The following is a 57,671-nucleotide window of genomic DNA, read 5'->3' on the forward strand; positions in this document are numbered from 1 at the left end:
CGCGGGGCGACGTCGGCGAGCGTCGGTGCGCCCGCGAGGCCCGCGCCCGCGGCGAAGACGACGATCGTCGCGCCGGGCGGGCCCGTGCGGACGAGGAGGCAGAAGGCCGTGGCCCCGGCGGCGAGGAGCGCGACGGCGGCGGTCGTGACGAGCGCGGGCGTGCCCGCCGCGGCGAGGAGCGTGAAGGCCGCGATCGTGCCGGTCATGAGCGTGCCGACGGTCGCGAGGAGCGTGGCCCGACGCCGGTACGGGTCGTACCGGCCGTAGAGCGACGTGAGCGCGCCGAGCGACGCGAACGCCGCGAGGTCCGGGCGCCCGAGCAGGCCCGGGACGGCGATCGCGAGCGCGACCGCGGCGCCGCAACGCAGCGCGGCGGCGAGCGTCGCGTCGGCGGGGCTCACGCGCAGGGCGGCGCGGAGGTGGGCGGGGTCGAGGACGTCCTGGGCGGCGGCGCGCACGGGCGCGAGCGCCGGGCGGGCGGGGGAGGAGAGGGGCATCGACGGACCAGCCTAGCGGTGATTCCTTGGTGTTTCACCAGTGAAAGAGTGTGAGGCGCGCCCTATCCTGGATCCGTGGACTACGTCGACCGCGTGCGCGCGGAGTGGGCTGAGCAGCGGCCGGACCTCGACACCGCGACGCCGGCGGTCGGGGCGCGGCTGCGTCGCGTCGCGGCGCTGCTCGAGGCGGCGCTGGAGCGCTCCGCGGCACGGCACGACGTCTCGCGCGCGGAGTTCGACGTGCTCGCGGCGCTGCGCCGCGCCGGGCGGCCGCTGCGCGCGGGCGAGGTCACGACGATGACCGGCGCCCCCGGCGCGTCGATCACCAAGCGCCTCGACCGGCTCGAGCGCGCCGGTCTCGTCGAGCGCACCGTCGCCGAGCGCGACCGGCGCGGCGTCCTCGTCGCGCTCACCGACGCCGGGACGACGCTCGTCGACGAGGTCTTCCCGCAGCAGCTCGACCGGGAGCGCGCGGCGCTCGTCGACCTCGACGAGGCCGAGCGCGCCGAGCTCGCGCGCCTGCTCGCCGTCGTGCTGCGCCGCCTCGACCCCGTCGACTACTGAGAGCGTGGCGCGGTGACCGACGTCACCGCTCTCGGGCGCGGCGGGCGCCGCCGCCGTCGGGCTAAGGTGGTCCGTCTGTCCGACCCCGCGGTTGGAGCGGCCGGGTCTCGCCGAGCGTGACCGGTCCGGGCTGGAAACCCCACGATCCCCTCCCGCGCAGAAGGTCGCCCATGCCTGCACGTCTCTCCCCGCCCTCCACCGACGTCGCACCCGTCCACGCCGCCCCGACCGACCCCGCACCGGGGGCCGCTGCGAAGCGTGCGCCGTCTGCCCGTCGCTGGTGGGTGCTCGTCGTCCTCGCCCTCACCCAGCTCCTCGTGGTGCTCGACGGCACGATCGTGAGCATCGCCCTCCCGCAGGCCCAGGCGGAGCTCGGGCTCTCCGACGTGCAGCGCCAGTGGGTCGTCACCGCGTACGCCCTCGCGTTCGGCGCGCTCCTGCTGCTCGGCGGACGGATCGCCGACTATGCGGGGCGCAAGCGGACGTTCCTCGTCGGGATGGCCGGCTTCGGGGTCGCCTCGCTGCTCGCGGGCTTCGCGCGCGACGGCGGTGAGCTCGTCGCGGCGCGCGGCCTCCAGGGCGTCTTCGCGGCGCTGCTCGCCCCGGCGGCGCTCGCGCTGCTGACCGTCACCTTCCCCGCCGGCCGTGAGCGCAACACCGCGTTCGCCGTCTTCGGGTCGATCGCGGGTGTCGGCGCGGCCTTCGGCCTCGTCCTCGGCGGGCTCCTCACCGAGCTCGCCGACTGGCGCTGGTGCCTGTGGGTCAACGTGCCCGTCGTCGTCGTCGGTCTCGTCGCGGGCAGCCTCCTGCTGCGCGAGAGCCGCGCCGACGGCGACAACCGCTACGACGTCCTCGGTGCGGTGCTCGTCGTGCTCGGTCTCGGTGCTCTCGTCTACGGGCTGACCCTCGCCGAGCACAGCTGGACGGCGCCCGGCACGCTCGCCTGCCTCGCGGTAGGGGTCGCCCTGCTCGTCGCGTTCGTCGTCGTGGAGTCCCGCACGGCGCAGCCGCTGCTCCCGCTGCGGATCGTGCGGGACCGGGTCCGCGCCGGCGCGTTCCTGCTCCAGGCCGTGGTAGGCACGCTGATGATCGGGGCGCTGCTGTACCTGTCGTTCCACCTGCAGGTCGTCATGGGGCTGCCGCCCCTGCGGGCGGGGCTGGGCTCGGTGCCGATGACGCTCGTCATCCTCGTGCTCGCGCCGGTCGTCACGAAGCTCCTGCCCCGGATCGGGCCGCGGCCGCTCATGGTCGCCGGGCCCGTGGTCGCGGCCGTCGGCCTGCTGCTCCTGAGCCGCGTCACGGTCGACGGCTCGTACGCCGCCGAGATCCTCCCGTCGCAGGTCGTGCTCGGCGTGGGCCTCGCTCTCGTCCTCGTGCCGCTGCAGAACGTGGCGCTGGCCGGCGTCGCACCGCACGACGCCGGAGCGGCGAGCGCGACCGTCAACGCGGCGATGCAGGTGGGCGGCTCGGTCGGCCTGTCCGTCTTCACGACGGTCTACGCGAACGCCCTGCCCGCCGGCGGAGCGCCCACGACCGCCGATCTCGTGGACGGCTACTCCGCGGTCTTCGTCGCCGCCGCGGTCACCATGCTCCTGGGCGCGGTCCTCGCGTTCGTCCTGGTGCGCGGCCCGAAGGGGCGGCTGCTGCCCGCGGGCGACGGGGTCGCCGTCCACCTCGGCTGAACGCCCGCCCGGCCGCGGACCACGGGCGGGCGGCGGTGGAACGACGAAAGCCGGGCGGAGCGGGTCGTCCCGCTCCGCCCGGCCTCCGTGGACCCGGGTCGCGGACGCTCAGGCCTGCGGCGGGCGCGTCATCGACAGGACGTCGAGCGCCTCGTCGAGCTGCGCCTCGGTGACCTCGCCGCGCTCGACGAAGCCCAGGTCGATCACGGCCTGGCGGACCGTGAGGCCCTCCTTGACGGAGTGCTTCGCGACCTTCGCCGCCGCCTCGTAGCCGATGACGCGGTTGAGCGGCGTGACGATCGACGGCGACGACTCGGCCAGCGCGAGGGCGCGCTCGACGTTCGCCGTGATGCCCGCGACGGTCTTGTCCGCGAGGACGCGCGACGCGTTCGCGAGGAGGCGGATCGACTCGAGGACGCCCTGCGCGATCACGGGGATCTGCACGTTGAGCTCGAACGAGCCCGACGCGCCGGCCCACGCGACGGTCGCGTCGTTGCCGATCACGCGCGCGGCGACCATGAGCACGGCCTCGGGCACGACGGGGTTGACCTTGCCGGGCATGATCGAGCTGCCCGGCTGCAGGTCCGGGATGAAGATCTCGCCGAGGCCCGTGTTCGGGCCCGAGCCCATCCAGCGCAGGTCGTTGCAGATCTTGGTGAGCGAGACGGCGATCGTGCGCAGCGCGCCCGAGAGCTCGACGAGGCCGTCGCGCGAGGACTGCGCCTCGAAGTGGTCGCGAGCCTCCGTGAGGGGCAGGCCCGTGTCCTCGACCAGCAGCGCGATGACGCGCTGGGGGAACCCGGCGGGCGTGTTGATGCCGGTGCCGACGGCGGTGCCGCCGAGCGGGACCTCCGCGGCGCGGGGGAGCGCCGACTCCAGGCGCTCGACGCCGTAGCGGATCGCGGCGGCGTACCCGCCGAACTCCTGACCGAGCGTCACGGGCGTGGCGTCCATGAGGTGCGTGCGGCCCGACTTGACGACCGTGGCGAACTCGGCGGACTTCGCCTCGAGGGCGTCGGCGAGGTGGCCCAGCGCGGGCACCAGGTCGCGCACGACCCCCGCCGTCGCGGCGACGTGCACCGACGTGGGGAACACGTCGTTCGACGACTGCGACGCGTTGACGTGGTCGTTCGGGTGCACGTCGCGTCCGAGCGAGCGCGTCGCGAGCGTCGCGAGGACCTCGTTCGTGTTCATGTTCGACGACGTCCCGGACCCCGTCTGGTAGACGTCCACCGGGAAGTGTGCGTCGTGCGCGCCCGACGCGACCTCGTCGGCCGCGGCGACGATGGCGGCGGCGACGTCCTCGTCGAGCACGCCGAGCTCCGCGTTCGCGCGGGCCGCGGCCTTCTTCACGCGGGCGAGCGCCTCGATGTGGCCGCGCTCGAGCGGGGTGCCCGAGATGGGGAAGTTCTCCACCGCGCGCTGCGTCTGCGCGCGGTAGAGGGCCTGCGCGGGGACGCGCACCTCGCCCATGGTGTCGTGCTCGATGCGGTACTCGGTCGTCGGTGCGGCCGCGCCGGCGGCGGCGCCGGGAGCCTCGGGAGATGCAGTCATGGGGCCATCCTGCCGCACCGCGCGCCGGCCCCCGCAACCCGCGTGAGCGAGGTCACGCGGGCTGCGGGGAGGGTCGCGCGCGGGTCGGCGGGCGCCGCCCGGGGACGACCGCGCCGGGACCGCCGGGCCAGCCCCGGCCGTGGGGTCAGGCGTCGGCGCGGGGCTGCTCGCCGACGTCGCCCACGACGTCGACCAGGTGCGCGCGCCCCTCGGCGAAGTCGTACTCGACGCCGACGATCGCGCAGCGGCCCTCGGCGACGGCCGCGGCGAGGCCGGCCGAGTAGGAGTGCAGCATGTCGACCGTGTTGCGCACGTGCTCGCGGCGCAGCACGGCGGGGTCGAGGTTCTCCAGCGTGCCGTTCCCGGCGCCGGTGATCTTCGCCACGGAGGGGATGACGCGGTCGACGACGGCCCGGACGAACCCGTTCGCCTGCGCGCCCGTCCGCAGGGTCTCGACCGCCGCGCCCACGGCGCCGCACGAGTCGTGCCCGAGCACCACGACGAGCGGCGCGGACAGCACCTCGACGCCGTACTCGATCGAGCCGAGCACCGTGGTGTCCACCACGTGCCCCGCCGTGCGGACGACGAACATGTCGCCCAGGCCCTGGTCGAAGATGATCTCCGCCGCGACGCGGGAGTCGGAGCAGCCGAACAGGACCGTGTGCGGGTGCTGCGCGGCCGACGTCTCGCGTCGTCGGTCCGCGCCCTGCGACGGGTGCAGCGGGGCGTCGGCGACGAAGCGGTCGTTCCCGGTCCGCAGCGTCGCCCACGCCTCGGCGGGGGTGAGCGAACGGACCGGCTGTGCGGGGGCGGGAGAGGTCATGGCTCCCATCATCGCGCAGGTCGGGGCGTGCCCCGCGTGCCCGTTCGCATGGCGGGCCGCGCCGGGGGGCGGTATCCATGGAGGGTGACACCCCCGGTACTCGGGGAAGCGCGACCGAGGGGAGCTGACGTGCGCCGACGCACCCGAGCGCTCGCCGTCCTGGTCGCCGCGGGGCTCGTGGCGCCGCTCGCCGCGTGCGGCCCGGGCGACGACGGGACGCCGGAGCTCACGTGGTACATCAACCCGGACAACGGGGGCCAGGCCGACATCGCGGCGGCCTGCACCGAGGCCGCCGGGGGCGCGTACCGCATCACGACCGAGCTGCTGCCGCGCGACGCCGCGTCGCAGCGCGAGCAGCTCGCCCGCCGCCTCGCGGCGAAGGACTCGTCGATCGACATCATGAGCCTCGACCCGGTGTTCATCGCGGAGTTCGCCGAGGCGGACTTCCTGGCTCCCGTGCCCGACGACGTCGCGCAGGCGACGACGCAGGACGTGGTGCAGGGCGCGATCGACGCCTCGACGTGGAAGGACGAGCTGGTCGCCATCCCGTTCTGGGCGAACACGCAGCTCCTCTGGTACCGCAAGTCCGTGGCCGAGGCCGCCGGGCTCGACATGTCGCAGCCCGTCACGTGGGAGCAGATCATGCAGGCGGCCCAGGACCAGGACAAGCTCCTGGCCGTCCAGGGCGCCAAGGCCGAGTCGCTCACGGTGTGGATCAATGCGCTCGTCGAGGGCGCGGGCGGCCACATCATCGACAACCCCGAGGCCCCGGCCGACGAGGTGAAGCTCGGTCTCGACACGGACGCGGGCAAGGCGGCCGCGGAGATCATCGGCGGCATCGGCACCTCGGGCGTCGGCGGGCCGGGCCTGCCGAGCGAGGACGAGCCGGCGTCGCTCACCAAGTTCCAGGGGGACCGCGGGTCGTTCATGGTGAACTGGCCGTTCGTCTGGTCGTCCACCCAGAGCGCCGTCGAGGCCGGGTCGCTCGACCAGGCGCTCCTCGACGACATCGGCTGGGCGCTGTACCCGCGCACGACGGAGGGCGAGGACGCCCGGCCGCCCTACGGCGGCATCTCGCTCGGCATCGGCGCGTTCGGCAAGCACACCGACCTCGCGTACGAGGCGGCCCAGTGCATCGTGAGCCCCGAGAACCAGGCCGAGTACTTCGTCACCAACGGCAACCCGGCCGCGAGCATCAAGGCCTACGACGACCCCGACGTCCAGAAGGCGTTCCCCATGTACGACGTCATCCGCGACTCGCTCGACCAGGCGGCGCCGAGGCCCCAGACGCCGTTCTACAACGAGGTCTCCACGGGCCTCCAGCAGACGTGGTACCCGCCCGCGTCGGTCGACCCCGACACGACGCCGCAGGAGTCCACCGAGTTCATCACCGCCGTCCTGCGAGGGGAGCGACTCCTGTGAACGCCGGACCCCCGACCGAGCCCGCACCTCGCGGCCGGCACGCCACCACGCCGTCGACGGCGGCCGACGACGCCCCGCCGCGCGGCGGGGCCGCTCCCCGGTCGGGGTCGCGCGGCGCGCCGGACGCCGCCGCCAATGCCGCGCGCAGCGACCGCTCGCGGGCCGAGGCCCGCCTCGGCTGGTACCTCGCCGGACCGGCGTTCGTCGTCATGCTCGCCGTGACGCTGTACCCGATCCTCCAGGCCGTCTACGACTCGCTCTTCAACTACAAGCTCACCGCGCCGGACGACCGGTCGTTCGTCGGGCTCAACAACTACGTCGTGATCCTCACGGACTCCGTGTGGTGGCGGGACCTCGGGGTCACGCTCTTCATCACGGTCGTCACGGTCGTCATCGAGCTGATCCTCGGCTTCGCCCTCGCGCTCGTCATGCACCGCGCGATCAAGCGCCTGCGCGGGCTCCTGCGCACCGCGATCCTCGTGCCCTACGGCATCATCACGGTCGTCTCGGCGTTCGCGTGGTTCTACGCGTTCGACATCACGTCCGGGTACGTCAACCACTGGTTCGACTGGGTGCCGGGCGTCGGGCCCGACCTCAACTGGTTCGCGCAGCAGGGCACGAGCCTGTTCGTCATCATCGCGTCCGAGGTCTGGAAGACGACGCCGTTCATCTCGCTCCTGCTCCTCGCCGGCCTCGCGCAGGTGCCGGGCGACCTGGAGGAGGCCGCGAAGGTCGACGGCGCGACCGCGTGGCAGCGGTTCACCCGCGTCATCGTGCCGAACATGAAGGCCGCGATCATGGTGGCCGTCCTGTTCCGCGCGCTCGACGCGTTCCGCATCTTCGACAACGTCTTCATCATGACGAACGGCGCGAACGGCACCGAGGTGCTGTCGCTGCTGGCCTACCGCACGTCGATCGGCCAGCTCCAGATCGGCATGGGCTCGGCGATCTCCGTGCTGCTGTTCCTGTGCGTCGTACTCATCTGCTTCATCGCGATCAAGCTCTTCAAGGTGGATCTCGCCGGCGCGAGGGGGGAGAAGTGATGGGCAGCGTCCTCAGCACCAAGGCCAAGATCTGGTGGGCCGTCATCACGGTCGTCGTGCTCGTCGGGGCGCTGTTCCCCGTGCTCTCGATCTTCATGACGAGCTTCAAGGGGCCCAGCGACATCAACTCCGGGACGTTCCTGCCGCCGCAGTGGAGCACCGCCAACTACGAGCAGATCCTCGCGTCCGGCGGCTCCGCGCAGGAGCTGTTCCTGTCCGCGCTGCGCAACTCGATCGGCATCTCGCTCATCGCGACGGTCATCGCCGTCGTGCTCGCCACGCTGTGCGCCTACGCGATCGCGCGCCTGAACTTCCCGGGCAAGCGCCTCATCCTCACCACGGCGCTCGGCGTCTCGATCTTCCCCGTCGTGTCGATCGTCACGCCGCTGTTCAACCTCTGGCGCAACATCGGCCTCTACGACACCTGGCTCGGCCTGATCATCCCGTACCTGTCGCTCACCCTCCCGATCTCCATCTGGACGCTCGCGGCGTTCTTCCGCCAGATCCCGTGGGAGCTCGAGCAGGCCGCCCAGGTCGACGGCGCGACGCCGTGGCAGGCGTTCCGCAAGGCGATCGTCCCGCTCGCCGCGCCGGGCGTGTTCACCACCGCGCTCATCGCGTTCTTCATCGCGTGGAACGACTTCGTCTACGGCATCTCGCTCACGTCGACGAGCGCGGCCCGACCGGTCCCGGCGGCGCTCGCGTTCTTCACCGGGGCGTCGTACTTCGAGGAGCCGACGGGCGCGATCTCCGCGGCCGCGGTCGTCGTGACCATCCCCGTGGTCATCCTCGTCGTGCTGTTCCAGCGCCAGATCGTCTCGGGCCTGACCCAGGGGGCGGTGAAGGGATGAGCACCGCGTCCCCGGCCCGCCCCGTCCACCACCGCACGCCCTCCCGGTCCGCCGGGCACCGTGCCGCACGCCGAACCCGAGGAGAGAGCTGATGGCGTCGATCACCCTCAAGGACATCGTCAAGCGCTACGGCGACGGCTTCCTCGCCGTGGACAACGTCAACCTCGACATCGCGGACGGCGAGTTCGTCATCCTCGTCGGGCCGTCCGGCTCCGGGAAGTCGACCGTCCTGCGCATGATCGTCGGGCTCGAGGACATCACGGCGGGCGAGCTCGAGATCGACGGCGTGCGCGTCAACGAGAAGGCGCCGCGCGAGCGCGACCTCGCGATGGTGTTCCAGAACTACGCGCTCTACCCGCACCTCACGGTCGCGGAGAACATCGCGTTCCCGCTGCGCCTCGCGAAGGGCAAGCACAGCGAGGAGGAGATCCGGGAGAAGGTCGAGCGCGCGGCCGACATGCTCGACCTGCGCGAGCACCTCGACCGCAAGCCGGCGAACCTCTCGGGCGGTCAGCGGCAGCGCGTCGCGATGGGTCGGGCGATCGTGCGCGACGCGAAGGCGTTCCTCTTCGACGAGCCGCTGTCGAACCTCGACGCCAAGCTGCGCGGGCAGACCCGCACCGAGATCGCGCGCCTGCAGCGCCGGCTCGGCACGACGACCGTCTACGTCACCCACGACCAGACCGAGGCCATGACGCTCGGCGACCGCGTCGCCGTCCTGCGCCGCGGCGTGCTCCAGCAGGTCGCGAGCCCGCGCGGCCTCTACGAGCAGCCGGTCAACCTGTTCGTCGCGGGCTTCATCGGCACGCCGCCCATGAACTTCCTGCCCGGCGAGGTCTCGGGCGGGAAGATCACGCTGCCGTTCGGCGAGTTCGACATGCCGGAGAGCATCGCGACGGCCGTCGGCGACCGGGGCCTGGTGATCGTCGGCCTGCGGCCCGAGCACTTCGAAGACGCGCGGCTCGTCGACCCGGCGAAGAAGGACCGGGGCCACACGTTCGAGGCGCAGATCGACGTCACCGAGTGGCTCGGTGCGGAGCTCTACGCCTACGTCCCGTTCGAGATGCACGAGTCCGTGAAGGGGCAGCTCGACGAGCTGGACCGCGAGCTCGACGGCGAGGGCGTGCGCACGCAGTTCGTCGTGGCGCTCGACTCGGCGTCGCGCGCGCGGGACGGCGACGTGACGGACCTGTGGTTCGACCCGACGAAGATGATGATCTTCGACCCGGAGACGAGCGAGAACCTCACGCGCGACACCGCGGAGGCCGAGCGCATCGAGCAGGAGAACGTCGAGGACCGCAAGCGCTCGCTGGAGCGGGCGCAGAAGCAGGACGCGCAGGTCTGACGCAGGTCTCGGCCGCCCGGGTTCGTGCCCGGGCGGCCGAGGCGTGCCCAGCCTCGTGGCCGCCTCGTGCCCAGGCTTGTGGCCGCGCTCGTGGGCGGGCTCGCGGGCACGGCCTCGGAGCGGTGACCGGGCTCAGGCGGGGGCTAGCTCCGCGCGTCGCGGCGGGTTGGCCCCGGCGCGCGAGACGGTGACGGCGGCGACCGCGACGCAGCGGCGCAGCACGTCGCCGAGCACGGTGGCGTCGATCGCGCGCAGCGCCTCGCGCCGGTCCGCGCCGAGCAGGCCGACCTCCCACAGCCCGTCCAGGAGCGCGCCCATGAACGAGTCGCCCGCGCCGACGGTGTCGACGACCTCGACGCGCGGGGCCGTGACGCGCTGCTCGCCCGCCGCGGTGACGGCGACCGCGCCCTCGCCGCCGAACGTCACGACGACGAGCGCCGGGCCGAGCGCGAGCCACTCGTGCGCGACCGCGACCGGGTCCTTGCCCGGCGCGAGCCACGCCACGTCCTCGTCGCTCACCTTGACCACGTCGGCGAGCGCGACGAGCGCCTCGATGCGGGTGCGCGCGTCGGCGGGGTCGCCCATGAGGGCGGGCCGGGCGTTCGGGTCGTAGGTGATCGTCGCGGTGTCGCGCGCTGCAGCCACGAGCGCGCGGACGTCGGACGCGCCGGGCTCCAGCACGGCGGCGATGGAGCCCGTGTGCACGGCGAGCGTGCCGGCGTCGGGAGCCGTGCCCGCGGGGACGCGCCACTCCAGGTCGAACTCGTACGTGGCCGCCCCGTGCGCGTCGAGGTGCGCGGTGGCGACGCTCGTCGTGGGGGCGTCGGTGCTGCCGGGCGTGAGGGTCACGGCGGAGTCGTCGAGCCACGCCCGCACCGCCTCGCCGTGCGCGTCGTTCCCGAGCCACGTGGCGAGCCGGGCGTCCCGCCCGAGGCGGCCGAGCGTGAGCGCGACGTTCGCGAGGCTGCCCCCGGGGTGCTCCGCGACGCTGCCGTCCGCGCGGTGCACGACGTCGACGAGCGCCTCGCCGACGACGAGGACGTGCCCGGTGGGCGCGGCGGCGGGCTGGGCGGGGTCCGTGCTCGTGCTCATGCGTCGTCTCCGGTCGGGTCGTCGGGGTCGGTCGTGCCGCGTGCCGTCGCGTCGTCCTGCGAGCGTGCCGCGTCGAGGCGGGCGCGCGCGCCGTCGAGCCACTCCTGGCAGCGCGCGGCGAGCGCCTCGCCGCGCTCCCAGAGCGCGAGCGAGTCCTCGAGGGGCTCGCCCCCGGCCTCCAGCCGGGCGACGACCTGCACGAGCTCGTCGCGCGCCTGCTCGTAGGAGAGCGTCGACACGTCGGACGTGACAGCGTTGTCAAAGGAAGTCACGGCAGTATTCAACCCCATCTGTGCGTCGTGGCCCGACCGGTCGTCGGGCGGGCGGTCCAGAACCGGCGCGGGCGCGTCACGACGCCTCCCGGCCGGGAGCGGGTCCGTCGTCGTGCGTGCCGGTGACCGCCGCGTCCAGCGCGCCGCGCGCGAGACGCACGCGCACCGCGTCGCCCGTCGCGACGTCGCCCGGGGAGCGGACCACGTGCCCGTCGGCCCGCTGCACGACGGCGTACCCCCGCTCGAGCGTCGAGGCCGGAGACAGGGCCCGCACCTGGGCCTCGAGCCGGCCGACCTCGCCCGCCGCGCGCACGAGCCGCGCGTCGAGCGCCCGGCGTGCCCGGTCCCGCAGCGCCCCGACCCGCTCCTGCCGGTCGGTGAGCATCCGCCCGGGGTCGGCGAGCACGGGCCGGGACCGCAGCGCGTCGAGCCCTGCCTGCTCGCGGGACACGCGCCCCGCGATCGCGCTGCGCAGGCGCTGACGGCTCTGCGCGACGCGGGCGCGCTCCTCCGTCACGTCAGGCACCACGCGCTTGGCCGCCGCCGTCGGGGTCGAGGCGCGGTAGTCCGCGACCAGGTCGAGCAGCGGGCAGTCGGTCTCGTGGCCGATCGCGCTCACGAGCGGCGTGCGGCACGCCGCCGCGACGCGCACCAGCGCCTCGTTCGAGAAGGGCAGGAGGTCCTCGACGGCGCCCCCGCCGCGCGCGACGACGATGACCTCCACCTCCGGGTCGGCGTCGAGCGCGCGGATCGCGTCGCCCACCTGCTGCACCGCGTGCGCGCCCTGGACGGCCACCTCGCGGATCTCGAACCGGACCTGGGGCCAGCGGGCGCGCGCGTTGACCACGACGTCGTGCTCCGCCTTGGACTCGCGCCCGCACACGAGCCCGACGACGGTCGGGAGGAACGGCAGCGGCCGCTTGCGGTCGGCGTCGAACAGGCCCTCCGCCGCGAGCACGCGCTTGAGGTGCTCGATCCGCGCGAGCAGCTCGCCCACGCCGACGGGACGGATCTCGCGCGCCTGGAGCTGGAGCGTGCCGCGCCGCGTCCAGAACACCGGCTTCGCGTGCACGACGACGTGCGCGCCCTCCTCCACCGGTGTGCCCTGGAGCACGCGGGACGCGGCCGACACCGGGAGCGACATGTCGAGGTCCGTGTCGCGCAGCGTGAGGAACGCCGTCGACGTGCCCGGGCGCCGGTTGAGCTGGACGATCTGGCCCTCGACCCAGACCGGCGCCATCCGCTCGACGTACTGCTCGATCTTGCGCGACAGGAGCCGGACCGGCCACGGGTGCTCCGCGCTCGTCTCGAGCGCGCGCGCCGGCAGGGGGCCGCGGGCCGCGGGACCGGCGGGCGCGGCACCCGGATGCGGGGCGTCGTCGGGCAGCGGGAGGGAGGCGGTCACGGGACCAGCCTGCCGCACCCCACCCACGCCCATCCAACGCGCCGCGGTACCGAGCGCGCCGACCGGCGCGCCGGCCGAGCGCTCAGGGCGCGAGCAGGTCGACGGTGACGAGCCGGTAGCCCTGCGCGCGCAGGTCGTCGACGATCCCGGGCACGGCGTCGACGGTCGAGGCGTGGATGTCGTGCATGAGCACCACGCTGCCCGGTCGCGCGCCCTCCACCGCGCGGCGACGCGTCTCCGCGGCGTCGCGCGTCTTCCAGTCGAGCGTGTCGAGGTTCCACAGCACCACCTGGAGACCGGAGCGGAGCGCGACCGACCGCACGCGGTCGTCGACGTCCCCGTACGGGGGCCGCAGGAGCGTCGGGGTGACCCCCGCGGCGCTCTCGATCGCGGCCTGGGTGCGCGCGAGCTCGTCGCGGACGGCGTCGTCGTCGAGCGTCGTGAGCTGCGGGTGGTCCCAGGTATGGTTCGCGAGCAGGTGGCCGGCGGCCGCCGTGTCGCGCACGACGTCGGGCCGCTTCTCGACGTTGCTCCCGACGAGGAAGAACGTGGCCGAGACGTGCTTCTCCGCGAGCACCTGCAGGAGCCGCTCGGTGTCGGGCCCGGGCCCGTCGTCGAACGTGAGCGCCACGCACCGCTCGACCGCGCAGTCCACGCCCGTCGCTCGCGCCTGGTCGCGCCGCTGGGCGAGCTGGAGCGCCAGCCGGTCCGACCAGACGGCCTCCGTCGCCGCGAGCACCGCGTCGCGCAGCGCCACGGTCTCGGCCACCGGGGCGCCGCCCGGGCCGGCGTCCAGCGTCGTCGTCGCCTGCGTGAGCAGCCCGTCGAGCGTCGTGCGCGTGCCCTCGTCCGTGACGAGGCCGGCCGACTCCGTGAGGACGGGCCGGCCCTCGGTCGCCGCCGCCTCGAGACCGTCGTACGCCCACTGCCGCTGCGCGGTCGCGACGGGCTCCGCCGCCTCGACGACGGCGGTGGCGGCCTCGTCCAGGGCGTCCGCCGTGGGCTCGGAGCCGGTCACGACCTCGACGTGGACGGCGGGGCGCGAGCCCGGGTGCAGCGGGTTCGGGCGGGACAGGGCGTCCACGGTGCGGTCCTCCTCCGGGTAGGTCACCGGGGTCGTGCGGAGCGCGGTGGCCTCCTGGAGCGCCGCGGCCAGGGGCTCGCGGACCGCCGGGTCGTCCACCTGGCCCTCGCTCGCGGCGAGCAGCGCCGCGCCCGCGACCTCCGCCGCGGTCGTCGGGACGAGCCGCGTGGGGTATGCCGCCTCGGCCTGCGCGCGCCCGTCCGTCGCGTCCTGCGTCACGCGCGCGACCTCGGCGTCGTAGCGCTCGACGGCGGCGACCCACGCGCGGTGCTCCAGCGTCCCGACGACCACGACCGCCGCCGTGACGACGACGAGCAGCAGCGGGACGAGCCACCACCACACGCGGCGGCGCCGTCGGGGCGCGTCGGGCACGGGTGACGTCGTGCCGCCCGGGTCGTCGCTCATGCCCTCGATCTTGGGGGGCGGCGGGACGGACGTCGACCCGGCGCGCCCGGCGGACGGGTGAGACCCGCGTGCATCACGCCGCGCGCGGAGGGTCTGTGTGCGCCTCGCGCGCGGGACGTGACGACGTCGGGCCAGGGCCGTGGGTGAGCGGGCTCACCGGGGTCGGGCGACCGCCGCTCGCCTAGACTCGGGAGCGTGAGCGTCCTCCCCGCCGGCTCGTCCGCGTCCCCGACCGACCGCCCCGTCGCGACCCCTGCCGTCGACGGGACCCGCAAGCGCGTCCTGCTGGCGGCACCGCGCGGCTACTGCGCGGGCGTCGACCGCGCCGTCGTCGCGGTCGAGAAGGCGCTCGAGCACTACGGCGCGCCGGTCTACGTGCGCAAGGAGATCGTGCACAACAAGTACGTCGTCGAGACGCTCAGCGAGCGCGGCGCGATCTTCGTCGACGAGACCGACGAGGTGCCCGAGGGTGCGCGCGTCGTGTTCTCCGCCCACGGCGTGTCACCCGCCGTGAAGGCGGCCGCAGCTGCGCGCAACCTCGACACGATCGACGCCACGTGCCCGCTCGTGACGAAGGTGCACAAGGAGGCCGTGCGCTTCGCGAAGGACGACTACGACATCCTGCTCATCGGCCACACGGGCCACGAGGAGGTCGAGGGCACCGCGGGGGAGGCCCCCGACCACGTGCAGGTCGTCGACTCGCCCGACCACGTGGACGACGTCGTGGTCCGCGACCCGGACAAGGTCGTGTGGATCTCCCAGACGACGCTCTCCGTCGACGAGACGATGGAGACGGTCCGCAGGCTGCGGGAGAAGTTCCCGACCCTCCAGGACCCGCCGAGCGACGACATCTGCTACGCGACGCAGAACCGCCAGGTCGCGGTGAAGAAGCTCGCTCCCGACGCGGACGTGGTCATCGTCGTCGGCTCGGCGAACTCGTCCAACTCCGTGCGCCTCGTCGAGGTCGCGCTCCAGGCGGGGGCCGGGGCGTCGTACCGCGTCGACCACGCGAAGGAGATCGACCCGGCCTGGCTCGACGGCGCGACGACCGTGGGCGTGACCTCGGGCGCGTCCGTGCCGGAGATCCTCGTGGACGACGTGCTCGCCTACCTCGCGGAGCGCGGGTTCGGCGCGGTCGAGGAGGTCCGCACGGCGACGGAGGACCTCATGTTCTCGCTGCCGCGCGAGCTGCGCGCCGACCTCAAGGGCTCGACGGCCGACGGCGGGCGCCCCACCCGCGGCGGCCGCACCTCGCTCTCCGTCCAGCCCGTCTGACGCCCGCGCCGGAGCCCTCCGCGGCCGTCGGCCCCGGGGGAGCGGTCAGGCGCTCGCCCCGCCGGCCGACGGCTCCCGCCGGGGCTCGTCGCGGTCGTCCGGGCGCTCGTCGATCGCGACCACGGACTCGTTGACGGACGCGAGCAGCTCGGGTGCGCTCACCGCGCTGAGCTGCGGGTTCACCGTCGGGGGCGTCGTCAGCTCGTCGTCGACGACGTGCAGGTCCGCGAACCGGCGCGCGCTGACGAGCACGCGCGTCTCGAGCGAGCCGACCGTCCGGTTGTAGGAGTCCGCGGCGCTCTGGAGCTGGCGCCCGAGCTTCGCCAGGTGCGACCCCATGACCGCGAGCCGCCCGTGGAGCTCCTTGCCGAGCGTGAGGACCTGCTGCGCGTTCGTGGCCAGGGCGTCCTGCCGCCACGCGTACGCGATCGTCCGCAGCATCGCGACCATCGTCATGGGCGTCGCGATGACGACGTTCTTCGACACCGCGTGCTCGAGGAGCGACGGGTCCTGCTCGACGGCGGCCGAGAGGAACGACTCCGCCGGGACGAACATGACGACGAACTCCGGTGCCGGGCCGAACTGGTCCCAGTAGCGCTTGGCGCCGAGGTCGTCGACGTGCTTGCGCATGTGGCGGGCGTGGGCGGCCAGGCGGTCCGCGCGCACGGCCGGGTCGGTGGCGCCCTGCGCGTCGAGGTAGCCGAGGAACGCGACCTTCGCGTCGACCACGACCTGCTTGCCGCCCGCGAGGCGGACGACCATGTCCGGACGCAGCGCGCCGTCGTCGGTCGCGACCTGGTCCTGCTCGACGAAGTCGACGTGGGGGAGCATGCCCGCCGCCTCGACGACGCGCCGGAGCTGGAGCTCGCCCCACGCGCCCCGCACCTGCGACGAGCGCAGGGCCGTCACGAGCTGCGACGTCTCGGCGCGCAGCAGCTCGGAGGCGTCGCGCACCCCGCGCACCTGCTCCGCGAGGCTCCCGTGCGCGGCGAGGCGGGCCCGCTCGGCCTCGGCGACCTCCGCGCGCACCTTCTCCAGCGCCCCGGCGAGCGGCTCGACCAGGTGGCGCACGGCCTCCTCGCGGCGCGCGAGCTCGGCCGCCCCCTGCTCCTGGCTGCGCCGCATGCGCTCCTCCGCCTGCACGAGGAACTGCTCCGTGCCCGCGGCGAGCACCTTGCGCGAGAGCGCCTCGAACTGGGCCTCGAGCCGTCGGTGGTCGCCCTGGATCTCCGCGACGCGGCGCTCGGCCGCGGCCCGCAGCTCCGCGAGCTGCTGCTCGTGGGTGGCCCGGGCGAGGTCGAGCCGCTCGTCCGCGCTGCGCTGGGCCGCGCCGAGCTGGCGCGCGAAGCCCTCGCGCTCCGCCTCGAGCCGTTCGGCGAGGCCCGCGCCGCGCGCCGCGTCCTGCTGCGCCTGGCCCAGGAGCTGGGTGAGACGGCGGACCTCCGCGCCCGCGGCGTCGGGCGAGGCGCGCCGCACCGCGAGCACGAGCGCGGCGCCGACCACCAGCCCCAGCACGAGTCCGACGGCGAAGAGCAACCATCCCGAGGAGTCCATGGCCGCACCCTCCCACGGGGCACCGACAGCACCGTCGGTCGGCGCGCGGGCGGGCGCCGTCGCGCAGGTCGTGACAAAAGGCACCGCCCCGCGGCCCGGGGCTCGGCTACCTTGGCGCCATGGTCGATCCCCACCCCGCCCCACCTGTCGCGCCCGCCGGCGCGCCCGTCCCCGGCAGCGTGCCGGGCGTCGCGCCCGACCCCCGGCCCACGGCTCCGCCGGGACAGCCCGCGCCCCCGGACCCCACCGCCGCGCTGTCCCTGCGCGCCCTGTGGAAGCGCTTCGGGGAGAAGATCGCGGTCGCCGGCATCGACCTCGACGTGCCGGCAGGCTCGTTCTACGGGCTCGTGGGCCCCAACGGCGCCGGCAAGACGACGACGCTCTCCATGGCGACGGGCCTCCTGCGGCCCGACGCCGGCTCCGCGCACGTCCACGGGACGGACCTGTGGGCCGACCCGGTCGCGGGCAAGCGCCAGCTCGGCGTCCTGCCCGACGGCGTCCGCCTCTTCGACCGCCTCACCGGAGCCCAGCTCGTGACCTACGCGGGCCTGCTGCGCGGCATGGACCGCGACACGGTGGCGGAGCGCACCACGGAGCTGCTCGCGGCCCTCGACCTCGCGAAGGACGCCAACACGTTCGTCGTCGACTACTCCGCGGGCATGACGAAGAAGATCGCGCTCGCGACCGCGCTCATCCACGCGCCGCGCACGCTCGTGCTCGACGAGCCGTTCGAGGCCGTCGACCCGGTCTCCGCGGCCAACATCCGCGACATCCTCGCCGGCTACGTCGCCAGCGGCGGGACGGTCGTGGTGTCGTCGCACGTCATGGACCTCGTCCAGCGCATGTGCGACCACGTGGCGGTCGTCGCGGGCGGGCACGTGCTCGCCGCGGGCACCGTGGACGCGGTGCGCGGCGACCAGAGCCTGGAGGACCGGTTCGTCGAGCTCGTGGGCGGTCGGCAGAGCACGGAGGGCCTCGCGTGGTTGCGCAGTTCGTAAGGCTCAAGCTCACGCTCATGGGGAACGCGTTCCGCCGGAGCGTGTGGCAGACCATCGGCTTCGTCGTGGGCGTCCTCTACGGGCTGTTCGTCGTCGGGATGCTCGTCGTCGGGATGGTCGTCCTCGGCACCGAGGACGCCGCGCTCGCCGGGTCGATCACGATCCTCGCCGGGGCGCTCGCCGTCCTCGGGTGGTGGGTGATCCCGCTCTTCGCGTTCGGTGTGGACGCGACCCTCGACCCGCAGCGCTTCGTGCTGTTCGGCATCCCGCAGCGTCGGCTGCTCGCCGGCCTCGCCGTCGCGGGCGTCGTCTCGATCCCGGGCATCGTCACAGCCCTCGCGGCGCTCGGCGCGTCGTTCGCGTGGTGGCGCACGCCCCTCGCGGTCCTCGCCGCGCTCGTGGGCGCCGTCGTCGCGGTCGCGCTGTGCGTCGTCGGCTCGCGCGCGACGACGACGGCGCTCGCGCCCCTGCTCGAGTCGCGGCGCTACCGCGAGGTCGTGACGATCGCCGCGTTCGTGCCGCTCGTCCTCATCGGGCCCGCGTTCGCGTGGCTGGGGTCCCAGCTGGGCGGGGGCCCGGTCGACGGCGACGCGGTGCGCGGCATGGTGACGCGCCTCGCTGACGTCGTGGCCTGGACGCCGTTCGGCGCGCCGTGGGGCCTCGGCGCCGCGGTGCACGACGGCGCGTGGGGCCTCGCGCTCGCGCGGCTCGTCGTGGCGCTGGCGACCCTCGCGGTCGCGTGGGTCGTGTGGGACAAGGCGCTCGCCCGCGCCCTCGTCACGCCGCCCACCTCCGGCGGGGGCGGCCGCGCCAAGGGCCTCGGCTTCTTCTCGCGCTTCCCGGCGACGCCCACGGGCGCCGTCGCCGCGCGCACCGCCACCTACTGGCTGCGCGACCCGCGCTACTCCGGGTCGATCGCGGTCGTGCCGCTCATCCCCGTCGTGCTGCTCGTCGTCGGCGGCGGCACCGGCTCGGAGATCTTCCTCGCGCTCGCGCCCTTCACGGCGTGGATCCTCGGCTTCTCCATCTCGGCAGACATCGCCTACGACCACACCGCGTTCGCGCTCCACGTGTCGTCGGGCGTCCCGGGGCGGGCGGACCGCTGGGGCCGGGCGCTCCCGGTGCTCGTCGCCGGCGGGGCCGTGACCCTCCTCTTCGCGCTGGTCTCCGTCGCGGTGGCCGGGCGCTGGGACGCGCTGCCCGCGCTGCTCGGTCTCACCGCGGGCACGCTGCTCACCTCGACGGGCATCTCGAGCGCGACGTCGGCGCGCCTGCTCTACCCGGTGCCCAAGCCGGGCGACAGCCCGTTCAAGCAGCCGCAGGGCGCCGCGATGGCCACCCTCGCCGCCCAGACGGTCGCGATGCTCCTCGTCCTGGCGCTGTCGCTCCCGTTCCTCGTCCCGGGTGTCATCGCGATCGTCGCCGACCTGCCCGTCCTCGGGTGGGTCACCCTCGCGGTCGGCGTGGTCGTGGGTGCCGTGGTGCTCGTGCTCGGCGTGCGGTGGGGTGCCCGCACGTACGACCGCCGGGCGCCCGAGCTGCTCCAGCGCGTGCTGTCGTACGCCTGACGCGCGGGCCGGGACCGCGCGCTGCGGTCCCGGCCCGTAGACTCGGCCGACGTGGCACTCACTATCGGCATCGTCGGCCTGCCCAACGTCGGCAAGTCCACCCTCTTCAACGCCCTGACGCGCAACCAGGTACTCGCCGCGAACTACCCGTTCGCGACGATCGACCCGAACGTCGGCGTCGTGTCCCTCCCGGACCCGCGCCTCGACAAGCTCGCCGAGATCTTCGGCAGCCAGCGCGTCCTGCCCGCCACGGTGTCGTTCGTCGACATCGCGGGCATCGTCAAGGGTGCGAGCGAGGGGGAGGGGCTCGGCAACAAGTTCCTCGCGAACATCCGCGAGGCCGACGCCATCTGCCAGGTGACGCGCGCGTTCTCCGACCCGGACGTCGTCCGCGTCGAGGGTTCGACGGACGCCGAGGGCGACATCGAGACGATCAGCACCGAGCTGATCCTCGCCGACCTCCAGACGCTCGAGAAGACGGTCCCGCGCCTCGAGAAGGAGGTCCGGATCAAGAAGGGCGACGCCGCCCTCCTCGACGCGGCCCAGAAGGCGCAGGCGGTCCTCGAGGCCGGCACGACCCTCTTCCAGGGCGCGGCCGCCGCGGGCCTCGAGCTCGCGGACGTCGCGAGCCTGCAGCTCCTCACGGCGAAGCCGTTCATCTACGTCTTCAACACCGACGACGCGGGCCTCGCCGACGAGGACCTCCAGGCGCGGCTGCGCGCGCTCGTCGCACCCGCCCAGGCGATCTTCCTCGACGCGAAGTTCGAGTCCGAGCTCGTCGAGCTCGAGCCCGACGAGGCGAAGGAGATGCTCGCGGAGTCGGGGCAGGCGGAGGCAGGCCTCGACCAGCTCGCGCGCGTCGGGTTCGACACGCTCGGCCTGCAGACGTACCTCACCGCCGGGCCCAAGGAGGCGCGCGCGTGGACCATCCACAAGGGGTGGACTGCTCCCCAGGCGGCCGGGGTCATCCACACCGACTTCGAGCGCGGCTTCATCAAGGCGGAGGTCGTCTCGTTCGAGGACCTCGTCGAGACCGGCTCCGTCGCCGCGGCGCGCGCCGCGGGCAAGGCGCGCGTGGAGGGCAAGGACTACGTCATGGCCGACGGCGACGTGGTGGAGTTCCGCTTCAACGTCTGAGACGCAGGTCACAGCCCTGGACGCCCGCCGCATCGTGAGACGCGGCGGGCGTCCGTGCGTCCGGGGCCGGAGGTTTCGCGCATGTTTCCCGGCCGTCGCGGCCCGGAAACGCGCCCGTACCGGCCAGTATCAACTCGGTAACGATCACCTGCCGCAACCGGGCAAGGGGGAGATCCTTCGCAACTTGCTGGGTAGCGTGGGCCCAAACCGTGGTGGGCATGCCCGTCCACGCGCGCCGGCCGCAGGGCGAGCGTGCGACGGACGGGGCGGCCGAGGGGCGATCGACGTCCGCTCGTCCGCGCCCACCATCCCTTGGAGGAGGAACATTGAAGATCAGGCGCACGAGTGCCGCCCTGGCCGTGACGGTCACGGGGGCGCTGCTGTTCTCGGCGTGCAGCGGCACGTCGGGTGAGGGCGAGACCGACGGCAGCGACGACGCGGGCATCAACACCGCGACCGCCGTCACCGTCGCGTGGGAGGCCCCGCTCAACGAGCTCAACCTGAGCTCCCAGAACGGCAACGCGACGCAGAACGCCGTCATCAACTACATGCTCAACTCGGGCTTCAGCTACTACGACGCCGACCTGAACATCGTCAAGGACGAGTCGTTCGGCACGTACGAGAAGCTCTCGGACGACCCGCTGACGGTGAAGTACACGTTCGGCGACGACACCAAGTGGTCGGACGGCACGCCGGTCGACGCGACGGAGATCCTGCTGGACTGGGCCGGTCAGTCCGGCAAGTTCAACACGGTCGAGGCCCAGACGGACGAAGAGGGCAACGTCACGAACCAGGCCGAGGTGGACGCCGGTGTCTACTTCGACGGCTCGGACCCGGGCGTCGCGCTCATCTCGCAGAACCCCGAGATCTCGGACGACAACAAGTCGATCACCGTCGTGTACGACAAGCCGTTCGGTGACTGGGAGCTCAGCTGGACGAACGAGTTCGTCCCGGCGCACGTCGTGGGCCAGAAGGCGCTCGAGATCGAGGACCCGGAGGAGGCCAAGGCCGCCGTCCGCGACGCGATCCTCAACAACGACACCGCGGCGCTGGCGAAGATCTCGAAGTTCTGGAACGAGGGCTTCGAGTTCACCTCGCTCCCCGAGGACCCCTCGCTCTACGTCTCCAACGGCGCATACACGCTCGAGGAGTACAAGGAGAACCAGTACCTCACGCTCAAGGCGAACCCGGACTTCAAGGGCAAGAACAAGGGCTCGGTCGAGACCATCACGGTCCGGTACATCGACGACCCGATGGCTCAGGTCCAGGCGCTCGAGAACGGTGAGGTCGACCTGATCGGCCCGCAGGCCTCCGCGGACGTCCGCACGGCGCTCGAGGGCCTCGACGGCGTCGAGACGCACTCGGGCATCGAGGGCACGTACGAGCACGTCGACCTGGTCTTCCAGAACGGCGGTCCGTTCGACGCCAACTCCTACGGTGGCGACGCCGAGAAGGCCAAGGCCGTGCGCCAGGCGTTCCTGCTGACGATCCCGCGCCAGACGATCGTCGACAACCTCATCAAGCCGCTGAACCCGGACGCCGAGGTGCGCAACTCGAACATCCTGCTCCCGGGCTCGCCGAACTACGACCAGATGGTCGCCGAGAACGGCTCGGACTTCTACCCGCCGGCCGGTGACATCGAGAAGGCGAAGCAGCTGCTCGCCGACGCCGGGGTCGCCACCCCGGTCCAGGTGCGCTTCGCGTACAACAACGAGAACACGCGTCGCGTGAACGAGCTCGCGCTCATCACCGACACGGCGGCGCAGGCCGGCTTCGAGATCGTCGACACGGGCCGCCCGGCCGCCGAGTGGGGCACGCTCCTCGCCACCGGCCAGGACCAGTACGACGCGTCGCTGTTCGGCTGGCAGTCGACCTCGACCGCGGTCACCGAGTCGGACGCGAACTTCCGTTGGGCACCGAACCCGGGCGTCAACAACTACGGCAAGTACAACAACCCCGCCGTGGACGCCGCGCTCGACAAGCTCCAGGTCTCGACCGACCCGGAGGAGCAGTTCCAGCTCCAGCTCGAGGTCGAGAAGAACCTCTGGGCCGATGGCTTCGGCGTGACGATCTTCCAGTTCCCCGCCATCCAGGGCTGGGACGAGAACCTGAAGGGCGTCGAGTCGATCACGATCAGCCCGACGATCTTCCACGGGTTCTGGAACTGGACGTTCGAGGGCTGAGTGCCCTGAGTCCCTGACGCGCCCTGCCGCCGCCCCGTGCGGTGGCAGGGCCGTCCAGGTGTGAGACCGGGGGTCCCGGCGGCTGTCCGCCCGGGGCCCCCGGTCCTCGCGTGCACCCGCCCCGACGCCCAGACCCGTGGCGTCCCGGGCCCTCGGTTCACGACCACGCGAGACCCGCGCGTAGAATCGACCGGCCCCTGACCCGGGGTCCCTACCGACCAGCGAGGTAAGACCTCCGATGTTCTCCTTCATCTCGCGGCGTGTGCTGGCAGGGTTGGCGACCCTCCTCGTGTCCACGTTCGCGATGTACCTGCTCGTCGACGCCGCGATCCGGCCGTACATCTTCGCGGATCTCGAGTCGAGCACGAAGCCCAACAAGGCCCAGCTGATCGCCCAGCGCACCGCCGACCTCGATCTCGACACCCCGTCGGTGATCCGCTACTTCAAGTGGCTCGGCGACTTCGTGACCGGTGACCTCGGCACGGCCTGGCAGAGTGGCCAGTCCGTCTCGACCCTGCTCCAGGGCGCGGTCATCTCGACGATCCAGCTCGTCGCCGCCGCGACCGTCCTCGCCGTGGTCTTCGGCGTCATGGTCGGCATCGTCAGCGCGCTGCGGCAGTACAGCACCTTCGACTACCTGACGATCTTCGTCTCGTTCGTGCTGTACTCCCTCCCGGCCTTCTGGGTCGCCGTCCTGCTCAAGCAGTGGGGCGCGATCGGCTTCAACGACTTCCTCCGCGACCCGAACCTCTCGATCCTCGTGATCGTCGGCATCGGCGCGATCTCCGGCCTGCTGTGGTCCCTCGCCTTCGGCGGGACCGCGCGGCGGCGGCTCACAGTCTTCGGCCTGGGCTTCGCGGCGAGCGCGCTCGCGCTGCTCTACCTGCAGCTCTCCGGCTGGTGGGAGAAGCCGAACCTCGGCCCGGTCATCATCGTCGTCACGGGTGCCGCGCTGGCCTTCGCCATCACCGCGCTCGTCTCGGGGCTGAAGAACCGCCGCGCGCTCTATGCGTCGCTCACCACCGTCCTGATCGGGGTCGTCGTCTACTTCCCGATCCAGTCGGTCCTCAAGCAGGTCGACAACTGGTGGATCGTGCTGGTGCTCGCCGTGGTCACCGTCGGCGTCGGCATCGGGGTCGGGTACGCGTGGGGCGGTCCCGACAAGGGCGTGTCCGCGCGTGCCGCCGCCATCACCGCGTTCCTCGTCGGGTCCATGGTCTTCGTCGACAAGGTGATGTCGGTCTGGCCCGCGTACTTCGGCGCACCGGCGATCAACGGCCGGCCCATCCCGACGATCGGCAACAGCACGCCGAACCTCGGCGGCAACTTCTGGGTACAGGTCCTCGACCAGTACACCCACCTGCTGCTCCCGACGATCGCGCTCGTGCTCATCCAGTTCGCCGGGTACACCCGCTACTCGCGCGCGAGCATGCTCGAGGTGATGAGCCAGGACTACATCCGCACGGCTCGGGCGAAGGGCCTGCCGGAGCGGACCGTCGTCATGCGCCACGGGTTCCGCAACACGCTGATCCCGCTCGCGACGATCGTCCCGATCGACGTCATCACGCTCCTGGGCGGCGCGATCATCACCGAGAAGGTGTTCGCCCGGCCCGGCATGGGCCTGCTCTTCCTCAACGCGCTGCAACGCGGCGAGATCGACCCCGTCATGGCGTACCTCGTCATCGTCGCGGCCCTCGCCATCATCGCCAACATCGTGGCTGACCTCATCTACGCAGCCCTCGACCCGCGGATCCGGGTGAACGCATGACCAACACACCGAACGACGCGTCGCAGAGCGGCGCGGTCGAGAACCAGATCGAGCTGCGCGAGGTCGAGGGCCTGTCCCAGGGCCAGATCGTCCGCCGTCGCTTCTTCCACCACAAGGGCGCCGTGGTCGCGCTCGTCGTGCTGATCGGCATCGTCGCGCTCGCGATCACCTCGATCGGCATCGGCGGCTGGCAGGGCTGGTACGCCTACAAGCCGTCCGGGCAGGGGTCCACGTACCCCCTGGTCAACGGCGGTGCACCGTCCGAGGCGCACATCTTCGGCCAGGACGAGGCGGGCCGCGACGTGTTCGCCCGCGTCATGCAGGGCACCCAGACCTCCTTGCTCGTCGTGCTCTCCGTCGGCGTCATCGCGACGATCGCGGGCGTCCTCGTCGGGGCGCTCTCCGGGTACTACCGCGGTCGTACCGACTCGTGGCTGATGCGGTTCACGGACCTCATCATCACGATGCCGGTCATCGTCATCGGTGCGGTGCTGGCCCTGCTCTCGGGCGGCAGCAACGCGCTCATCCTCGGGGCGTTCCTCGGGCTCGTGCTGTGGCCGCCGCTCGCGCGCCTCGTGCGCGGCGAGTTCCTCTCGCTGCGCGAGCGCGAGTTCGTCGACGCCGCCCGGGTCGCGGGCGCGAGCGACACGCGGATCATCTTCAAGCACATGCTGCCGAACGCGGTCGGTGTGATCATCGTCAACGTCACGCTGCTCATGAGCTCGGCGATCCTGCTGGAGACCGCGCTGAGCTACCTCGGCGTCGGTATCCAGGCGCCGGCGACCTCGCTCGGCAAGCTCATCAGCGACTACCAGGAGGCGTTCGCGACGCGTCCGTGGCTGTTCTGGTGGCCGGGTCTGTTCATCGTGGCGATCGCGCTGTGCGTCAACTTCATCGGTGACGGCCTGCGCGACGCGTTCGACCCCCGTCAGAAGCGCATCCCCTCCGAGCGCAAGATGGCCCGCGCGAAGCGCGTCGCCCGCCCGACGGCCGCCACGGCGCCGAGCGCGACCGGCGAGGCCGGGGCCAGCTGATGACCGCCGTCGTCGCCGCCCGCCCGGGAGGTCGTGGACCTCTCGGGCGGCGCGGCGCGCCGCGGTCAGACGGTGAGCGCCACGACCGTCCCCACCGCGAGCGCGCCCAGCACGGCGAGCTGCACGACGTGCCACGTCGTGCGGGCACCGGGGGCGCCCTGGACCGCCCGGTCGAGGTGGCCGGCCGCCGCGAGCATCGCGTGGCGCTGCGTCACGGCGTCGGCCACGGCCTCGGCGCTCGCGCCGGTGACCACCTGGTCCTGGCCGACGGCGCGCCGTCGCGAGCTGCGCAGCCAGCGCGCCGTGCCGCTCGAGCGGGGCGCGGACCACGCGGTCACGCGTCCGCCGGCGTAGCGCACCTCGAGCGAGTAGCGGGTGTCGACGCCCTCGTACGCCGTCCACGGCACGTGCACGGTGCGCGTGACGTTGCGGACCTCGACCCCGCCGTCGGACACCTCGACGGCGGGACGCCAGAACAGCATCCAGACGAGGTACGTCACGAGCGCGGCGGGCACCAGTGCGCCGACGACCGCGCCGACGTCGCCCGTCAGGGCCGTGCTCACACCGAGGGCGACGGCGACGACGCCCGTCGCCACCGTGAGAACTCGGCCGTACGTCGAACGGAAGACCAGCGTGGGACCCATGCGCCCATGCTCGCAGAGTCGCGGCGCCACGAGCGCCGGCTCCAGCAGGAAGGACACTGATCAGCGTGGCCATCGAGACGTCTCCCGCGGCCCCGGCCGCGCGCCAGGGCAGCCCCGTGCTGACCGTGCGCAACCTCGGCGTGGACTTCTACGTCGACAAGGCCTGGTACCCCGCGGCCGCGGACGTGAGCTACGACCTCCACTCCGGTGAGGTCCTCGCGATCGTCGGCGAGTCCGGCTCGGGCAAGTCCCAGTCGTCGCTCGCGCTGCTGGGCCTGCTCCCGCCGAACGGCCGCGCCAGCGGCTCGGCGAAGCTCGGCGACCGCGAGCTCATCGGCATGTCGCACGGCTCGCTGCGGCACGTCCGCGGCAAGGAGATCTCCATGATCTTCCAGGAGCCGATGACGGCGCTGAACCCCGTCTACACGGTGGGCTTCCAGATCGTCGAGACCATCCGGACGCACTTCAACGTCGGCCCCGCCGACGCGAAGAAGCGCGCGATCGAGCTCCTGCGGCTCGTCGAGATCCCCGAGCCCGAGCGCCGGTTCGACGCGTACCCGCACCAGCTCTCCGGCGGGCAGCGCCAGCGCGCGATGATCGCGCAGGCCCTCGCATGCGACCCGAAGCTCCTCGTCGCCGACGAGCCCACCACGGCGCTCGACGTCACGGTCCAGGCGGAGATCCTCAAGCTCCTGCGCGACCTGCGCTACCGCGTCGACGCGGCGATCATCCTCATCACGCACGACATGGGTGTGGTCGCCGACATGGCGGACTCGATCATGGTCATGAAGGACGGCCAGGTCGTCGAGCGCGGCACGTCGGCCGAGATCTTCGGCAACCCGCAGCACCCGTACACGGTGCGCCTCCTCGAGGCCGTGCCGCACCTCGGCTCCAAGCGCGGCACGACGACCGCCACGGACCGCGTGCCCGCGGGCGCCCCGGTCCCGGAGCGGCCGCTCGTGCTCGACGCGCAGGACATGGTCATCGAGTACCCGGGCCGCGGCCGGCAGGCGGCGTTCCGGGCGGTCGACGAGGTCTCGCTCCAGATCCACCAGGGCGAGGTCGTCGGCCTGGTCGGCGAGTCGGGCTCCGGCAAGACGACGATCGGCCGCGCGGCCGTCGGGCTGCTGCCCGTCACGGGCGGCTCGCTGAAGATCGTCGGGACGGACATGGTGGGTGCCCGGCCCAAGGACCTCAGGCCGCTGCGCACCGAGGTCGGCATCGTGTTCCAGGACCCGGGGTCGTCGCTCAACCCGCGTCTGCCCATCGGCGAGTCGATCGGCGAGCCGCTCATGCTGCACAAGGGCGTCAAGGGCAAGGAGCTCAGCCGTGAGGTCGAGCGCCTGCTCGACCAGGTCGAGCTTCCCCGGGCGATGCGCAACCGCTACCCGCACGAGCTCTCCGGCGGTCAGCGCCAGCGCGTCGGCATCGCGCGGGCGCTCTCGCTCGAGCCGAAGCTGCTCGTCGCGGACGAGCCGACGTCGGCCCTCGACGTGTCGGTCCAGGCGAGGGTCCTCGACCTGTTCACCGACCTGCAGCGCGAGCACGGGTTCGCGTGCCTGTTCATCTCGCACGACCTCGCGGTCGTGGAGCTGCTGTCCGACCGCATCGCCGTGATGCACAAGGGCAAGCTCGTCGAGGTGGGCGACACGTCGCAGATCGTGCACGAGCCGAAGCACGCGTACACGCAGCGCCTGCTCGCCGCCGTCCCCGTCCCGGACCCGGCCGCGCAGCGCGAGCGCCGTGCCGCGCGCGACGCCCTCCTCGAGGCCGCCGCCCGCGACATCGCGAACGACGAGGTGTCCTCGCTGGCGGACGAGGAGCGCGCCCTCGCGGCGGCGCGCGAGGACGTGGACCACGAGCGCAGCGCCCCGCCCACCGCCGGCGCCGGCTTCTGATCGCACGCTCCACGGCTCGCTGAGCCCTCACGACGCCCCGGGGGCGGCCGCGCACGCGGCCGCCCCCGGGGCGTCCCGGCTGTCACGACGGGTGTCCCGGCTGTCACGACGGGTGTCCCGGCTGTCACGACGGGTGTACCGGCTGCCCGGGCGGGCGTTCCGGTTGCCGGGGCCCGCGCGTCCGACAAGCCTTGAGGCCATGAACGCCCCGCACCACGAGACGCCCCGCGAGCCAGCACGTGACGAGGAGGCCGCACCGGCGCCCGACGGGGGAGGGGCCGAGGCGCCCCGCGACGAGGGCGCCGTGACGACCGACGCCGCGACGACCGAGGCCGCGACGACCGACGCCGTGGCGACGGACGCCGTCGGGCCGGGCACCGGCTCCGCGCCGGTCGTGTCCTCGCACGATCCGGACGCCCCGCGGACGGGCCGGCCAGACCCGCGCGTCTTCTACCCGGCGGCGGGGATCATCCTGGTCTTCGTCCTGCTCACGGTGCTCTTCACGGACACCGTCACGGCGGTGCTGGACACGCTCCAGACCGACGTCATCGGCGCCTTCGGCTGGTACTACGTGATCGTCGTCGCGGGCTTCGTGGTCTTCTCGCTGTGGATGGGCCTGAGCCGGTTCGGCGACATCGTGCTCGGCAAGGACGAGGAGACGCCGCTCTTCCGGCTGCCCGTGTGGTTCGCGATGCTGTTCGCCACCGGGATGGGCATCGGCCTCGTCTACTGGGGCGTCGCCGAGCCGCTCTCGCACTACGTGAGCCCCAAGCCCGGCGTCGAGGGGAGCGACGCGTCGCTCGCGCAGGCCGCGATGGGGCAGAGCTACCTGCACTGGGGCATCCATGCGTGGGCGATCTACGTCGTCGCCGGGCTCGCGCTCGCGTACGCGATCCACCGCAAGGGCCGCCCCGTCTCGATCCGGTGGGCGCTCGAGCCGTTGTTCGGCGAGCGCGTGAAGGGGCGCCTCGGCGACGTCATCGACGTCGTCGCGATCATCGGCACCGTCTTCGGCGTCGCGACGTCCCTCGGGTTCGGCGTGCTCCAGATCTCCGCCGGGCTCGGCTACCTCGACGTGGTCGAGCCGAGCACCGCGCTGCAGATCGGGCTCATCGTGGCGATCTCGGCGCTCGCGACGCTCTCGGTCGTGTCCGGTCTGGGCAAGGGCATCAAGTGGCTGTCGAACGGCAACATGATCCTGGCCGGTGTGGTCCTGGCGCTCGTGCTGGTCCTCGGCCCCACGCTGTTCCTCCTGCGCGAGTGGGTCCAGTCGCTCGGCTACTACCTGCAGAACGTCGTGCGCCTCACGTTCGACACCACCGCCTTCCAGGGCCAGGCCGGCCTCGAGTGGCAGTCGCAGTGGACGATCTTCTACTGGGGCTGGTGGATCTCCTGGGCCCCCTTCGTCGGGGTGTTCATCGCCCGGATCTCGCGCGGTCGCACGGTCCGCGAGTTCGTCCTCGGCACCCTGCTCGTCCCGACGATCGTCACGACGCTCTGGTTCTCCGTGTTCGGTGGGTCGGCGCTGTACCGCGAGCTCATGGAGCCCGGCAGCATGCTCGTGGACGGCGAGGTCGACACGGACACCGCGCTCTTCCAGCTGTTCGACGGCATGCCCCTCGGGAACGTCCTCGCCGTGGTGGGGATCGTGCTCATCGTCATCTTCTTCGTGACGTCGTCGGACTCCGGCTCGCTCGTCGTCGACATGCTCGCGAGCGGGGGCAACCCGAACCCGCCCACCTGGAGCCGCATCTTCTGGGCGGGCACCTCCGGCCTGCTGGCCATCGCGCTCCTGCTCGCGGGCGGTCTCCAGGCGCTGCAGACGGCGGCGATCCTCATCGCGCTTCCGTTCTCCGTGGTGATGATCGGGATGGCCGTCTCCACGGTGCGTGCGCTCCGGGTCGAGCACGCCGCGATCCTGCGCGCCGAGCGGCGCGCCGCGCGCGCCGCGCTCACGGAGCACGTGACGACGCGCGTCTCGGAGTCGATCTCCGAGCAGTGGGAGGAGCTCTACCCCGACCGCCCGGACCGATGGCGCGCGCTCGTCCGTCGGCCGCGGCGCAAGACACCCTCCGGAGGAGGCACCTCCTGAGGAGGCGCCTCCGAACGGTGCACGACGGCGGGCATGGTGTCCCGAGCGCGGACCCGGTAGGATAGCCGGGCCCGGGTGACGGCCCGTGCTCCGTGATGCTGCGGCGGGCCGAGCCCGCCGTCGTGCGCGCTGAGGTGGCCGGCCGTCGTCGCCCCTCGTACCCCACGAAATGAGAACCGTAGATGTCTGTGCGCTCCGACCTGCGCAACGTGGCGATCGTCGCCCACGTCGACCACGGCAAGACCACGCTCGTCGACGCGATGCTGCGCCAGTCCGGCGCCTTCTCCGCGCACCAGCACGTGGACGAGCGCGTCATGGACTCCGGTGACCTCGAGCGCGAGAAGGGCATCACCATCCTCGCGAAGAACACCGCGGTGCGGTACGCCGGCCCGGCGGCCGCCGCGGTGGGCGAGCCCGACGGCATCACGATCAACGTCATCGACACCCCGGGCCACGCCGACTTCGGCGGCGAGGTCGAGCGCGGCCTGTCCATGGTCGACGGCGTCGTGCTGCTCGTGGACGCGAGCGAGGGCCCGCTCCCGCAGACCCGGTTCGTGCTCCGCAAGGCGCTCGCCGCGAAGCTCCCGGTGATCATCGTCGTCAACAAGGTCGACCGGCCCGACTCGCGCATCACCGAGGTCGTCGCCGAGGCGACGGACCTGCTGCTGGGCCTCGCGTCCGACCTCGCGGACGACGTGCCGGACCTCGACCTCGACGCGATCCTCGACGTCCCGGTCGTCTACGCGTCCGCGAAGGCCGGCCGCGCGTCGCTCGACCAGCCGCTGGACGGCCAGCTCCCCTCGAACGAGGACCTCGAGCCGCTGTTCACGACGATCCTCGAGAAGATCCCCGCCCCGACGTACGACGAGGGCGCGCCGCTCCAGGCGCACGTGACGAACCTCGACGCGTCGCCGTTCCTCGGCCGCCTCGCGCTGCTGCGCATCTTCAACGGCGAGCTCCGCAAGGGCCAGGTCGTCGCGTGGGCGCGCCACGACGGCACGCTCCAGAGCGTGAAGATCACCGAGCTGCTGGAGACGAAGGCGCTCGACCGCGTCCCCACGGACAAGGCCCGGCCCGGCGACATCGTCGCCGTCGCGGGTATCGCGGACATCACGATCGGCGAGACGCTCACCGACCCCGACGACCCGCGCCCCCTGCCGCTCATCACGGTCGACGACCCGGCCATCTCGATGACCATCGGCATCAACACCTCGCCGCTCGCGGGCAAGGGCGGCAAGGGCCACAAGGTCACGGCCCGCCAGGTCAAGGACCGCCTCGACTCCGAGCTCGTCGGCAACGTGTCGCTGCGCGTGCTCCCGACCGACCGCCCCGACGCGTGGGAGGTCCAGGGCCGCGGCGAGCTCGCGCTGGCGATCCTCGTCGAGCAGATGCGCCGCGAGGGCTTCGAGCTCACGGTCGGCAAGCCGCAGGTCGTCACGCGCACGATCGACGGCAAGACGCACGAGCCGATGGAGCGCATGACGATCGACGTCCCCGAGGAGTACCTCGGCGCGGTCACCCAGCTCCTCGCCCAGCGCAAGGGCCGCATGGAGACCATGTCGAACCACGGCACGGGCTGGATCCGCATGGAGTTCATGGTCCCGGCGCGCGGCCTCATCGGCTTCCGCACGCGGTTCCTCACCGAGACGCGCGGCACCGGCATCGCGTCGTCGATCTCCGAGGGCTACGAGCCGTGGGCCGGCGCGATCGAGACCCGCACGACGGGCTCGCTCGTCGCGGACCGCGCGGGCAAGGTGACGCCGTTCGCGATGATCAACCTCCAGGAGCGCGGCTCGTTCTTCGTCGACCCCACGCAGGAGGTCTACGAGGGCATGATCGTCGGCGAGAACTCGCGCAACGAGGACATGGACGTGAACATCACCAAGGAGAAGAAGCTCACGAACATGCGGTCCTCGACGGCCGACAACTTCGAGAACCTCGTCCCGCCGCGCCACCTCACGCTCGAGGAGTCGCTGGAGTTCGCGCGCGAGGACGAGTGCGTCGAGGTCACCCCCGAGGTCGTCCGCATCCGCAAGGTCGTCCTCGACCAGACCGAGCGCGCCCGCGCGGTCTCGCGCGCGAAGCGCGCCTGACGCCACCCCCGGGGTGACCGTCCCGCAGAGCCCGCAGGCCGCCATCGTGCCCGACGGCGGCCTGCTGGCCGTCCATGCCCATCCCGACGACGAGACTCTGGCGACGGGCGCGCTGCTCGCGACCTGGGCCCGCGCGGGCGAGCCGGTCACCGTCGTGACGTGCACGCGGGGCGAGCGGGGCGAGGTGATCGACACCCCTGGGCACCCGACGGGCGTCGGGCACCTCGAGGGCGACGGGCCCGCGCTCGCGGCGTTCCGCGAGACCGAGCTCGCCCGCGCGCTCGCCGCGCTGGGTGTGCGGGACCACGTCTTCCTCGACACCGTCACGAGCCCGGTCGAGCCGTCGGACGGCGGCGCGACCGGGCGGTTCGAGGACTCGGGCATGGCCTGGGTCGCGCCGGGCGTGGCCGGCGGCGTCGCGACCGAGCAGCTCCCGCCGCGCGCGTTCGTCGGCGTCCCGCTCGACGAGGCCGCCGCCCGCCTGGCGGCGGTGGTCCGGGACCGGCGTCCCGCCGTCGTGGCGACGTACGAGGCGGGCGGCGGCTACGGCCACCCCGACCACGTCCGGGCCCACGACGTCACCGTCCGCGCGCTCGAGCTCCTCGCCGCGGACGGCGAGCCGCTGCCCGCGCTGTGGCAGGTCGTCGCACCCGAGACCACGGTGCGCGCGGCGCGCCGCGCCCTCGCCGAGCACCCCGGCGCGCGCGAGCTGCTCGCGGCCGACGCGCGGCTCACGCTCCCGGACCCGGACGAGGCGCTGCCCCCGCTCGCGCGTCCCGACGCGTCGCTGCCCGCGCTCGTGGGCGTGCCGGTGGGTCCCGTGCTCGACGACGTGCTCGGCGCGATGCGCGCGCACGCGACGCAGGTCCAGCACGTGACGGCCGCCGCGGGGAGCGAGCCGGTGCTGCTCGGGTGGTACGCCCTGAGCAACGACGTGCTGGCGCCCGTCCCTTCACACGAGTTCTACGCTCCCTCCGGCCCTGCTCTCCCGGGCGACCAGGTCCCGCCCGGTCCCACGCGTTAGCCTGGGGCCCGTGGAGACCGGTATGGGGCGCCTCGTGGGCCGCGGGGTGGCGTGCGCGCTCGTGGGCGCGCTCGTCGGGCTCGTCGGCACGGTCGCGCACCGGGCGCACCTCCTGGGAGTCGACCTCCCGGGCGGGGCCGGGCTCGGCATCGTGCTCGCCCTGCTCACCGTCCTCGCGGCGGCCACCCTGGCCCGCGCCTGGGGCGGGATGGCGGGTCTCCTGGGCTTCGGCATCGGGTGGGTCGTCGTCGTGCAGCTCCTTTCGCTCGAGGGGCCGGGGGGCGACGTGCTCGTCCCGAGCGAGGCCGTCGGGTACGTCTGGATCTACGGCGGCATGCTCGTGGTCGCCGCGGCGGCCTTCCTGCCCCGGTCGTGGTTCAGCGACCGCCCGGTCCGCACGGCCCAGCACGGGCGTCCCACCAGGCACGACGGACCCGAGAACCCCCTCGCGTCCCGCTAGTATTCGCCGTGCGGATCCCCGCACACCCCTCGTCGTCGCGCGGACCGCCGCGCGCCTTTCGTCACGGAGACAGTGGATGGGTCAGCCGACCGACCGAGACGCCGATCTCGACTCCCCTCAGGACGCCGTGCCGGAGCCCGCCGAGACGGTCGAGCCCGCGGCTCCCGAGACGGCGTCCGGCCCCGACGCGCAGCGTGCCGACGCTTCCGGCGACGTCGGCCCGGGCGCTCCCACGCCGACGGACGAGTCCACGAGCGCGTCGACGGACGAACCGACGGGCGCGCCGACGGACACCGCCCCGGACGGCCCCGCCCCCGCCGCGCCTGCGGACCCCGGTCCCGAGGGTGCCGGCTCGGCCGAGCCCGGCCCCGCACCCGGCGCGACCCCGGCGGGCGACGCGCCGACCTCCGTGGAGCCGTCGGCCGACGCCTCGGCCACCGGTACAGCCACCGCCGACGCGCCCGAGGCCGGCTCTCCCGCCGCGGAGAGCCGCCCGGAGGTCGCCGCCTCGGAGCCGGTCTCCGCTGCGGAGCCGCTCACCTCCGCGGAGCAGCTCGTCACCTCGGAGTCTGTCGCGGTCCCCGAGCAGACGGCCGCGACCCCCGAACAGACGGCCGCGCAGCCCACCGCCGTCCCGGAGCAGGGCTCCGCGGTGCCGGACGACGCGAGCCCGGCACCCGCCGCGTCGTCGGACGCCGCGGACGCGAGCCCGGCCACCCACGCCACGCCCGCAGCTCCGGCGGACGAGGCACCCGCCGAGACCCGCACGACGACCGGGACGGACGCGGACGCCGGTGCTCCGGCGAGCGCCGCCCTCGAGCCCGACGCCCAGGACGCCCCGGTCGAGAGCGGTCCCGACGCGTCCGTCGCGGAGTCGCCCGTCGCGGACGCGTCCGCGCCGGGCGGGTCGACGGCCGACCCGACCGAGGCGAGCGGCGAGCCGACGTCGACCACCCCCGACGCGCCGGTCGCCGGCGCTGCCGCAAGCCCGGCCCCTGTCGGCACCGCGGATGGCGGCACCACGGCCGAGAGCAGCCCGCGGACGGTCGGCGTTCCCGTCGGGAGCAACGCAGACGAGGGCGACGAGGAGCCGTACGTCCCGCGCGTGTTCGCGTTCGACCCGGACGTCCCGGCGGTGCTCGTTCCCGCCCCGGGTGCCCAGGCTGACTCCCCGGCCGCCCCGGCCGCGGGCACCGCCGACCGGGAGGCCCCGGCACCCGTGGCCCACACCTCGGTCATCCCGGACCCCACGACCTCGAACGACACGGGCTCGGACGACACGGCCTCCGTCGCGACGGCCGCGGACGCCCCGTCCGCGAGCAGCGCGACACCGGACGACCCGACGTCGGCCGACCGGCCTGCCGCCGCGACCGGGGGAGACCCGGCCGACGAGCGCGCGGCCGAGCGGACCGCCGTCGGGCCCGTGGTGCCGACGCCGGCGGACGGCCCGGCTCGTCCCGCGGGCGAGGAGAGCGACGCCGCGCCCGACGCGACGCAGGTGATCCCGCCCGTCGACCCGTGGTCGCGGCCCGCGCCCGTCGTGCGCACGTCGATCCTGTCGCCCGCGTCCCCCGACGAGCCGGCGAGCCCGGCGCCGGACGCTGCTAGCGCGAGCGTTCCGGCGGAGGCCACCGCGGGGGCCCCGGCCGAGGGCTCCGGTGCGACGGCGCCGACGGCTGCCGCGGGGGCCGCCGCACCGAGCGCGTTCACGCCGGTCCCGCCGGACGACTCGCGCGAGGCCTCGCCCTTCGAGGGCTTCGACGAGGACGGGCCGCGGCGCGGCTGGGCCCGCGGGCTGCTGTGGACGGGGATCGCCGTCCTGGTCCTGGGCGGCCTGTACACCGGCGCCCAGTGGTTCTACTCCGACAAGGTCCCGAGCGGGACGAGCGTCGCCGGCGTCGACGTCGGTGGCCTGTCCCGGACGGCGGCCGAGGACCGGCTCGAGTCGGAGCTCGGGCCGCGCGCGGCCGAGCCGATCACGCTCGCCGCGGGCGAGGCGAGCACGACGCTCGACCCGGCGACGGCGGGGCTGACCTTCGACGCCGCGGGGACGGCCGAGGAGCTCACGTCGTTCTCGATGAACCCGGCGCGCCTGTGGCAGCACCTGTTCGGCGGCAAGGACGCGGAGCCGCTGGTCACGGTCGACGACGCGGCCCTCGACGCCCAGGTCGAGGCGCTGCGCGGCAGCCTGGAGATCGAGCCCGTGGACGGGGCCGTGCAGTTCGTCGACGGCGCGCCCACGAGCACGCCGGCCGCGGACGGCTCGGCGCTCGTCACGGACGAGGTGCCCGCCACCATCACGGAGAGCTGGCTCGTCACCGACGGGCCGGTCGAGCTGCCCACCGAGCCCGTCGAGCCCACGATCACGCAGGACGAGACGGACGCCGCGCTCGCCCTGGCGGAGAAGGTCGTGTCCGCGCCCGTCGTCGTCTCCGTCGGCGGCCAGTCGCCGGAGCTGCCCCCCGAGGCGCTCGCAGCGGCCGCCTCCTTCGCGGCGACGGACGGCGTCCTCACGCTGACCTTCGACGGCCCGGCGCTCGTGCAGTCCGTGGTCGACCGGACGAACGACCTGCTCACCGCGGCCGACGACGCGCACTTCGTCTTCCGGGACGGCGCGCCGGTGATCGAGGGCGGCCAGCCCGGCACGACGATCGACCCGGCGGCCATCGCGACGGCCGTCACGACGGCCGCCTCGGGCGACGAGCGCACGGCGACGGTCGAGCTCGTCGAGTCGGACCCGGAGCAGTCGGTCGCGGCGCTCGAGGCGCTGGGGATCAAGGAGAAGGTGTCGGAGTTCTCGACGCCCGTCCCCAACGTCCCCGTCCGCACCGCGAACCTGCAGCGCGGGGCGGAGAAGGTGAACGGGACGCTCGTCAAGCCGGGGGAGACCTTCTCGCTCGTCGACACGCTCTCGCCCATCACGCTCGAGGGCGGCTACTACGCGGCCGGCATCGTCGAGAGCGGGCGCCACACCGAGGGCGTCGGCGGCGGCCTGTCGCAGATGGCCACGACCACGTACAACGCGGGCTTCTTCGCGGGGCTCGAGGACGTCGAGCACCGCCCGCACAGCTACTGGTTCGAGCGCTACCCCGCGGGCCGCGAGGCGACGATCTTCGTGGGCTCGATCGACATGAAGTTCAAGAACGACACCCCGTACGGCGTCCTCATGCAGTCCTGGGTCGGCGGCGGACAGCTGCACGTCGCGGTCTGGAGCACCAAGTACTACGACGTCGAGACGTCGTCGAGCGGCAAGTCGAACGTGGTCCAGCCGACGACCGTCACGCACTCGGGCGCCGACTGCGCCCCGACGCCCGCGGGCAGCCCCGGCTTCTCCATCACGAACTACCGCAAGGTCTATCGCGAGGGCGAGCTCGTCAAGGACGAGTCCTACCGGTGGACCTACAAGCCGGACAACGCGGTCGTCTGCGAGTAGACCCGGTCCACCCACGAACCACGGAGGTCCCATGCTCGGACGCAGCGAACGGGAGTCGGGAGCGCAGGCGCTGCTCGCGGCCACGGCGGCGGGATGGGTCGACGGCGACCCGACGGAGGCGCTGCTCGACCTCGGGTCGACGACGGCGACGCTGTCGACCGTCGCGAGCATCGACGCGCTGGCCGCCGTCGTGCACCTGGGCCACCCGGCACAGCCGTCGCACGAGCTCGAGCGCGCGCTGCTCGCGGCGCCGCCGTCGCTCGTGCTGACCGGCGCGTCGGCGGTGCCGTCGCAGTGGGTCTGGGTCGGCCGGTCGACGGCGGCCCGCGACCTGACGGGGCACGTGGTGGTCGACGAGGCGGGTATGCGCGACCGGCGCCACGTGCTGCGCACGATGGGCGTCAGCCCGTCGCTCGTCCCGACCCGCACCACGCTCGAGGAGCGGGTCGCGCTCGCCGGCGCCGACGGCAGCCTCGTCGTGGAGCGCTCGGTGGCCCACGGGCCGCTCGCCGCGCTCGGCTACGCCGAGCTCCCGGGGAGCGAGCTCCTCGGCGAGGGCGCGCCCGTCTGGTACGGGCTGCTGGAGAGCCGCGACGCGGCGCCGCGGGCGGAGGGCGTCGCCCAGGTGTGGCTCGCGTTCGGGCCCCGGGACGACCACCGCGGCTCGCTCCAGGAGACGCTCGCGCTCGTCGCCGCCGCCGGGATCGACCTGCAGCACCTGCGCAGCCACCGCTCGCAGGCGGGCCCGCACATCTTCTTCTGCGCGTTCTCGTGCCCCGACGCGACGACGCTCGACGGCCTCGTCACGGGGTTCGGGGAGCGGGGCGTCGCGCACCGGGTGCTCGCGGTCCTGCCCGGTCAGGAGTTCGTGCCCGGCCCGGACGCGCTCGAGCCGCGCTGGGCGACCGCCCCCGACCCCGTCCACGCGTGAGCGTCGGGTACCTCGGCCCCGAGGGGTCGTTCACCCACCAGGCGGCGGCCGCGTGGTCGGCCGAGCACGGCCCGGTGGGTGCCGGGCTCGCGGCCCGCGAGACCGTCGCGGACGTCTTCGCGGGCGTGGCCGCGGGCGAGCACGAGCGGGGCGTCGTCGCGATCGAGAACACGGTCGAGGGGTACGTCGTGCCCTCGCTCGACGCGATCGTCGGGAGCGCGAGCGTCGTCGCGGTCGACGAGGTCGTGCTCGACATCTCGTTCGACGCGTTCGCGCGCCCGGGCCACGGCGACCTCACCGAGGTGACGGCGCACCCGCACGGCCTCGCGCAGTGCCAGGGCTTCGTGCGCCGGACGGGCCTCGTCCCGGTCGCGGCGTCGTCGAACGCCGCGGCGTGCCGCGACGCCGGGCCGCACCAGGTCGCCCTCGGCCCGACGATCTGCGGTGAGCTCTACGGCCTGGAGACGGTCGAGCGCGCGGTCGAGGACTTCGCGGGCGCGCGCACCCGGTTCCTCGTGCTGGCGCCGCGCGCGGAGGCTGCTGCGGCGCTGGGCCGGGCGCGCAGCACCGGCGAGACGACGTGGCGCACGATGCTCGCGGTGACGCCCGTCGTCACAGGCCCCGGGGTGCTCGCCCGCATCACCCAGTCCTTCGGCGCACGGCGCGTCAACCTGTCGAGCCTCATCACCCGACCGCTCAAGGCCGTCGCGGGCACCTACGCGTTCGTCCTCGTGGTCGACGGCGCGCCCTGGGACGCGCCGGTGCGCGCGGTCCTGGAGGACCTCGTCGGGGCCGGGGACGCGCTCAAGACGCTCGGGGTCGTCCCGGCGCGCGGCGAGCTCGACGGGGCGGTGCGCGCCGACGTCGACGCCGCGCACGTCCCGGTCGGGAGCGTCGACGCGTCGACCGGCGCGGCGGGCCTCGCGTCGGGGCTGCTGTGGTGACCGCCGCGGGCGCCACGCCGGAACCGGGTGCGCCCCGCGCGGTGGTCCGGGTCGGCGTCGTCGGCCTCGGCCTCGTCGGCGGCTCGGCCGCACGGCTCCTGCACGAGCGGGGCGTCGAGGTGACCGGCTACGACGCCACGGCGACCACGCGCGCGGCGGCGCGCGCCGCCGGTCTGCGCGTGGTCGGCGACGTCGCGGAGGTCTGCGCCGACGAGCCGGACGTCCTCGTGCTCGCCGTGCCGCTGCGCGCCATGCGGGCGGTGGCGGCCGACGTCGCCCGGCACGTGCGGGGCGCGACGGTCGTGACGGACGTCGGGAGCGTCAAGGGCGCGGTGCGCGACGCCGTCCGGTCCGCCGGGCTCGACGCCCGGTACGTCGGGGCGCACCCCATGGCCGGGACCGAGCACTCGGGCTTCGAGGCGTCGGACCCCGCGATGCTCGCGGGCGCGCGCTGGGCCGTGACGGTGGACGCGACCACGCGACCGGACGCGTTCACGACCGTGCTGCGGCTCGTCACGGGTCCGCTCGGCGGCGCGGTGCACGTGCTCACCGACGACGTCCACGACGAGTCCACCGCGCTGGTCAGCCACGTCCCGCACGTCCTGGCCACCGAGCTCCTGGGTGTCGTCGCCGACGCGCCCGTGCGCGACGTCGCGCTGGGCCTCGCCGCGGGCAGCTTCCGCGACGCGACGCGCGTGGGGCGCACCGACCCGCGCCGGACCGAGGCCATGGTCACGGACAACGCCGCGTGGGTGGCGTCCGCGCTGCGCGTCGTCGTGCGCGACCTCGAGCAGCTCGTGCGCGCGCTGGAGACCAACGCGCCCGTGGGGGAGTTCTTCGACAGGCCCGACCCGGTGCGCGCCGCGACGGGCGGCACCGGCGAGCCCGTGCGCGTCGACCTCGACGACGCGGGCACCTGGCGCGAGACGCTCACCGCCGCGGGGGCCCGCGGCGCCGTCGTCGTGGACGTCGAGGACCGGGCGGTCGTCGTCGCCTGAGGTGCGACCGCGGTCCCGGCGTCGCCCGGGGTGGGTCACGTCGTCGCCGGGCCCCGTCGAGAGGCCCCGTCGACCGGTCGTCCGTCGGGCCCGGTCGTCAGTCCGGGCGCGACGCGGGCCGTCGCGGTGGCCGCGGCGGGACCGGCTTGCCGGCCACGATCGCGTCGAGCGGCACGGAGACCAGGGGAGGGGCGTCGTCGCGCGGGCCGTGGCCGCGGTGCGGCGGGGCGCTGCCGCCCGCGTCCTCGCGCAGCACGAGCGTGGTCGCGGTGGTCTCCACGACCACCCCGATCACGTCGGTGAGGGGCTTGCCCGCGGCGGCCGCGTCGTCGGGCGAGAGCCTGCGGCGGACGACGACCCGCGTCCCCGGCGCCCACGTCGTCCAGGGCGAGTCGGGCACGCGGCGGCTCCTCGGGTCGTGTGACGTTCGTCCACGGGCTGGTCAGAGAGGGTCGGGCACCGCCCGACCTGAGCGATACTAGTCGTGCATGTCCCTGTCATGACCTCGCCCCTCGCCGGGCCGGGTCCGGACGAACCCAGAAAGGTACTCGGTCGTGACTTACGTGATCGCCCAGCCGTGCGTGGACGTCAAGGACAAGGCGTGCATCGAGGAATGTCCTGTCGACTGCATCTACGAGGGCAAGCGGTCGCTCTACATCCACCCGGACGAGTGCGTCGACTGCGGCGCGTGCGAGCCGGTCTGCCCCGTCGAGGCGATCTACTACGAGGACGACGTGCCGACGGAGTGGAGCGACTACTACCGCGCCAACGTCGAGTTCTTCGACGACCTCGGCTCGCCCGGCGGCGCCGCGAAGATGGGTCTCATCGAGAAGGACGACCCGATGATCGCCGCCCTGCCGCCGCAGGCCTGAGCCCTCGGCGCCGGCGCTCGTGGGACTCGCCGACCTCTCCGGTCTCGCCTATCCCTGGGACACGCTGACCCCGTACGCGGAGCGCGCGCGAGCGCACCCCCGCGGCGTGGTCGACCTCTCCATCGGCACCCCGGTGGACCCGACCCCCGCCGTGGTGCGCGACGCGCTCGCCGCCGCGTCCGACGCGCACGGCTACCCGACGACGCACGGGACCCCCGCCCTGCGCGAGGCGGTCTCCGCGTGGTTCGCCCGCCGTCGCGGCGTCCCCGGCCTCGACCCCGACGCCGTGCTCCCCACCGTCGGGAGCAAGGAGCTCGTCGGGCTGCTGCCCTCGCTCCTGCGGCTCGGGCCGGGCGACGTCGTCGTGCACCCGCGGACGGCGTACCCCACCTACGACGTCGGCGCCCGCCTCGCGGGCGCGACGCCCCTCGCGACGGACGACGTCGACGCGTGGGCCGGGCGCGACGACGTGCGGCTGGTCTGGGTCAACTCGCCGAGCAACCCGACGGGCCGGGTGCTCGATGCCGCGCACCTCGCGCGCGTCGTCGCCGCGGCCCGCGAGATCGGCGCGGTCGTCGCGAGCGACGAGTGCTACGCGGAGCTCGCGTGGACCGGGCCCTTCACGACGACCGGTGTCCCGAGCCTGCTCGACCCGGCGGTGTGCGGCGGGTCGCACGACGGCCTGCTCGTCACCTACTCGCTCTCCAAGCAGTCGAGCATGGCGGGCTACCGCGCGGCGTTCGTCGCAGGTGACGCGGCGCTCGTCGCGGACCTGCTCGCGACGCGCAAGCACCTCGGCATGATCGTCCCCGCGCCGGTCCAGGCAGCGATGGTCGCGGCCCTGTCCGACGACGCGCACGTCGCCGCGCAGCGGGACGTCTACGCGCGCCGCCGCGAGGTGCTCGTCGACGCCCTCACCGGCGCGGGCCTCGTGATCGACCACTCCGAGGCGGGCCTGTACCTGTGGACGCGGCCCGCCGACGAGGCGGCCGGCGACTGCTGGCTGACGGTCTCCGCCCTCGCGGACCGGGGCATCCTCGTCGGGCCCGGGGCGTTCTACGGGACGGACGGCGCGGGGCACGTGCGCGTCGCCCTCACCGCGACCGACGAGCGGGTCCACGAGGCCGCGGCTCGACTCTCCGGAGGCCTCCCGCTGGCGTGACCTGGATCACAGCGGGTGTGGTGTTCTCGTGACGGTTCCTGATTGGTCACGTGCGGGTGAGGCGGGGTACGGTCGACCGCGCGGCAACGGCGCGAGCAGCAGCAGGAAGGGAACCATGACCACCACTCAGCAGGCGAAGGTCCGCCTCCTCGTCGACGACCAGGCGCAGGACCTGCCCGTGGTCGCGGCGACCGAGGGCAACGACGGCATCGTCGTGTCCTCCTTGCTCAAGTCGACCGGCCTCGTGACCGTCGACCCCGGCTTCATGAACACCGCGTCGTGCGAGTCGAGCATCACGTACATCGACGGCGAGGCCGGCATCCTCCGGTACCGCGGGTACCCGATCGAGCAGCTCGCCGAGCGGTCGAGCTTCCTCGAGGTCGCGTACCTCCTCATCCACGGCGAGCTCCCCGACGCCGCGACCCTCGACGCGTTCGTCGAGCGCGTCAACCGGCACACGCTCGTGCACGAGGACTTCCGCACGTTCATGGGCACGTTCCCGCGCAACGCGCACCCCATGGCGGTGCTGTCGTCCGCGATCAACGCGCTGTCCACGTTCTACCCCGAGTCGCTCGACCCGTTCGACGACGAGACGGTCGAGCTCGCGACGGTCCTGCTCCTCGCGAAGTCGCGCACCATCACGTCGTACCTGCACCGCCGCCGCGTCGGTGAGCCGCTGCTCTACCCGGACTACTCGCGCGGGTACGTCGACGACTTCCTGCGCATGACGTTCGCGACGCCGTACCAGCAGTACGAGGCCGACCCGGTCGTGGTCGACGCGCTCGACAAGCTGCTCATCCTGCACGCCGACCACGAGCAGAACTGCTCGACCTCGACGGTCCGCGTCGTCGGGTCCTCGCACGCGAACCTCTACGCGTCCGTCGCGGCCGGGGTCAACGCGCTCTCGGGCCCGCTGCACGGTGGCGCGAACGAGTCGGTGCTCACCATGCTCGACAAGATCGCGGGCGCGGAGTACGACGTCGACACCTTCATGAAGAAGGTGAAGAACAAGGAGGACGGCGTCCGCCTCATGGGCTTCGGCCACCGGGTCTACAAGAACTACGACCCGCGCGCGGCGATCGTCAAGAAGTCGGCCGACGCCGTGCTCTCCACCCTCGGCAAGAAGGACCAGCTCCTCGACATCGCCATGGGCCTCGAGGAGATCGCGCTCAACGACGACTACTTCATCGAGCGCAAGCTCTACCCCAACGTGGACTTCTACACGGGCCTCATCTACAAGGCCATGGGCTTCTCGCCCGCCATGTTCACGCCGCTCTTCGCGCTGGGCCGCATGCCCGGCTGGATCGCGCAGTGGCGCGAGATGATGAAGGACCCGCAGACCAAGATCGGCCGCCCGCGCCAGGTCTACGTCGGCGAGACCGAGCGCGACTACGTCGCCGTCTCCGACCGCTGACGCCCGTTCACCGAGACGCCGCGCCGCTCACCCCACGGTGAGCGGCGCGGCGTCTCGTCGTCCGCCCGGCGGCTACCCCCGGGACGAGACGCGAGACGGGGCCCCGACGCGGGGTGCGTGAGGGCCGCTTCTCCCGTCTCGGCGGGGCCCGTCCGCGACACCGCGCCGGCGCGGGCCGACGGCGGTCGGTCAGGACGCGTCGGGGACGGCGACGTGGACGCGCAGGGTGCCCGGGTCGAGCGGGGCGAGGTCGGCCGGGTCGGGGGTGGTCCACGTCGCGCCGTCGCGCGACCAGCGGCGGTCGCCGACCTCGACGGCGACGACGTTCGTGGCGTCCGCCGTCGCGACGGCCCACTGGGCGACGGCCCACGCCGACCGCTCGACGCCGCCGTCCTCCGCGGCGCCGGGGAGCGCGGACGCGTCGACCACGTCCAGGCCCCCGTCCCCGCCGTCCGACGGCGCGACGCGGACGGCGTCGCCGAGGTCGCGCGCGACGCGCTCCCGGAACGGCTCGGCCGGGTCGCCGTCGGCCGGGACCTCCTCCGCCGGGACCGCCGCGAGGTCGCACGTGAGCGACGCGGGCGACCAGCCGGTCAGCGCGGAGGCCCACGCGCGCGAGCGGGGCTCGTGCTGCGCGTACGCGTCGGGGAACGCGGACCGCTGGACGGTCTGCGCGGCGACGGTGACCTCCATGCCCTCGTACCCCTCGACCGTCTCGAGCGCGTCGTAGAACCTGTTGGTCGAGTAGACCGGGTCCATGATCTCCGCGACGGTGCCCCACCCCTGCGAGGGGCGCTGCTGGAAGAGGCCGACGGAGTCGCGGTCGCCGTAGTCGATGTTGACGAGCCGCGACTCCTGCAGCGCGGTCGCGAGCCCGATGGTGGCGGCGCGGGCGGGCAGCCCGCGCCGCACCGCGGCCCCGGTGATCAGCGCCGCGTTGTCCGCCTGCGTCACGGAGAGGTACCACGTGCGGCCGTCGGCGGTCGCGGCGCAGCGCTCCGCGACGGGCGTCGCCTCGTCGAGCCGGTTGAGCGCGACCACGACCGCGCCGACCCCCACCGCGGCCACCGTGACGAGGGTGACGGCGGTGCGCAGGGGGCGTCGGCGCGACCGGACGCGCCCCGGCGCCGGTGCGTTCGGGGAGCGCGGGGGCGGCGTCGTCGTCATCGTCGAGGCGGGGCGTGCACGCGAGGGCCGGTCAGTTCGCGTGCAGCGCGGCGTTGAGCTCGACGCCCGCGCCGGTCCGCGAGACCGCCTCGACCCCGCCGGTCAGCGAGTTGCGCCGGAAGAGGATGCCGGACCGGCCGGCGAGGTCGCGCGCCTTGACGACGAGCGGCTCGCCCGTGGCGTCCTGCTGCCCGACGACCGTCACCTTGGTCCCGGCGGTGACGTACAGGCCGGACTCCACGACGCAGTCGTCGCCGAGCGGGATGCCGAGGCCTGCGTTCGCGCCGAGCAGGGAACGCTGCCCGACCGAGATGATCTCGCGGCCGCCGCCGGACAGCGTGCCCATGATCGACGCGCCGCCGCCCACGTCGGAGCCGTCGCCGACGACGACGCCCGCCGAGATGCGACCCTCGACCATCGACGTGCCGAGCGTGCCCGCGTTGAAGTTCACGAAGCCCTCGTGCATCACGGTCGTGCCGGCCGCGAGGTGCGCCCCGAGGCGCACGCGGTCCGCGTCGGCGATCCGGACGCCCGAGGGGACGACGTAGTCCACCATGCGGGGGAACTTGTCGACGCCGAGCACGGCCACGGGCTGGCCGGTCGCGCGCAGGCGCAGGCGCGTCTCCTCGAAGCCGTCGACGGCGCACGGGCCGTGGTTCGTCCACACGACGTTCGTCAGCACGCCGAAGAGGCCGTCGAGGTTCAGGCCGTGCGGCACGACGAGGCGGTGGGAGAGCAGGTGCAGGCGCAGGTAGGCGTCGGCGGTGTCGGCAGGGGCGGCGTCGAGGTCGATCTCGGTCCGCACCACGACGACGTCCACGCCGCGCAGCTCGTCGCGCTCGGCGAGCGCGTCGAGGGACGCGGGGACGGCGGCGTCCGCCGGGGCGGCGCCGAGCTCCGGCGCGGGGTACCAGACGTCGAGGGTCGTGCCGTCGTCGGTGACGGTCGCCAGGCCGTAGCCCCACGCCGTACGCGGCTCGGACGCGCCCGCCGAGGGGGCGGGCGCGGGGGTCGCAGAAGTCATGCGCCCCACCCTATCCGGCGCCGGTAGGGTGCTGGCGTGACGTCTCCCACCCCTGTTCCCGGACCCGTGCTCGACCTCCGCGGCGACCTCGTCGCCCTGTTCCGCGCGGTGTGCGACGTGCCGTCCGTGAGCGGGGACGAGCGCGCGCTCGCGGACGCGGTCGAGGCCGCGCTGCGCACGGTCGCGCACCTGGAGGTCGTCCGCGACGGCGACACGGTCGTCGCGCGCACGGCGCTCGGCCGGGAGCGGCGCGTCGTGGTCGCGGGCCACCTCGACACGGTGCCGCTCACGGTCCCGCCGAACCTGCCGACGCGCGTCGTCGGGGAGGGCGCGCACGCCGAGGTCTGGGGCCGCGGCACGGTCGACATGAAGGGCGGCGTCGCCGTCGCGCTCGCGCTCGCCGCGGAGCTCGACGCCCCGGCGCAGGACGTCACGTGGGTCTTCTACGACAACGAGGAGGTCGCGGCGGACCTCAACGGGCTCGGGCGCCTCGCGCGCAACCGCCCGGACCTGCTGGAGGCGGACTTCGCGGTGCTCGGGGAGCCCACGTCCGCCGGCCTCGAGGGCGGGTGCAACGGGACGCTGCGCGCCGAGGTGCGCGTGCCGGGCGTCGCGGCCCACTCCGCGCGCTCCTGGACGGGGACCAACGCGATCCACGCCGCGCACGAGGTGCTGGACCGCCTGGCCGCGTACGTCCCCCAGGAGATCGAGGTCGACGGCCTCGTGTACCGGGAGGGGATGAACGCCGTCGGCATCACGGGGGGCATCGCGGGCAACGTCGTGCCCGACGAGTGCGTCGTCACGGTGAACTTCCGGTTCGCCCCCTCCCGCAGCGTGGCCGAGGCCGAGCAGCACGTCCGCGACCTCTTCACCGGGTTCGCGGTCACGCTCACCGACGCGGCGCCGGGCGCGCGGCCCGGCCTCGACGACCCGCTCGCGGCGGACTTCGCGGCGGCCGTCCTCGGCGTGACCGGCGGGGCACCGGCCCCGAAGTACGGCTGGACCGACGTCGCGCGCTTCGCCGAGCTCGGCGTCCCGGCGGTGAACTTCGGCCCCGGGGACCCGCTGCTCGCCCACAAGGACGACGAGCGGTGCCCCGTCGGGCAGCTCGCGCTGTGCCGCGACGCGCTCCGTGCGTGGCTGACGGCCACCCCTGCGGCATAGGCTCGTGACCATGAGCGACACGGTGCGTGACCAGCCAGGTTCCGACGACGGCGTGCCCCAGACGGGCAGCGGGTACCGCAAGGGGCCGGTGCTGCTGCGCGGGGACCAGATCCCGGGCCAGACGACGGACCAGCGCCTCCTCGACTCGCGGGGGAGCGCGGACTGGGTGCACTCCGACCCGTGGCGCGTGATGCGGATCCAGAGCGAGTTCGTCGAGGGCTTCGGGGCGCTCGCGGAGGTCGGCCCGGCCGTCTCCGTGTTCGGCTCGGCGCGCACCAAGCCGGACCACCCGGACTACGCGCTCGCCGAGGAGGTCGGGCGCCTCCTCGTCGACGAGGGCTTCGCCGTCATCACCGGTGGCGGCCCCGGCATCATGGAGGCGGCGAACAAGGGCGCGTCCGACGCCGGCGGCCTGTCGATCGGGCTCGGGATCGAGCTGCCGTTCGAGCAGGGCATGAACCGCTACGTCAACCTCGGCGTGAACTTCCGCTACTTCTTCGCCCGCAAGACGATGTTCGTCAAGTACGCGCAGGGCTTCGTGGTGCTGCCGGGCGGGTTCGGCACGTTCGACGAGCTGTTCGAGGCGCTCACGCTCGTCCAGACGCACAAGATCACCGAGTTCCCCGTCGCGCTCGTCGGGACGGACTACTGGACCGGCCTGCTCGACTGGGCGCGGACCGCCGTCGTGGGGCGCGGCATGATCAGCGAGCACGACCTCGACCTGGTCCACCTGTGCGACGACCCGGCCGAGGCCGTCGAGTACGTGTGCGACCGCGGCGCCGAGCTGCGCGCGGAGGAGCGCGAGGCGACCGAGGAGCTCGTCCGGGCGCAGGCCGGCGACGCGAGCTGACGGGCGCGGCACGATGACCGCAGGTCCCGGCGCGCCCGGCGCCGGCGCGGGCGAGCCGGGGACGCGCCCGTCCGAGGGCGCGCCCGTCCCGCTGCCGCCGCTCGGGGTGCCGCCGCGCGGCACGACGCTCGTGCTGCGCGGGCGCGAGCTCGACCGGCCCGCCGTGATGGCCATCGTCAACCGCACCGACGACTCGTTCTACGCCGGGGCGCGCCAGCTCGACGACCGCCAGGCGCTCGCCGCCGTCGAGCGCGCGGTCCGCGAGGGCGCCGAGATCCTCGACGTGGGCGGCGTGCGCGCGGGGGTAGGCCCGGAGGTCACCCCGGCGGAGGAGATCCGCCGCGTCGTCCCGTTCGTGGCCCGCGTGCGGTCGGAGTTCCCGGAGCTCCTGGTCAGCGTGGACACGTGGCGGGCCGACGTCGCGCACGAGGCGGCGCTCGCGGGCGCGGACCTCGTCAACGACACGTGGGCCGGGCACGACCCGCGGCTCGTCGAGGTGGCCGGGCAGCACGGGATCGGGGTGGTGTGCTCCCACACCGGGGGAGCGCGGCCGCGCACGGACCCCGTCCGCGTCGACTACCCGGCCCGCCCCGGAGCGGCCGACCCGCGCGACGGCGTCGTGCAGGACGTCGTGACGACGCTGCGGGCCGCGGCCGAGCGGGCGGTGTCGTGCGGCGTCCCGCGCGCGTCGGTGCTCGTCGACCCGACCCACGACTTCGGCAAGAACACGTGGCACTCGCTGCACCTGCTCCGCCGCACCGAGGTGCTCGCGGGTCTCGGCTTCCCGCTCCTCATGGCCCTGTCGCGCAAGGACTTCGTGGGGGAGACGCTCGACCTCCCGGCCGACGAGCGACTCGAGGGCACGCTCGCGGCGACGGCGGTCGCCGCGTGGCTCGGCGCGCGCGTCTTCCGCGCGCACGACGTCGCGGCGACGCGCCGCGTCCTCGACCTGGTCTCCGCCGTCCGCGACGAGACGGCCCCGGCAGCGGCCCTGCGGGGCCTGGCGTGACGACGCCGCGCACGGCCGCCCTTCCCGCGGCGCGGGCGCGGCTGCTGCGGCCCGCCACCTGGCGGTGGTGGGTCCAGGTGCTCGTGGTGTACGCCCTGGCCCGGGCGGTGAGCGCCGTCGTCCTGCTCGTGGCCGCGCGGTCCCAGGAGCACAACCTGTGGACCGACGCCGCGCCCTCGTACCTCGCCTACGTCGGCCGGATGTGGGACGCGAGCTGGTACGAGCAGATCTACGCCTCCGGCTACCCGGACACGCTCCCCGTGGGCCCCGACGGCGCCGTGCAGCAGAACGTGTGGGCCTTCTTCCCGCTCTTCCCCGCGCTCGTCCGCGCGCTCGACGCGGTCACCGGGCTCGGCTGGGAGGTGCTCGCACCGACCGTCGCGCTCGCGTGCGGGGCGGGCGCGGCGCTCGTCGTCCATCGGCTCGTCGCGACGGCCGGGGCGGCCGCCGTCGAGCGCCGCCCGGGTCTCCCGCTCGCGACGGTGCTGCTCGTGAGCGTCTTCCCCTCCAGCCCGGTCCTCCAGGTCGCCTACACCGAGTCGCTCGGCCTGCTCCTCGTGGCCGGTGCGCTGCTCCTGCTCGCGCGCCGCCGCTACGCCGGGGCGGCGCTCCTCGTCGTGCTCCTCGGCTTCTGCCGCGCGGTCGCGCTGCCGATGGCGGCGGTCGTGCTGTGGCACGGGTTCGCGCGGTGGCGCCGGGGGGACCTGCGCGGGCCCGACGCCGCCCGGCTGGGCGGGCTGCTGGTCGTCGCCCTCGGGAGCGGGCTCGTGTGGCCCTGGCTGTGCGGCGCGGTGACGGGCGTGCACCAGGCGTACTTCCGCACCCAGGAGGCCTGGCGCGGCGGCGCGGAGGTCGTGCCGTTCGTGCCCTGGGTGGACGTCTCGCGGTGGCTCGCGGGCGACGCCGGCCCATGGCTCCTCGCGCTCGTCCTCGTGGTGACCGCCGCGCTCGTGCTCAACCCGGTGGCGGCGCGTCTCGGCCCGGAGATGCACGCGTGGTCCGGGGCGTACCTGGCGTACCTCGTGGCGACGGTCCAGCCGGGCACGTCGCTCGTGCGCTTCCTCCTGCTCGCGTTCCCGCTCGGCGCGGTGACGGCCGGGTGGACGCGGTCGCGGGCGTGGCTCGCGGCGGTGACCGTCGCGTGCGTCGCGGGCCAGGTGTGGTGGGTGTGGTCGCTGTGGCGGCTGGTCCCGCCGTCGGGCTGGCCGCCGTGACCGGGACGCCCGGGATGTCGGCACGCGTGAACTAGACTGTCCCCCGGGCGTCGTCCGAGGTCGGACGCCCCTCCTCGCGCGTGCGGGGTGGACTCGGGACAAACGGAAATGGAGTGCCATCGATGGCTGCGATGAAGCCGCGGACGGGTGACGGACCGCTGGAGGTCACCAAGGAAGGGCGAGGCATCGTCATGCGGGTCCCGCTCGAGGGTGGCGGGCGTCTGGTGGTCGAGCTCAACGCGACCGAGGCCAGCGAGCTGGGTGAGGCGCTCCAGGCCGTGGTGGGCTGATTGCCCGCACGTGAGCGCCGGGTCTCCGGAACCTCGGAGATCCCGCGCGCGCTGCCGGAGGTGGTCGGTGCACGGGGCGCGCTGAGCGACGCCCCGCTCGTCGACGAGGCACAGGCCGACGCGGTCGTGGTCGCCGTCGCGCCGCCGCGCGAGGCGGAGGACGGGCTGCAGCCGCGCGCCGGCACGGTCGACGCGACCCTGCGGTACGGGGTCGACCTCGCCGAGCTGGCCGAGCGCGCGGGTGGCCCGGGCTTCCGCGGCGCGGCCGGCGAGCTCGTGCGCGTGGACCTGCCGCGCGCGCACGTCGGGTCCACGACCCGGCTCCCGTGGGCGGGCCTGCCGCCCCGCCTCCTGCTGCTCGGCGTGGGCGCAGGCACCGCGACGGACCTGCGCCGCGCCGGGGCTGCGCTGTCCCGTGCGTCCCGGGGCCTCGAGCGGGTCGTGAGCGCCGTGACCGCCGACGCCGGGGCGGTCGAGGTCCGCGCCTACGTCGAGGGCTACCTGCTCGCCGCGTACGCCCAGCCGCGCCGGGGCGACGCGTCCGCCGGCGCGCAGGACGCCGCCGCGCAGCTCGTGCTGCTCACGCCGCCCGACCGTCCCGACGTGGCGGCACCGATCGAGGCGGCGACCCGCGCGGCCGCCGCGACGTGGCTCGTGCGCGACCTCGCGAACACGCCGTCCGACGTCAAGGACCCGGCCTGGTTCGCCGACCGCGCGCTCGCGCTGGCCGACGGGCTCGGGCTCGACACCACCGTCCGTGGCCCCGCCGAGCTCGCTGGGGAGGGTTTCGGCGCGCTCCTCGCCGTGGGCGCCGGCTCGGCGCGCGGGCCCCGGCTCGTCACGGTCACGTACGACCCCGCGGACCACGGCGTCACCCCGCCGACGGACCGCTCCGCGCCGCGGCACGTGGTCGTCGTCGGCAAGGGCATCACCTACGACACGGGCGGCCTGTCCATCAAGCCGCGCGAGGCGATGGTGCCCATGAAGACCGACATGGCGGGCGCCGCCGTCGCGCTCGCCGTCGTGCTCGGGGCCGCCCGGGCGCGGTCGGACCGGCGCGTCACCGCGGTGCTGCCGCTCGCGGAGAACCACGTCGGCGCGGCGTCGTACCGGCCCGGTGACGTGCTGCGCACGTGGTCGGGGCGCACGGTCGAGGTCGCGAACACGGACGCCGAGGGCCGCCTCGTCCTGGCCGACGCCGTCGGGTACGCGGTGCAGGAGCTCGCCCCGGACGTGCTCGTCGACGTCGCGACGCTCACCGGCGCGGCCAGCGTGGGCCTGGGTCGTGGTCACGGCGCGTTGTTCGCGACCGACGACGCTGTCGCCGACGCGCTCGAGGACGCCGCCCGCACGACGGGCGAGCGGGTGTGGCGCATGCCGCTCGTCGAGGACTACGCGGGTGCCCTGCGCTCCGACGTCGCCGACCTGCGGCACGTCCCGGTCGAGAGCCCCGGCGGCGGGGCCATCACGGCCGCGCTGTTCCTCCGGGAGTTCGTGGGCGACGTGCCCTGGGCCCACCTCGACGTCGCGGGGCCGGCCCGCGCGACGGCCGACCGGCACGAGGTCGTGGCCGGGGCGACGGGATTCGGCGCCCGGCTGCTGCTCGAGGCGCTCGACCGGCTCTGACCTGGCCGGTCAGCGGCGGACGGCGAGCAGGAGGCCGTCGCCGCTGGGCAGCAGCGCCGGCAGCACGCGCTCGTCGGACCGGAGCGACCGGCCGACCTCGCGCACGATCGTCGTGACCTCGTCGCGCCGCGCGGGGTCGGCGACGCGGTCGTGCGAGAGCGCGCCGTCGACCGCCAGCACGCCGCCCGGCCGCAGGAGGCGCAGCCCCTGCTCGACGTACTCGGGGTAGCTGTGCTTGTCGGCCCCGACGAGGACGAGGTCGTAGGCGCCGTCGGTGAGGCGGGGGAGCACGTCGCTCGCGCGGCCCGGGATCGTGCGCGTGCGGGACGCGGGCACGCCCTCCTCCGCGAACGCCGCCTTCGCCGCGCGCTGGTGCTCGACCTCGACGTCGATGGTCGTCAGCACGCCGTCGGCGGGCATGCCGCGCAGGAGCCAGATCGAGGCGACGCCCGTGCCGGTGCCGATCTCGACGACCGCGCGGGCCGCGAGGGATGCGGCGAGGACCTGGAGCACCGCCCCGACGCCCGGGAGGACCGCGGGGCAGCCGAGCTCGGCCGCGCGGTCGCGCGCCCGCAGGAGGACCTCGTCCTCGGGGACGAACTCCTCGCTGTACACCCAGCTCGCCGCCTTGGCGCTGCGGTGGGTGCCGACGTCGCTGGTGATCAGGTCCTCCTGGTGGTCCGTCGTCCGGCCCCGGGGGCCGGGCCGGCACTGTCTCGGATCGTACCCGCCCCCTCCCACGCCGGCCCGTTCCCGCGCCGCGCGCGTGTGCACGGGCCGTGGACGTCGCGCGCACGTCCCGCGGGAGCCGGGAACACGCGCCGGGGGCGGGACGTTCTTCTGGGACGATGGACCACGTGGACGACGCACGACCGAGGACCAGCACGCACGGCCAGCAGGACGCGGGCACGTGGGTGCCGCCGTCGTGGGACTCGATCGTGCGCGAGCACTCGGCGCGGGTCTATCGGCTCGCCTACCGCCTCACCGGCAACCGCCAGGACGCGGAGGACCTCACGCAGGAGACGTTCGTCCGGGTGTTCCGCTCGCTGTCGAGCTACACCCCGGGCACGTTCGAGGGCTGGCTCCACCGGATCACGACGAACCTGTTCCTCGACCAGGTGCGGCGCAAGCAGCGCATCCGGATGGAGGCCATGGGCGACGACGACGGGCACTACCCGGCACGCGCCGAGGCCCAGCCGGAGCGCGGGTTCGAGCACGCGAACCTCGACCACGACGTGCAGCGCGCGCTCGACGCGCTCTCGCCCGAGTACCGGGCCGCCGTCGTGCTGTGCGACATCGAGGGCCTCTCCTACGAGGAGATCGCCGTCACGCTCGGCATCAAGCTCGGCACGGTCCGCTCGCGGATCCACCGCGCGCGCTCCCAACTCCGCGCCGCCCTGCCGCACCGCGACCCCGCCGAGCGTCCGGCGTCGGACGACGCTCCGACCGCCGTGGGCGCCCGGGGGGCGGCGTGACCCATCTCGGCTCGCGGCTCTCCGCGCTCGTCGACGGGCAGCTGTCGCCCGCGGAGGCGGAGCGCGCCCTGGAGCACGTGGCCTGCTGCCCGCGGTGCGCGGCGGAGCTCTCCGCGGCCCGGGCGGCCCGGCGGGCGCTGAGCGCGGCCGGGCCGGTGGAGCCGGCGCCGGACCTCGCCGCGCGCCTGCTCGCGCTGTCCGCCCAGATCCCGCCGACGGACGGCGACCCGCTGCGCGCGGCGCCCGCGCCGAGCGACCCCTGGGCCGTTCCCGCGACGCTCCCGCGCGGCGCGTGGAGCGGCGAGGTGCGCCGCGGCTCGCTCCGGCGGCGCGTGGTGGGCCTCGTCGTCGGCGGCGTCGGCGTCGCGGCGGTCGGCCTCTTCGCGCTCGGGGAGAGCCCGCTCGTCACGCCGGACCTGCACCGCAGCGACCCGCTCACCGTGCTCGCGCAGGCCGCACCCCGGGCCACGGGCGCGCTCGTCGTCGGCGGCGCGCGGACCGACGCTCCGGACGGCGGGTCGGGCGGGGGGACGGTCGCCGACGGCGGCGCGTCCGCCCTCGCGGCGCTCGCCGCGCAGGGCTGGACCTGCCCGACGCCGCTCCCCGAGGGCTTCCGCGTGGCCGACGTGCGGGACGACGCGAGGCGCGGCGTGCCGGAGATCGACCTCGAGGCGCCGGGCGGGGAGGCGGTCGTGCGCGAGCAGACCGGCCTGCTGGACACGTCGGCGCTCGCGGGCGGCGAGACGTGGGACGTCGACGGGCGCCGCGTGCACGTGCTGTCGCAGGAGCCGTGGCACGTCGTGTGGCAGTCGGGCGACACGGTGATCGACGTCGTCGCCGACACCGAGCAGGAGACGGTCGCCGCCCTCGTGGCGGCGTTCCCGGCCCGTGACTACGATGCCGGGGTCCCGGCGCGCATCTCCCGGGGCTGGACGACCATGACAGGAGCGCTCGGCACCTCATGACCGACCCCCAGACCGGACCGGAGCAGCCCGGTCCGCGCGACGCCGCGCCGAACCCGTTCGCGCCGCCGTCGGCCTACCGCAGCGTGCCCGTCCCGCCGTCCGCCGAGGCGCCACGGCCCGCCGAGGGAGCTGCGTCGGGCCACGCCGTGCCCGCGTACGGTCCGGGACCGGTCCCGCCGCCGCCCGCGGTGCCCGCGCCCGCGGAACCCTCGAGCGCGGGGCCCACGGACCCCTGGGAGCGGCTGAGCGCGTTCGGCCAGCCCGAGGCGCCGACGCGCCCGGGCGGGTCCGTCGACCCGACCCTCGTGGGCGTGCCCCGCGGCGCCGTCGGCACCGCCCCGCGACGCGGCCTGCGCCCGGCCGCGGTGGCGGGCGTCGCGGTGCTCGCGCTCGTCGCGGGCGCCGTCGGCGGCGTCGCGGCCGACCGCCTCGCCGACCCGCAGCCCTCCGGCTCGTCCGTCTCGGCGCTGCCGCCCGCGAGCGTCGAGCCCGGCGCGGACCGCCCCGACGGCTCGGTGGCGGACATCGCCGCGACCGTGCTGCCCAGCGTCGTCTCGCTCCAGGTCCGCGGGGCCGACGGCGTCGCGACCGGATCGGGCTTCGTGCTGCGGGAGGACGGCTTCATCCTCACGAACAACCACGTCGTCGCGTCGGCCGCCGACGGCGGCGACATCGTCGTGCTCTTCTCCGACGGGCACGAGAGCCCGGCGGAGCTCGTCGGGCGGACGGTCGACTACGACCTCGCGGTCGTCAAGGTGGAGGACTCCGGCCTCACGCCGCTCGCTCTCGGTGACTCCGACGAGGTGGTCGTCGGGGACCCGGTGGTGGCCATCGGTGCGCCGCTCGGGCTCAACGGGACCGTGACCACGGGGATCATCAGCGCGCTCAACCGCCCGGTCCAGGCGGGTGCCGCGGCGGAGACGGCGTTCATCAACGCGATCCAGACGGACGCCGCGATCAACCCCGGCAACTCCGGCGGCCCGCTCGTCGACGGCCGGGGCCAGGTGGTGGGCATCAACTCGGCCATCGCGCAGCCACCGGGGAGCGGCGAGGCCACGGGCAGCATCGGGCTCGGGTTCGCCATCCCGTCGAACCAGGCCCGCCGGACCGCCGAGCAGCTCATCGCCGACGGCGTCGCGACGTACCCCGTGATCGGCGTGCTCCTCGACCAGCGCTACCAGGGCGAGGGCGTGCAGGTCTCGACCGACGCGCAGTCCGGGACGCCCGCGGTGACGCCCGACGGCCCGGCGGACGCCGCCGGGATCCGGCCGGGAGACGTGATCCTGTCCATCGACGGCCGGCCCGTCACCGAGTCGGACGAGCTCATCGTCGCGATCCGGGCGAAGGCGCCGGGGGACGCGGTGACCCTGCGCGTGCGGACCGGCGACCAGGAGCGTGACGTGCGCGTCGTCCTCGACGAGGCCACGAGCGAGTAGTCTGTCGGCGTGTTCGGGATCAACGGAGCCGAGTTCGTCGTGCTCCTCATCGTGGCGGTCGTCGTCATCGGTCCCGAGCGCCTGCCGCGCTACGCGGAGCAGCTCGGGGCGTTCGTGCGGTCCGCGCGGGGCTACCTGCGCGACGCGAAGTCGCGCGTGGACGCGGAGCTCGGCGAGGAGCTGTCCGACGTCGACTGGGCCAAGCTCGACCCGCGCCAGTACGACCCGCGCCGGATCGTCCGCGAGGCCCTCCTGGACGACGACCCCCTGCCCGAGCGCGTCTCCCCGCCCCCGCCGCCCGCCCCCGTCGCGCCGCAGGGCCCGGCACCGTTCGACGACGAGGCCACCTGACCCGGTCGTCCGACCGCGGCACGACGGCGATTCGTTCCGGCGCCCGAGCACCTGTCAGAATGGGGCAATGTCCATCGAGGCGACGCACATCGGTCCGGCACCGGTCCCGGAGACCACGCAGGAGCCCGGGAGCCCGACGGGCACCCGGCCACGGATCCTCTCGGGCATGCAGCCCACGGAGGACTCGCTGCAGCTCGGGAACTACATCGGTGCGCTGCGCCAGTGGGTCTCCCTCCAGGACGCGTACGACGCCCTGTACTGCGTCGTCGACCTCCACGCGCTGACGGTCAACCCCGACCCGGAGCGGCTCCGCGAGCGCACCCGCCGTACGGCCGCCCAGTACCTCGCCGGCGGCGTGGACCCGGACCGCTCGGCGCTGTTCGTCCAGTCGCACGTGCCGCAGCACGCCGAGCTGTCGTGGGTGCTGTCGTGCCAGACGGGCTTCGGCGAGGCGGGCCGCATGACCCAGTTCAAGGACAAGTCCGCGAAGCAGGGCGCCGACGGCACGACCGTCGGGCTGTTCACGTACCCCGTGCTCATGGCGGCCGACATCCTGCTCTACGACGCGGCGCTCGTGCCGGTCGGCGAGGACCAGCGCCAGCACCTCGAGCTCACCCGCGACCTCGCGGAGCGGCTCAACGCCCGCTTCGGCGACGGGACCGCCGTCGTGCCGGAGGCCCACATCGTCCGGTCGGTCGCGAAGATCTACGACCTCCAGGAGCCGACGGCGAAGATGAGCAAGTCCTCGTCCAACGGCAAGGGCGTCATCTGGCTGCTCGACGACCCGAAGGTCGCCGCCAAGCGGATCCGGTCGGCCGCGACCGACTCCGGCACGGAGATCCGCTACGACCCGGTCGCCAAGCCCGGCGTGTCGAACCTGCTGACCATCTACTCGGCGCTCACGGGGCGGGACGTCGAGGCGATCGCCGCCGAGTACGACGGCCAGGGCTACGGGCGCCTCAAGGTGGACCTGGCGGACGTCGTCGTCGACTTCCTCGCGCCGTTCCAGGAGCGTGCCAACACCTACCTGGCTGACCCGGCCGAGCTCGACGCGGTGCTCGCGCGCGGCGCGCAGAAGGCCCGCGAGATCGCGGCCGGCACGCTCGCCCGCGTCTACGACCGCGTCGGTCTGCTGCCCGTGGGCGGGACGACCGCGTGAACCTCCCGGAGCGCGAGCCCCACCAGGTGCGGATCGGCATCGCGATCGAGGTGCCTGAGCCGTTCGCGACGCAGCTCCAGGACGCGCGCGCACGGTTCGGCGACCCGCTCGCGCGGTCGATCCCGCCGCACGTGACGCTCCTCGGCCCGACGGTCCTGGACCGCACCGCGCTCGACACGGCGCGCGCGCACCTGGCCGAGGTCGCGTCGACCGCGGCGCCGTTCCGCCTCCACCTGCGGGGGAGCGCGACGTTCCGGCCCGTCTCGCCCGTGGTGTTCGTCCAGGTGGTCGAGGGCATCGCGGAGTGCGAGCACCTCGAGAGCGCGATCCGCACCGGACCGCTCGCCCAGGACCTGCGGTTCAACTACCACCCGCACGTGACCGTCGCGCACGAGGTGCCCGAGGCCGCGCTCGACGCGG

General features: G+C 74.3%; 50 protein-coding genes (2 of these 50 cut by a window edge). 37 read left to right on the forward strand and 13 right to left on the reverse strand.

What is annotated here, in order from left to right; translation table 11 throughout:
- Positions 1-497, reverse strand: the beginning of a protein-coding gene (locus MT994_RS09710; protein WP_354806043.1) for an FUSC family protein. It extends 847 nt beyond the left edge of the window; the window shows 497 of its 1,344 coding nt (coding positions 1-497); its start codon is at positions 495-497; the stop codon falls past the left edge of the window.
- A 75-nt stretch (positions 498-572) separates the two neighbouring features.
- Here MT994_RS09710 and MT994_RS09715 point away from each other — a divergent pair, with 75 nt between their 5' ends.
- Both MT994_RS09715 and MT994_RS09720 read left to right on the forward strand, forming a co-directional pair.
- Positions 573-1,061 (forward strand): MarR family transcriptional regulator, encoded by a 489-nt coding sequence (locus MT994_RS09715; protein WP_354806044.1) that lies wholly within the window; start codon positions 573-575, stop codon positions 1,059-1,061.
- 170 nt (positions 1,062-1,231) lie between these two features.
- Positions 1,232-2,743, forward strand: a complete 1,512-nt coding sequence (locus MT994_RS09720; RefSeq protein WP_354806045.1) for an MFS transporter — start codon at positions 1,232-1,234, stop codon at positions 2,741-2,743.
- A gap of 108 nt (positions 2,744-2,851) precedes the next feature.
- Here the strand turns inward: MT994_RS09720 and MT994_RS09725 are convergent, their stop codons facing one another.
- Together MT994_RS09725 and MT994_RS09730 are read right to left on the reverse strand one after the other, a co-directional pair.
- Positions 2,852-4,297 carry a class II fumarate hydratase gene (locus tag MT994_RS09725; protein ID WP_021482628.1) on the reverse strand — a complete coding sequence of 482 codons (1,446 nt, stop codon included), beginning with the start codon at positions 4,295-4,297 and terminating at the stop codon, positions 2,852-2,854.
- 145 nt (positions 4,298-4,442) lie between these two features.
- Positions 4,443-5,120, reverse strand: coding sequence for a carbonic anhydrase (locus MT994_RS09730; RefSeq protein WP_043659766.1), 678 nt, complete (start codon positions 5,118-5,120; stop codon positions 4,443-4,445).
- Positions 5,121-5,249: 129 nt separating this feature from the next.
- Here MT994_RS09730 and MT994_RS09735 point away from each other — a divergent pair, with 129 nt between their 5' ends.
- The 4 genes from MT994_RS09735 (at position 5,250) to MT994_RS09750 (ending at position 9,781) form a co-directional block, all read left to right on the forward strand.
- Entirely contained in the window at positions 5,250-6,542 is a 1,293-nt protein-coding gene (locus MT994_RS09735; RefSeq protein ID WP_043659768.1) for an extracellular solute-binding protein, read from the forward strand.
- Positions 6,539-7,585: a sugar ABC transporter permease gene (locus MT994_RS09740; protein WP_354806047.1), complete on the forward strand. Its 1,047-nt coding sequence runs from the start codon at positions 6,539-6,541 to the stop codon at positions 7,583-7,585. Before MT994_RS09735 ends, MT994_RS09740 begins: the two co-directional genes overlap by 4 nt.
- Entirely contained in the window at positions 7,585-8,436 is an 852-nt protein-coding gene (locus MT994_RS09745; protein WP_086148808.1) for a carbohydrate ABC transporter permease, read from the forward strand. The genes MT994_RS09740 and MT994_RS09745 overlap by 1 nt, the downstream gene beginning before the upstream one ends.
- Positions 8,437-8,527: 91 nt before the next feature.
- Complete coding sequence (locus MT994_RS09750; RefSeq protein WP_021482413.1) at positions 8,528-9,781, forward strand: ABC transporter ATP-binding protein; 1,254 nt, start codon at positions 8,528-8,530, stop codon at positions 9,779-9,781.
- Between the two features lie 132 nt (positions 9,782-9,913).
- Here MT994_RS09750 and MT994_RS09755 read toward each other — a convergent pair whose 3' ends face one another.
- The 4 genes from MT994_RS09755 to MT994_RS09770 all read right to left on the reverse strand — a co-directional run bounded on the left by MT994_RS09755 (position 9,914) and on the right by MT994_RS09770 (position 14,039).
- On the reverse strand, positions 9,914-10,873 hold the full coding sequence (locus tag MT994_RS09755; RefSeq protein ID WP_354806048.1) for a carbohydrate kinase: 960 nt from the start codon (positions 10,871-10,873) through the stop codon (positions 9,914-9,916).
- Positions 10,870-11,145, reverse strand: a complete 276-nt coding sequence (locus tag MT994_RS09760; RefSeq protein ID WP_034651437.1) for an exodeoxyribonuclease VII small subunit — start codon at positions 11,143-11,145, stop codon at positions 10,870-10,872. The genes MT994_RS09755 and MT994_RS09760 overlap by 4 nt, the downstream gene beginning before the upstream one ends.
- A gap of 76 nt (positions 11,146-11,221) precedes the next feature.
- A complete protein-coding gene (gene xseA / locus MT994_RS09765) occupies positions 11,222-12,532 on the reverse strand; it encodes an exodeoxyribonuclease VII large subunit (protein WP_354806132.1) in 1,311 nt (436 codons plus the stop codon).
- 100 nt (positions 12,533-12,632) lie between these two features.
- Positions 12,633-14,039, reverse strand: coding sequence for a polysaccharide deacetylase family protein (locus tag MT994_RS09770; protein ID WP_354806049.1), 1,407 nt, complete (start codon positions 14,037-14,039; stop codon positions 12,633-12,635).
- 195 nt (positions 14,040-14,234) lie between these two features.
- Between MT994_RS09770 and MT994_RS09775 the strand changes: the two genes are divergently transcribed.
- On the forward strand, positions 14,235-15,314 hold the full coding sequence (locus MT994_RS09775; RefSeq protein ID WP_021483536.1) for a 4-hydroxy-3-methylbut-2-enyl diphosphate reductase: 1,080 nt from the start codon (positions 14,235-14,237) through the stop codon (positions 15,312-15,314).
- Positions 15,315-15,359: 45 nt separating this feature from the next.
- On the opposite strand, the gene rmuC is transcribed toward MT994_RS09775, so the two are convergent.
- On the reverse strand, positions 15,360-16,868 hold the full coding sequence (gene rmuC / locus MT994_RS09780; RefSeq protein ID WP_081600197.1) for a DNA recombination protein RmuC: 1,509 nt from the start codon (positions 16,866-16,868) through the stop codon (positions 15,360-15,362).
- A 119-nt stretch (positions 16,869-16,987) separates the two neighbouring features.
- Between rmuC and MT994_RS09785 the strand changes: the two genes are divergently transcribed.
- From MT994_RS09785 to MT994_RS09810, 6 genes are all read left to right on the forward strand, one after another.
- Positions 16,988-17,866 carry an ABC transporter ATP-binding protein gene (locus MT994_RS09785; protein ID WP_081895765.1) on the forward strand — a complete coding sequence of 293 codons (879 nt, stop codon included), beginning with the start codon at positions 16,988-16,990 and terminating at the stop codon, positions 17,864-17,866.
- Positions 17,848-19,434, forward strand: coding sequence for a hypothetical protein (locus tag MT994_RS09790; RefSeq protein ID WP_354806051.1), 1,587 nt, complete (start codon positions 17,848-17,850; stop codon positions 19,432-19,434). The genes MT994_RS09785 and MT994_RS09790 overlap by 19 nt, the downstream gene beginning before the upstream one ends.
- A 51-nt stretch (positions 19,435-19,485) precedes the next feature.
- The gene (gene ychF / locus MT994_RS09795) at positions 19,486-20,571 is read left to right on the forward strand and encodes a redox-regulated ATPase YchF (RefSeq protein WP_021482415.1); all 1,086 of its coding nucleotides are present in this window, start codon (positions 19,486-19,488) and stop codon (positions 20,569-20,571) included.
- 326 nt (positions 20,572-20,897) lie between these two features.
- The gene (locus tag MT994_RS09800) at positions 20,898-22,754 is read left to right on the forward strand and encodes an ABC transporter family substrate-binding protein (RefSeq protein ID WP_354806053.1); all 1,857 of its coding nucleotides are present in this window, start codon (positions 20,898-20,900) and stop codon (positions 22,752-22,754) included.
- Positions 22,755-22,992: 238 nt separating this feature from the next.
- A complete protein-coding gene (locus tag MT994_RS09805) occupies positions 22,993-24,522 on the forward strand; it encodes an ABC transporter permease (RefSeq protein ID WP_021482266.1) in 1,530 nt (509 codons plus the stop codon).
- Complete coding sequence (locus MT994_RS09810) at positions 24,519-25,556, forward strand: ABC transporter permease (RefSeq protein ID WP_043654598.1); 1,038 nt, start codon at positions 24,519-24,521, stop codon at positions 25,554-25,556. Before MT994_RS09805 ends, MT994_RS09810 begins: the two co-directional genes overlap by 4 nt.
- Positions 25,557-25,621: 65 nt before the next feature.
- Here the strand turns inward: MT994_RS09810 and MT994_RS09815 are convergent, their stop codons facing one another.
- Positions 25,622-26,200, reverse strand: coding sequence for a PH domain-containing protein (locus MT994_RS09815; protein ID WP_354806054.1), 579 nt, complete (start codon positions 26,198-26,200; stop codon positions 25,622-25,624).
- A 65-nt stretch (positions 26,201-26,265) separates the two neighbouring features.
- On the opposite strand from MT994_RS09815, the gene MT994_RS09820 reads away from it, so the two are divergent.
- The 9 genes from MT994_RS09820 (at position 26,266) to MT994_RS09860 (ending at position 40,073) form a co-directional block, all read left to right on the forward strand.
- A complete protein-coding gene (locus MT994_RS09820) occupies positions 26,266-28,098 on the forward strand; it encodes an ABC transporter ATP-binding protein (RefSeq protein WP_228485270.1) in 1,833 nt (610 codons plus the stop codon).
- A gap of 199 nt (positions 28,099-28,297) precedes the next feature.
- Complete coding sequence (locus tag MT994_RS09825; RefSeq protein WP_354806055.1) at positions 28,298-30,190, forward strand: BCCT family transporter; 1,893 nt, start codon at positions 28,298-28,300, stop codon at positions 30,188-30,190.
- A gap of 182 nt (positions 30,191-30,372) precedes the next feature.
- Complete coding sequence (typA, locus tag MT994_RS09830) at positions 30,373-32,283, forward strand: translational GTPase TypA (protein WP_354806057.1); 1,911 nt, start codon at positions 30,373-30,375, stop codon at positions 32,281-32,283.
- Positions 32,284-32,296: 13 nt separating this feature from the next.
- The gene (locus MT994_RS09835) at positions 32,297-33,307 is read left to right on the forward strand and encodes a PIG-L family deacetylase (RefSeq protein WP_354806058.1); all 1,011 of its coding nucleotides are present in this window, start codon (positions 32,297-32,299) and stop codon (positions 33,305-33,307) included.
- 10 nt (positions 33,308-33,317) lie between these two features.
- Positions 33,318-33,767, forward strand: a complete 450-nt coding sequence (locus tag MT994_RS09840; RefSeq protein ID WP_186381239.1) for a hypothetical protein — start codon at positions 33,318-33,320, stop codon at positions 33,765-33,767.
- Positions 33,768-33,843: 76 nt separating this feature from the next.
- Positions 33,844-37,200, forward strand: a complete 3,357-nt coding sequence (locus MT994_RS09845) for a VanW family protein (protein ID WP_354806059.1) — start codon at positions 33,844-33,846, stop codon at positions 37,198-37,200.
- Positions 37,201-37,231: 31 nt separating this feature from the next.
- Entirely contained in the window at positions 37,232-38,131 is a 900-nt protein-coding gene (locus tag MT994_RS09850) for a hypothetical protein (protein WP_194522301.1), read from the forward strand.
- On the forward strand, positions 38,128-39,075 hold the full coding sequence (locus MT994_RS09855; protein ID WP_228485271.1) for a prephenate dehydratase domain-containing protein: 948 nt from the start codon (positions 38,128-38,130) through the stop codon (positions 39,073-39,075). Before MT994_RS09850 ends, MT994_RS09855 begins: the two co-directional genes overlap by 4 nt.
- A complete protein-coding gene (locus MT994_RS09860) occupies positions 39,072-40,073 on the forward strand; it encodes a prephenate dehydrogenase/arogenate dehydrogenase family protein (protein ID WP_354806060.1) in 1,002 nt (333 codons plus the stop codon). Before MT994_RS09855 ends, MT994_RS09860 begins: the two co-directional genes overlap by 4 nt.
- A 97-nt stretch (positions 40,074-40,170) precedes the next feature.
- On the opposite strand, the gene MT994_RS09865 is transcribed toward MT994_RS09860, so the two are convergent.
- Positions 40,171-40,473, reverse strand: a complete 303-nt coding sequence (locus tag MT994_RS09865) for a hypothetical protein (protein WP_034651460.1) — start codon at positions 40,471-40,473, stop codon at positions 40,171-40,173.
- A gap of 154 nt (positions 40,474-40,627) precedes the next feature.
- Between MT994_RS09865 and fdxA the strand changes: the two genes are divergently transcribed.
- From fdxA to MT994_RS09880, 3 genes are all read left to right on the forward strand, one after another.
- On the forward strand, positions 40,628-40,945 hold the full coding sequence (fdxA, locus tag MT994_RS09870) for a ferredoxin (RefSeq protein WP_024841122.1): 318 nt from the start codon (positions 40,628-40,630) through the stop codon (positions 40,943-40,945).
- A gap of 19 nt (positions 40,946-40,964) precedes the next feature.
- On the forward strand, positions 40,965-42,107 hold the full coding sequence (dapC, locus tag MT994_RS09875) for a succinyldiaminopimelate transaminase (RefSeq protein ID WP_194522302.1): 1,143 nt from the start codon (positions 40,965-40,967) through the stop codon (positions 42,105-42,107).
- A gap of 115 nt (positions 42,108-42,222) precedes the next feature.
- Entirely contained in the window at positions 42,223-43,521 is a 1,299-nt protein-coding gene (locus tag MT994_RS09880) for a citrate synthase (protein ID WP_021482791.1), read from the forward strand.
- Positions 43,522-43,710: 189 nt separating this feature from the next.
- On the opposite strand, the gene MT994_RS09885 is transcribed toward MT994_RS09880, so the two are convergent.
- Both MT994_RS09885 and dapD read right to left on the reverse strand, forming a co-directional pair.
- Complete coding sequence (locus MT994_RS09885) at positions 43,711-44,589, reverse strand: hypothetical protein (protein WP_354806061.1); 879 nt, start codon at positions 44,587-44,589, stop codon at positions 43,711-43,713.
- A gap of 130 nt (positions 44,590-44,719) precedes the next feature.
- Positions 44,720-45,712: a 2,3,4,5-tetrahydropyridine-2,6-dicarboxylate N-succinyltransferase gene (gene dapD / locus MT994_RS09890; RefSeq protein WP_354806062.1), complete on the reverse strand. Its 993-nt coding sequence runs from the start codon at positions 45,710-45,712 to the stop codon at positions 44,720-44,722.
- A 36-nt stretch (positions 45,713-45,748) separates the two neighbouring features.
- Between dapD and dapE the strand changes: the two genes are divergently transcribed.
- From dapE to MT994_RS09920, 6 genes are all read left to right on the forward strand, one after another.
- Positions 45,749-46,876, forward strand: a complete 1,128-nt coding sequence (dapE, locus tag MT994_RS09895; RefSeq protein ID WP_354806063.1) for a succinyl-diaminopimelate desuccinylase — start codon at positions 45,749-45,751, stop codon at positions 46,874-46,876.
- 10 nt (positions 46,877-46,886) lie between these two features.
- Positions 46,887-47,726, forward strand: a complete 840-nt coding sequence (locus MT994_RS09900) for a TIGR00730 family Rossman fold protein (protein ID WP_354806065.1) — start codon at positions 46,887-46,889, stop codon at positions 47,724-47,726.
- A gap of 13 nt (positions 47,727-47,739) precedes the next feature.
- Positions 47,740-48,735 (forward strand): dihydropteroate synthase, encoded by a 996-nt coding sequence (gene folP, locus MT994_RS09905; protein WP_354806066.1) that lies wholly within the window; start codon positions 47,740-47,742, stop codon positions 48,733-48,735.
- Positions 48,732-49,949, forward strand: a complete 1,218-nt coding sequence (locus tag MT994_RS09910; RefSeq protein WP_354806067.1) for a hypothetical protein — start codon at positions 48,732-48,734, stop codon at positions 49,947-49,949. The genes folP and MT994_RS09910 overlap by 4 nt, the downstream gene beginning before the upstream one ends.
- Before the next feature lie 122 nt (positions 49,950-50,071).
- A complete protein-coding gene (locus tag MT994_RS09915) occupies positions 50,072-50,239 on the forward strand; it encodes a DUF3117 domain-containing protein (RefSeq protein WP_064506638.1) in 168 nt (55 codons plus the stop codon).
- 60 nt (positions 50,240-50,299) lie between these two features.
- The gene (locus tag MT994_RS09920) at positions 50,300-51,865 is read left to right on the forward strand and encodes a leucyl aminopeptidase family protein (RefSeq protein ID WP_354806069.1); all 1,566 of its coding nucleotides are present in this window, start codon (positions 50,300-50,302) and stop codon (positions 51,863-51,865) included.
- A 9-nt stretch (positions 51,866-51,874) separates the two neighbouring features.
- On the opposite strand, the gene MT994_RS09925 is transcribed toward MT994_RS09920, so the two are convergent.
- The gene (locus MT994_RS09925) at positions 51,875-52,528 is read right to left on the reverse strand and encodes an O-methyltransferase (RefSeq protein WP_061267694.1); all 654 of its coding nucleotides are present in this window, start codon (positions 52,526-52,528) and stop codon (positions 51,875-51,877) included.
- Positions 52,529-52,722: 194 nt separating this feature from the next.
- Between MT994_RS09925 and sigE the strand changes: the two genes are divergently transcribed.
- From sigE to MT994_RS09955, 6 genes are all read left to right on the forward strand, one after another.
- Positions 52,723-53,340: an RNA polymerase sigma factor SigE gene (gene sigE, locus MT994_RS09930; RefSeq protein ID WP_241005622.1), complete on the forward strand. Its 618-nt coding sequence runs from the start codon at positions 52,723-52,725 to the stop codon at positions 53,338-53,340.
- Entirely contained in the window at positions 53,337-54,305 is a 969-nt protein-coding gene (locus MT994_RS09935; protein WP_354806071.1) for a zf-HC2 domain-containing protein, read from the forward strand. Before sigE ends, MT994_RS09935 begins: the two co-directional genes overlap by 4 nt.
- Positions 54,302-55,741, forward strand: a complete 1,440-nt coding sequence (locus MT994_RS09940) for a trypsin-like peptidase domain-containing protein (protein ID WP_354806072.1) — start codon at positions 54,302-54,304, stop codon at positions 55,739-55,741. The genes MT994_RS09935 and MT994_RS09940 overlap by 4 nt, the downstream gene beginning before the upstream one ends.
- 9 nt (positions 55,742-55,750) lie before the next feature.
- On the forward strand, positions 55,751-56,092 hold the full coding sequence (locus MT994_RS09945; RefSeq protein WP_021479805.1) for a twin-arginine translocase TatA/TatE family subunit: 342 nt from the start codon (positions 55,751-55,753) through the stop codon (positions 56,090-56,092).
- Between the two features lie 67 nt (positions 56,093-56,159).
- Positions 56,160-57,251, forward strand: a complete 1,092-nt coding sequence (gene trpS, locus MT994_RS09950) for a tryptophan--tRNA ligase (protein ID WP_354806073.1) — start codon at positions 56,160-56,162, stop codon at positions 57,249-57,251.
- Positions 57,248-57,671, forward strand: partial view of a 2'-5' RNA ligase family protein gene (locus MT994_RS09955; protein WP_085388256.1) — the 5' portion only. The gene runs 140 nt beyond the window's last position; only the first 424 of its 564 coding nucleotides appear in the window; its start codon is at positions 57,248-57,250; its stop codon lies off the right edge, out of view. The genes trpS and MT994_RS09955 overlap by 4 nt, the downstream gene beginning before the upstream one ends.

This window comes from Cellulosimicrobium sp. MI9406 (assembly GCF_040595865.1).
Lineage (GTDB): Bacteria > Actinomycetota > Actinomycetes > Actinomycetales > Cellulomonadaceae > Cellulosimicrobium > Cellulosimicrobium funkei.

Coding starts and splice junctions, on each gene's coding strand:
- MT994_RS09720 (WP_354806045.1), top strand. CDS start 1,232: ATGCCTGCACGTCTCTCCCCGCCCTCCACCGACGTCGCACCCGTCCAC.
- MT994_RS09725 (WP_021482628.1), bottom strand. CDS start 4,297: ATGACTGCATCTCCCGAGGCTCCCGGCGCCGCCGCCGGCGCGGCCGCA.
- MT994_RS09730 (WP_043659766.1), bottom strand. CDS start 5,120: ATGACCTCTCCCGCCCCCGCACAGCCGGTCCGTTCGCTCACCCCCGCC.
- MT994_RS09745 (WP_086148808.1), top strand. CDS start 7,585: ATGGGCAGCGTCCTCAGCACCAAGGCCAAGATCTGGTGGGCCGTCATC.
- MT994_RS09750 (WP_021482413.1), top strand. CDS start 8,528: ATGGCGTCGATCACCCTCAAGGACATCGTCAAGCGCTACGGCGACGGC.
- MT994_RS09755 (WP_354806048.1), bottom strand. CDS start 10,873: ATGAGCACGAGCACGGACCCCGCCCAGCCCGCCGCCGCGCCCACCGGG.
- MT994_RS09770 (WP_354806049.1), bottom strand. CDS start 14,039: ATGAGCGACGACCCGGGCGGCACGACGTCACCCGTGCCCGACGCGCCC.
- rmuC (WP_081600197.1), bottom strand. CDS start 16,868: ATGGACTCCTCGGGATGGTTGCTCTTCGCCGTCGGACTCGTGCTGGGG.
- MT994_RS09785 (WP_081895765.1), top strand. CDS start 16,988: ATGGTCGATCCCCACCCCGCCCCACCTGTCGCGCCCGCCGGCGCGCCC.
- MT994_RS09805 (WP_021482266.1), top strand. CDS start 22,993: ATGTTCTCCTTCATCTCGCGGCGTGTGCTGGCAGGGTTGGCGACCCTC.
- MT994_RS09810 (WP_043654598.1), top strand. CDS start 24,519: ATGACCAACACACCGAACGACGCGTCGCAGAGCGGCGCGGTCGAGAAC.
- MT994_RS09815 (WP_354806054.1), bottom strand. CDS start 26,200: ATGGGTCCCACGCTGGTCTTCCGTTCGACGTACGGCCGAGTTCTCACG.
- MT994_RS09825 (WP_354806055.1), top strand. CDS start 28,298: ATGAACGCCCCGCACCACGAGACGCCCCGCGAGCCAGCACGTGACGAG.
- typA (WP_354806057.1), top strand. CDS start 30,373: ATGTCTGTGCGCTCCGACCTGCGCAACGTGGCGATCGTCGCCCACGTC.
- MT994_RS09845 (WP_354806059.1), top strand. CDS start 33,844: ATGGGTCAGCCGACCGACCGAGACGCCGATCTCGACTCCCCTCAGGAC.
- MT994_RS09850 (WP_194522301.1), top strand. CDS start 37,232: ATGCTCGGACGCAGCGAACGGGAGTCGGGAGCGCAGGCGCTGCTCGCG.
- MT994_RS09880 (WP_021482791.1), top strand. CDS start 42,223: ATGACCACCACTCAGCAGGCGAAGGTCCGCCTCCTCGTCGACGACCAG.
- dapD (WP_354806062.1), bottom strand. CDS start 45,712: ATGACTTCTGCGACCCCCGCGCCCGCCCCCTCGGCGGGCGCGTCCGAG.
- MT994_RS09900 (WP_354806065.1), top strand. CDS start 46,887: ATGAGCGACACGGTGCGTGACCAGCCAGGTTCCGACGACGGCGTGCCC.
- folP (WP_354806066.1), top strand. CDS start 47,740: ATGACCGCAGGTCCCGGCGCGCCCGGCGCCGGCGCGGGCGAGCCGGGG.
- MT994_RS09915 (WP_064506638.1), top strand. CDS start 50,072: ATGGCTGCGATGAAGCCGCGGACGGGTGACGGACCGCTGGAGGTCACC.
- MT994_RS09940 (WP_354806072.1), top strand. CDS start 54,302: ATGACCGACCCCCAGACCGGACCGGAGCAGCCCGGTCCGCGCGACGCC.
- trpS (WP_354806073.1), top strand. CDS start 56,160: ATGTCCATCGAGGCGACGCACATCGGTCCGGCACCGGTCCCGGAGACC.